This is a genomic window from Streptomyces sp. NPDC057743, assembly GCF_042798755.1.
GTDB lineage: Bacteria > Actinomycetota > Actinomycetes > Streptomycetales > Streptomycetaceae > Streptomyces.
Genome location: NZ_JBHVJX010000006.1, coordinates 84,804 through 140,068, shown reverse-complemented (window position 1 = coordinate 140,068; position 55,265 = coordinate 84,804). Strand labels below are relative to the sequence as shown.

Sequence of the window (55,265 nt, the reverse complement as noted above, 5' to 3'; positions counted from 1 at the left end):
CGAAGAGGCCCGCCACCGGGACGTCGAGGAGTTCGCCGCCGGCCGCTCCGTAGACCACCGCGCGGCCGAACGGGGCCAGCAGCTCCAGGCTTTGACGCAGGATCACGCCGCCTACGGAGTCCAGGACCAGGTCCACGCCCCCGGGCGCCGCCTCGCGGACCCGCTCCGGCCAGTCGTCGGCCGTGTAGTCGACGACGGCGTCGGCGCCGAAGGAGCGGACGAAGTCGAACTTGGCCGGCGAGCCGACCGCGGCGACCACCCGGGCCGCGCCGAGCAACTTGGCGAGCTGCACCGCGAGATGGCCGATACCGCCGGCCGCGGAGTGGACCAGCACCGTCTCGCCCTCGGAGAGCCGGCCGGTGCGCAGCGCCCGAAGGGCGACCGGGGCGCCCATGGGGAGCATGCTCGCCACCCCGAGGTCCACCCCGTCGGGTACCGGGGCGAGCCACTGGGCCTCGGTGACGACGTACTCGGCGAAGGCGTCCTCGGACAGCCCCGCGACCCGTCGGCCGACGAGCCCGCCGTCGACGCCGGGGCCGGCGGCCGCGACGGTGCCGACCACGTCGCCGGTGAGCACGCCGGGCAGCGAGCGTTGGAAGAGCGGCCCGGCGGCCGGCCCGCGCCGGAACTTGGTGTCGACGAAGTTGGCCCCGACCGCCTCGGTGCGCAGCAGCACCTGCCCCGGCCCCGGTGTCGGGACCTCGGCCTCCTCGCCCGTCAGGACGTCCGGGTCGCCGTACTCGTAGTAGCGCACGCGTCGCATTCCAGCTCTCCTCGGTGGTGGTCGAAGGACGCAGCGGCGGGCCGCCCCGGCCGGCAGGCACGGCACACGTGTCACGGCACCGCGTGAGCGGGCGCGCGGGCAGGACCCCGGAAACCCTTAACTGGACCGCTGGTCAGGTTGAGCTTGACGGTAACCCGTACTGGACCACCGGTCCAGTTGTTTCTGCGCGATGATGGCCCCTCCGGCGCGGGCCGGAGACGGAACAGCAGGACGGAGTGGGTGAGGCACCGATGGCAGAGGGCCGCCGCGAACGCGCCGACGCGGTACGGAACCGGCGCGCCATCCTGCGGGCGACCGAGGAACTGCTCGCAAACCACCCGCCGGAGAAGATCTCGATGGAGCAGGTCGCCGCGGCGGCCGGGGTCGGCAAGGGGACCGTCTTCCACCGCTTCGGCAGCCGGATGGGGCTGATGCTGGCCCTGATGGAGGAGCGGGCGCTGGCGCTGCGCGAGGAGGTCACCGACGGCCCGCCGCCGCTCGGCCCGGGCGCCGCCCCGCGCGAGCGGCTGCTGGCCTTCCTGGACGCCGTCGTCGACCTGATCGCCCGCAACAAGGGCCTGTTGGCCGCGCTCCAGCACGCCGTCACGACCGCCCAACGGCCCGCCGACACCCCCCGCGAGGAGCACCCGTTCCACGCCTTCTGGCACGGGCACGTCAGCGCACTGCTGGCCGCCCTCCGCCCCGACCTGGACGCCGACCTCCTGGCCCACTTCCTCTTCGGCGCCCTGCAGAACGAGAACGTGCTGCGGCTGCTGGAACGCGGCGAGACGACGCGGGTGGCCGGCACCCTGCGGACGCTGGTCACCGGGCTGTTGGACGCCGCCTTGCCGGCCACCGGGGACACGCCCGAGGCATGAACCCCGGACCGCCCGAAAATTCACCCGCGGCCCCGCCACACCTCCAAGGCCAGGACGTCGAGCGCCGGAGAGGCAGACGGCTCCACGGCCGCACCGATCGACAACACGAGAAAGCCCCCGGATCGCATCTCTACGATCCGGGGGCTTTTCCAGGCTGTGGCGGCGCCAGGATTCGAACCTGGGAAGGCGAAGCCGGCAGATTTACAGTCCACCCAAGATCGCCCCCGCGCACGCCGTCTGACCTGGGGTTTTCCACCACTACAGAGAGGGGTAGCCACATCCCGTCCACGTCTCGTCCTGATCTTGAAAAATCCCCGCCCGGAACGACCGGAGGAACCGTGACCGTTGACCACTACGCTGGTACGCACCACGGCAGAACGGAGAGTGTTCCGCGAATGGGACCGAAGACGACCAAGGTCTACGAGACGCTTCGCGAACGGCTGGCCTCCGGCCAGTACGCCGCCGGCGACAAGTTCCCATCCGAACGCACACTGACGGAAGAACTCGGCATCGGCCGAACGGCGCTCCGGCAAGTGCTCGCTCGTCTCGTGTCAGAGGGGGCGTTGGAGGTTCGCGGCCGTAGTTCGTACCGGGTGCCGGGTGCGGTGACCGTCAAGACCCCGGAGGGGCTTGAGCCGTGGCGCATCCATGGCGAACGCGACCTCTACGACAACCAGTGGGTCAAACTTCAGCTCTGGGACGTGGAGCCGCCCGGGATGGAGCGCTTTGAGCATCACGTCGTGAAGCTACACAACGTCGCCGTCACTGCGGTTCTGGATGACCAGGACCGCGTACTGATGATGTGGCGGTACCGCTTCGTCCCGCAGCAGTGGGGTTGGGAGCTTCCGGGCGGCCTTGTGGACGAAGGGGAAGACCCGGCGGACACAGCGTTGCGCGAGGTCGTGGAGGAGACCGGTTGGCGGCCGAAGTCGGTTGAACACGTCGTCACCTACCAGCCCATAGTCGGCATGGTCGACTCTTCCCATGAGATCTTCGTGGGGCACGGAGCCAAGCTGGTCGGTGCGCCAACAGACCTGGAAGAGGCGGGCCACATCGAGTGGGTGCCTCTAGCCGATATCCCCGGCCTGATGGCCCGCGGTGAGCTGATGGGTGCCGGCACCCTCGTGGCCCTGCTCCACATCCTGGCGAGCCGCGGCAAGCAGGGCGCTACAGCCGCGCACTGAGCAGGTCGACACGGCGGCGCTGCCGCACCGAACCGGTGCGGCTCGCCAACAGCCGCGCCTGCCGCAGGTGGGTGTTCGCGTCGTCATACTCGGCTCGCGCCAGATGCGCTTGCGCAAGGTCGGTGTGGAGTCCGGCCTGTGCTCGGACAAAGGTCGGGTCCACCACCTCTAGCGCGCCATAGAGGCTGGTCACCGCTTCGTCATCACCGAGCAACCCAAGGACATTGCCGCGCCACCGAGCCAGGTGGGCGCCGTTCAGGAAGATGCTCAGCATGTCCGGGTCCCGGTCCTCAAGGCCGTGCGGAATGCTCGCCGCGGCTGCATCGAGCGCGCGCCGGCAGTCGTCCGGCATCCCAGCGTGAGCGCACAACTCGGCTTCCGCCGCGTGCAGCCACGCCCGGAGGCGGGGCGATCCGCCCTGCCCAAGGGTGCGTTGGGCATCGCGGACCAGGTCGAGACCGAGCGACGGCCGACCAGCCTCGCACAGCACGTACGCCTGCTCTCCCATCGCGTGAGCGAGGTACATCGGGGCTTCAGCGTCGTGCGCGGCCCGCTTCGCGAGTTCGTAGTGCCGCCATGCCCGCTCGACCGCCCCCGAGTCAACTGCCTGCCATGCAGCAAGAGTTGATGCTCCAGCGAGCGCAAGAGCCACGGGGCGGCGCGCGCTAGGCAGTACGGCGAAGTTCAGTGCGTCCTCAAGACGGGAGAGATGCCCTGTCATCTGGTCGATCAGCCCGGAGGCGCCCAACTGGCGGTCCATGGTGCGTAGTAGCTCGGTCTGGTCGTTGAACGCTTTCACCATGGATTCGCCGACGCTGCTGGCTGAGTCGATCCTGTTCAGCAGCTCGTCGTATCCGTCGGCCATCGACGGCGCCGCAACGAGCGGGCTCCCCCTCAACTCCGCGTCCGTGACGCCGAGAAGCTGACGCAAGATCGCCGCGTAGCGGTCCGAGATGGTCCGCTTGCCGTTCTCCCACTCGGACACGTACACCCTCAGGCTCGCGGTCGACGCGACGTCGGTGACGTGCCGCCGGGCGTACTGCTCGATCTCGCGAACCAGTCGCTCTTGAGACCAGCCACGCGCCGTACGCGCACTTCGAAGTCCTGTGCCCACAGGCCACCGCCCGGCGATAGGTCCACTCGCTGACCTTCCCAGCATGCCTTACATCGCCGCAGGTCAACAGGGGTTAACAGGAAGGGAGTTAAGCCCTGTTGGCTACCGACTCCCCCACCTCAAGCGATCTCCTGGAGATGCACCGAGGCGGGCAACCGCCGACCGGATCGGCGAAGCCCCTTGACTCTGGTGCGCACCAGATGCTTCTCTACTGGTGCGCACCAGATGACGGGGTCGCTTCCGATCTGTGGTGCACCAAGTAGAGGGCGGGGACGCTGCAACTCCGCTAAAGGCCAGGCACAACAGGGTTTCGGCCCGTACTGGCGAGGTGGCCCGGTGACCGCGAGCAACGGCCGGAGGAGGGGACAAGGTCCCCTTTGCAGCACGCCCCAGGAAGGAGGTTGAGATGACACGTCGAAGTACCTAGGCACGCTGCCGGCGCTGGACCGGCACGGCAGCGTCCATGCCCACTGTGTCCCGTCCGCGGCGGGCGTCGGAGCCATCCGGCGCCCGCCGTACGCGATTCATCCGGAGCAACCGCGGGCTAGCCGCGGCCGGTTGCCTCCTCCGTCCGTCCGGGCCCACGGCTGTACGGACGGGGTCGCAGGGAGCCGCACCGCTGGACTCCAAGGCCACGACAACGAAGTAGGGCACGCCCTCCGCCTGGCAGCAAGCGGGCGTGCCCTGAGATCCCGAAAGGATCGAAGATGAGCATATTGCGCTCCCGCGGCGAAGCCCAGAGCAGTGAGGTCAAAGACCTTCAAGCCAAGGCCCGCGAGGACTATCGCACCCACAACAGCCCGGAGACCCGGGCGGCGGCCCGTGAACAGTCCGGGCACGCCCGCACGCGCGGCAACGCCGCCGGCGGGGCCTGGCGCAGCAGCAACTAGCCCGCCCTCGAACCTCCCGTACCTGCCGGGGCGGTCGCCTGTCACCACAACACCGCGACCGCCCCGGCGTCCCGTCCTTTCGACACAGGAGAAGCCCTCCATGCGCTCGTACATCGACCACCACGAAGTCCTGAATCAGGCCGAGTTCGAGGAACTGGCCTTCGGCTTTGCCGAGCAGCCGCTCGGTATCGACCGTGACCTGTTCCGCGGCCCGCTGGAGTCCGAGGCGCCCGACGAGTACCGGGCCCGCCTGGACGCGGCCCGCGACGTGTTGGCGGACCTGAGGGAGCAGGCCGAGGCCGGCGACGAGATCGCCGCGTGGGATGCCCTCTACGCCGACGCCCTGACCTCCGTCGCCCCGCTTCGTCCCCGCGCCCGCCGTTCGTCCCGTGCGGAGGTAGCGGCATGAGCGCGGCGACGATGGCCGCGCAGGCGGCAACGCTGAAGTGCCTGGCCGGCATCGCGGTCAGCTACCCCAACCTCCCCGGCGCCTACTTCACCGCCAGCAGTGTCGTCCCGAACGAGCTGAGTGTGCAGCTCGACAGCCCCAGCAAGGTGGAAGCCTGGCGCGTGGCGCTGAACGTCCCGGTCGAGAAGGTCTTCATGGACCGGATCGGCGATCAGCTGTCGCTGGAGTTCCGGGCGACCGCCTACCGAGTGGCCTTCCACGTGTACGCCGTGTACGACGCGGCCACGGTGGAAGCGGGTGCGGCATGAACGCCACTGTCGCGGCGCTGTCCGCTGCTCCCGTCGCCCTGGGCTGGGCCGTTCACCATGTCGTGTGGCGCCGTCGGATCGAAGCGGCTCGTCGGGATCCGCTGACTGGGCTGCCGACACGGGCCGCCTTTGAGGTCAAGGCCCGTCGTCGGCTGGCCCGCAGCGCGGCGGCCGTGGTCGTGATCGACCTGGACGGGTTCAAGGCGCTCAATGACGCCTACGGGCACGCGGCCGGGGATGCGGCGCTCGTTCATACGGGCCGGGTTCTGGCCGACCGTGTCCGTCACTGGGGTCTGGCCGCGCGTCTGGGCGGGGACGAGTTCGCCCTGGTCCTGCCCGCCACCGCCCGCGATGTGCGGCGGCAGATGCACTTTCTGCACGCGCGGCTGGTGCAGCCCTTCGACTACGAGGGATCGGCGCTGGCCGTCGGTGCCTCCATCGGGGCGGTGGTCACGCAGCCGGGGGTCGACCTGTCGGCGGCGCTGCGGCGGGCGGATGAGGCCATGTACGCAGCCAAGGAGACCGGCGGGGGCTGGTTCGTCTCCGTCGGCTTGTGGCCTGCTCTGCCGACGGTCAACGGTCGCCGCGACGGGCGCCCCGGCACGGCCGGTGGAACGGGGGCGGCAGCATGAACCGAGTTCTGTGGCGTATCGCGTTGGCGGTTGTGTCGCTGGCGGCTCTGGGGGTGACCGGCTGGTCCCTGTACGCCGTGGCACGCCACTACCAGGCCCCTGGTCCTGTGGGGTGGGCTGCGGTGGCGGTGTTCGACGGCACCGCCTACGCCTGCCTTCACCTGGCCTCCGAAGCCTCCGCGGCGGGCCGTTCCGCGGTCGGGGCGCGGCTGGCTTCGCTGTGCATGGCGGCGGGGTCGGTCTACCTCAACCGCTTCCACGCCCAGCTCATCGACGGCGGCTTGCCCGCCTGCCTGCTGTTCTCGGTGCCGACTCTGGCTCTGCTGGCGGTCTCTGAACTGTCCTGGGCCGGGCCGCGCGCCGAGGCCCGCCGGGGCCATGGTGAACAGCCCTTCCGGCTCCCGCAGTTCGGCGGTTGGGCCTGGCTGCTGGCCCCGCGTACCGCGGGTGGCAGCATCCGGCGTCGGGCCCTGGCCCACATCGAAGACGCCGGACGGCCCCCGGCGCCGAGTCCGGACAAGCCCCGGACAGCGACGGCCCAGTTGCGCGAGCACTTCGCCACGATGGAAGCGGCCGAGGCGATCCGCATCGCCCACGCCTCACAACCGATGCTCCCGCCGGCGGAACTGGCCTCTCTACTCGTCGGCTACGGCGTCCACGTCGACGCCGTACAGGTCGCCCTGGCGCTGCATGGCACCCCGACGGAGATCACGGTGGACCGCCCGGACATCGTCCGGACAGTCCCCGATTCGGCCGAGGATGCCGATGCGAACACGGAGTTGACCAGGGCGGACATGTTGTCCGGGCGTCGTCCGGAGTCTGTGACCGAGGCCGTGCGGCAGCTGGTTCGCCGTGGCATCACCGACAAGGGTGCGGTGGTGTCCATCACCCGTGACCTGCTGGGCCCAGACACCAATCCGGACACGATCCGCCGCACCCTGCAACGCGAAATCGACAAGCACCCCGAGACGGCCGACGGGGTGGGGCAGGGCGGAGGTGGCTACGCATGAGTGAACCTCGCCTGCGCGTGCTGTCGTTGGGGGCCGGTGTCCAGTCGACCTCCCTGTTGCTGCTCTCGGCGCTGGGCCACCTACCGCGGCTGAATGCGGCGGTCTTCGCTGACACCGGCTGGGAGCCTGCCGCGGTCTATGCGCACCTGGACCGGTTGGAGCGGGAGGTGGCCCAGCCGGCCGGGATCCCGATCATCCGTACCGGCGGCGGCAACATCCGTGCCGATGCCCTCGACCCGGCGCATCGGTTCGCCAGCATGCCGCTGTTCGTCCGCAACGTGGATGGCACGGTCGGGATGATCCGGCGCCAATGCACCGATGAGTACAAGCTCAAGAAGATCAAGCGTGAGGTCCGGGCCCTGCTCGGTTACCCCGGCAACCGCCGCGTCCCGGCGGGGTTGTTCGTGGAGCAGTGGGTGGGGATCAGTGTCGATGAGTTCACCCGGGCCAAGGACTCCGGCATCCGCTACGCGGTCAATCGACATCCGCTGCTGGAGCTGGACTGGTCCCGCAACGACTGCGTGCGGTTCCTGGCTCGCCACGGCTGGCAATCCACACCCAAGAGCGCGTGTATTGGGTGTCCGTTCCACTCCAACGCCCAGTGGCGCCACATGCGCGACCACCAGCCCGAGGAGTGGGCGGACGCGGTCGCCTTCGACCACGCCATCCGCAACGGCAACGCCCGCGGCCGAGACGGCGGTTCACCGCTTCTCGGGCAGGCGTATCTGCACCGGTCCTGTGTGCCGCTGGACCGGGCGCCGATCGACACGGTCACCGCCCACGAATGGGCCCAGCGACAAGGCTCCCTCCTCGACGTCCTCGCCGACCAGCAGGAAGAAGAGGGGCCGTCGGGGTGCTCGCCGTGGACCTGCCGCGGCGACGACCGCGACGCCACCGAAGAAGCGGTGGTGGCGATATGAGTGAGCCGATCATCTACGCCGACCTGTGGCGGCCGGTGATGGAGGCGGCGGGCTGGCGGTGCTGGTGCACCGGCCAATGCGGCACCCCCCACTCGAAGGACGGCGGCCGGTGCCCCCGCAAACACGACGGCTACACCAACAAACGCGGCGGCTGGGTCCGCCTCATCGCCGCCCCCGCCGACCCCACCACCCCACCCCTGGCCGCCGCCCAGCTCGGACCGGCGGACCTACGGGCCTGGTGCCCCACCTGCCACACCGCCGCCGCCCGCGCTGACCGCAAGACCCGCGGCAGCGAACCGGCCCAGGACACCGGCCTGTTCGACCTCTAGCCACACCCGCCCGGGGCCACCGTGCCCCGGGCCCGACAAGCCAGGAGCGCCCGTGAAGCGCACTGACGCCATCCGCATGCACAGCGAGGAAGCCGCCGCCTACAGCCAGGCCGCGGAGACCGCCGTGGAGCCGACCCGTGGCTGGCTGCTGGGCGCGGCCGACACCCACCAGGCCATGGCCGATGCCGCCCGCCTCGGCGACTACGAGTACGACGAGTTGGAGGACTGACATGCCGCGCACCAAGCCCACCCCGCAGCAGCGCGAGAAGCACAACGCCCGCCGCCGGGCCAAGCGCCTGGCCGACGCCCGCATGCGCATGGCCACCCACGCCGCCAGCCAGATCGTGAGCTGGGAGTGGGACGGCCGGCGGCCCGTCACCCCGGCCCGAGTCATCGCCAAGACCGCCGCCATGTACGGCAACTACCGCGAGGTCCAAGACCAGGCGATCACCCCCGCCGAAGCCCGCGCCGCCCTGGACCACGTCCTGAGCCGCTGACCAACCCACCGCCACAAGCCGCCGGCCAGCCAGCCGGCGGAGAGGAGAGTCACCGATGTTCCGCGCAGGCGACGAAGTACAGATCCTCACCTGCTCCGACGACCCCCGGGCCGCAGGGCGCACCGGCCGGATCGTGGACGAGGTCCCGCCCGGCCCGCTGACCGGCGGCCGGTGGACCGTCCACGGCGCCGGGTTCCTGATCGGCTCCGTCCTGTGCCACACCAACGAACTGCGCGCCACCGGCCGCAGGAAGCACTGAGCTAGGCCATCGCTTGTGGTGGGGCCCGGTCACAACCAACCAAGACCGCGGCCGGGTCCCGCCGCTCCCTTTTCGACAAGGAGCTGATACATCGTGTCGGAGAACACGATTCACAACCAGCCGGACCCCTCGGAGCCCGGCCAGGACGACTCCGCCGCATCAGCCGACGTCGTTCGCCTCGACAAGTACCGTCAGCCCCGGCCGGATACGCCGGACGCCGATCCGGCCGGCGCGGGTGTGAAGCCAGGGGAGTGGGAAGCCGAGCTTCCCGACTCCGACGCCCCCGAGGCCGAAGGCTTGACCGAAGGCGACCCGGTCGACTCGCCCCGCGAGGCATACCCGCCGTCGGTGGCCGAGTGGATTGAGGCCAAGGACAAGGCCCGCTTGCCGGTCCTGCCGGACTGGGTCAAGCTGCCCGACCAACGCAAAGCCGTCCGCAAGTGGGCTGTTCGCCACTACTCGACGGTGGCTGGGTACCACGCCGTACGTCTGCCGTGCATCTACACCCCGAAGGTTCTGTTCTACTCGCCGCGCGGCGCCTGGCGCTGGTCGGCGGCAGTCGGACGGTGGGTGTTCGACTCGGAGGGCAAGTCCCTGCGGCTGGCCGCGGTGGCCGCGGAGGACGCGGCCGAGTACCTCAAGCTCTCCCGGCAGCGCAACGACCGCGTGCGCCTGCGGGGCGTCCTGGCCGCGTTCGCTGCCTCCGTGGGGCTCTCCGCCGCGCTGACCTTGTACGTCATGGCTCCGTCGTGGCTGCTCCTGCTGTCGGTGGCCGCGCTGACCACCGCACTTGGTGTGGTGGGGGCGCCGGCGGACCGGCCGCTGATCGAGCGGGCGAAGGTGACCTTCCGTAAGCGCAAGCTGTCCTCGGACATCGTCATCCGCGCCCATGAGGTGGCGGGGCTGACCGAGAAGGACCAGAACATCGCCTTCCCGCGGCCGATCGGCCGGGACGGGGACGGGTGGCGCGTCGTCGTCGACCTGCCCTACGGCAAGACCTTCAAGGACGCGCTGAAGGCACACGGTCGACTCGCATCCGGTATGGACATCGCGCCGACGCAGCTGTTCATGGACCCGGACGAGACGAGCAACCGGCGCGTGTCGTACTGGATCGCTGACCGTGACCCGCTGGCTGTCCCCTCCGGCAAGACCCCCCTGTTGGGAGCGACCCGGGTGGACTTCTGGAAGCCGTTCCCCTGGGGCGTGGACGAGCGCGGCAACCCGGTCATGGCCACCATGCTGTGGCTGTCCCTGCTGGTCGGCGCCGTCCCTCGGCAGGGCAAGACCTTCTCCGCCCGCACCATCGCCCTGGCCGCCGCCCTGGACCCGTACGTCAGGTTGTACGTCTTCGATGGGAAGGCGTCGCCGGACTGGCGCAAGTTCACCAAGGTCGCCCACCGCATCGCGTTTGGCATCGTGCCCAAGAACGGGTTCGACCCGGTGGTTCATCTGCTGACCGCGCTGCGGGAGTTGAAGGCGGACGTTGAGGACCGCTACCACCGGCTCTCCGAACTCCCGCTGCACATCTGCCCGGAGGGCAAGCTCACCCCGGAGATCAGCCGGGACAAGAAGCTGAACATGCCGCTGACGCTGTTCGTCGTCGATGAGGTGCAGGAGTACCTGACCCACCCCGAGCACGGCAAGGAGATCCTGTCCCTGCTGGTCTACCTCGCCCGTGTCGCCCCCGCGGTCGGCGTGAGCGTGATGACCTCGACGCAGAAGCCGGACGACAAGGCATGCCCGTCGGAACTGCGCGACCAGCACCAGGCCCGGTTCGCCCTGCGGGTCGGCGCCTACCAGGTCTCGGACGTCATCCTCGGTGCCGGCTCCTACAGCGAGGGCCTGGACGCGTCCAAGCTGCTGAAGTCCCACAAGGGCGTGGGCCTGCTCAAGGGCATGTCCGACGATTCGGGGATCGTTCGTACCTACCTCGCCGACGGCCGCGACGCCGAACGCATCCTGACCCGCGCCGCCGCCCTGCGCGAGGCCGAAGGAACCCTGTCCGGCGACGCGGCCGGCCAGGCTCCGGCCGCGGAGGCGTCGGCCACCGTCTTGGACGACGTGGCCGCCGTGCTGGGCAAGGGCGAGGCCAAGGTGTGGTCGGAGACCATCGTGGACCGACTGGCCGACCTGCGGCCCGAAGCGTACGGCGCGTGGGCGGAGTTGGAGCCCAAGCCCAAGGCCGAAGCGCTCTCCGCGGCGCTGAAGCCGTACGGCGTCGCCACCGAGCAGATCAGCCGCCGTATCGACGGCGAGCAGTTCAACAAGCGCGGCATCAAGCGCGCCGACATCGCGAACGCGATTACGGAGCGCAACAAGAAACTGGGTGACGGATAGGTCTCACGAGTTGCTACCGGTAGCGGAGGGCGTCGCTACCGGTAGCAACCCTGCTAGCGACCCAAACCGGCACTGATCAGGTCGCTAGCAACTAGCGGCCCACCTGCGAAAACCCCTGAATCCTGCCTGAGAGGCACCCTCATGACCCTCTCCGCCCTTGCTATCGCCTGCCTGGCGATAGTCACAATCTGTTACGTCGGACTGTGTGTCATCTCGCCGTTCGGCAACTGCCGCAAGTGCCGCGGCTTCGGCTACCAGCTCAAGAAGGACCGCCGCGGACGCCTCCGCCCCGGCCGCATCTGCCGCCGCTGCCACGGCGACCGCAAACGCATCCGCATCGGCCGCCACCTGTTCAACGCAGCGGCCCGCCTGCACCGCGACGGCACCCGCTAACCACCGACAAGGAGCCCGTCATGCCGCTGACCAAACGCGACCCGCACAACGCCCGCGAGACCGCCCGCGTCCTGCTCCTCTCCGCCAAAGCCGCCCGCCTCCAAAGCCGCGGCAAGTCCACCCAGGCCATCGAGAACGAGATCGACCGCATCCGCGAAACCGCCCAGGCCCGCGAAGACGCCAAGAACCTCCGCTGACCACGACCGGAAAGGCACTGCCATGCTCACGATCCCGCTCGTCCTGCTCTTCGGCATCGTCTTAGCCCTGCTGCTCCGCCAGCGGGCCCTGGGCGCCGGCGCCGCCGCCGTGGCGATCCTGTTCGGCTTCTACCTCGCCAGCACCGGCGCCCGCCACACCATCAACCAGCTCATCACCTCCCTCGCCCACGCCCTCGGCCACTGAACCCGCGGAGAGTGCGCCATGAGCACCCACACCACCGGGCCCACCGCCCGCCACTGGCTTGCCGCCGCGGCCCCCAAAGCCGGGCCGGCCCTGGCCACCTCCACCGTGCTGATCCTGGCCCGCATTTGGAACGCCAACGGCGCCGAACACTCCGCCGGCGACGCCGCGTTGATGACCGTCCTGGCCACCGCCGCAGCCGCGGCCGGCGTCATCGCCTCACGCAGCCACGACGGCATCCTGACGGCCACCGCGTTCACCGCCTCCGGCGGGCTGACCCTGGCCGGTGTCGCCGGATACGCCGACGGCCTCTCCCTGCCGCTACTGCTGTGGGCCCTGGCCACCGCGCTGGCCTACGGCCTGGCCGCCCGCCACTGGCGCACCGACCACCGCGAACTCCTGTCCCACCAACGGCACATCGAGCAGCGGCGCGAGGAACACGCCCACATCGAACGCGTGGAAACCCTCCGCGCCCGCACCCAGATCGAAGTCGCCCGCGAAGCCAGCACCTACGCAAGTGCGTTGGCCGAGGCCATCACCGCGCGCGCCGCCCTCGGCAGCTTCGACCCCACCCACCTCACCCACGCCGGACTGCCCGAACTGCCCGGCACCGACCGCACCAAGGAGATTCACCGTGCCTGAGCACACCGACTACGTCTCCCACGAGCCCTACATCAAGGCCATCGCCGACGCCCTGAACGCCGCGGGCCTGACCGTCGCCGACTGGGGCGGCGACGACAACGACCCCCGCGACGCCTACATCGAGTTCGACCGCACCGTCACCGCCCCCGTCTACGGCGAGGAGACCGAGGTCAACCTCCTGTGGAACGAGGAGCGCGGCTGGATGGCCGGCTGGGGCGACGCCGACTCCGTCCCCCAGAACGGCCTGGACTGGGTCGTCGACCTCTTCGTCGGCGTCTTGCCCACCCCAGACGAGATGGTCGCCGAAGCCCGAACCGTCATCACCCGCATCCCCTCGCCGCAGGGCGGGCCGTACGGCCGGTACCGCGACAGCAGCACCGATGACGACGACTTCGAAACCCAACTCGCCCAGTACACCGGACAGGAGCGCTGACATGGCCATCGCCCGCAGGCCGGAAGGCAACGCGAATACCGTCGCCGAGGCGGTCCGCAAGTACAACCACGCCACCGTGCCCACCCCGCGCTCCCGCACGGGCAGCCTCCACTACCCCGGGCAGGCGTACTCCAGCGTCGCCGCCTTCAAGCAGATGGCGCAGATGCTGCCGCAAGCCTTCGACCAGACCAGCGGATTTCTCACCCGCCTCCACCACGACGGCCACCTCACCGCCGACCACGGAACCGTCGAGGACCACGTCTTCGACGCCCGCCAGGCACTGACCGAAGCCGCGCACTGCGCGGACATGCTCGCCGAAGCCCTCAACCGCGCCCACAACGCGGTAGCCCCCCTCGGCTACAGCGGACCGATCGACGAGTAGATACGCCCGGGGCGGTCGCCTGTCACCACAACACCGCGACCGCCCCGGCCGGTATCCCGCCTTTCAGCTGGACACCGGTCCCGTCCCTTCGACGAACAGGAGACTCAAGCATGACAGCTCCACACGCGTACGAACAGCACGCCACCATGCTGCCCGAACGCGGCCACGACGCCGGCGACTTCACGCGCATGCCGCCCAACGACCTGGACGCCGAACAGGCCGTCGTCGGCGCCCTCATGCTCTCCCCGGACGTCATCGCCGAGGTCAACGCCACCATGGACCCCGCCGACCACTACCGCCCGGCCCACGAGACCATCCACCGCGCCATCCTCCACCTCCACGCCCAAGGCCAGCGCGCGGACCCCATCACCGTCGGGCACCACCTCGAACAGGCCGGCGACCTCAACCGCGTCGGCGGACGCAGCTACCTGACTACCGTCGTCAGGGCCGTCCCCACCACCGCCAACGCCGGGTACTACGCCGAGATCGTGCACGACCTCGCCCGGCGCCGGGCCAGCATCGAAGCCGGCACCCGCATCATCCAAGCCGGCCTCTCTCCGACCACCACCGTCGAGCAGCTGCGGGCCGAGCTGGCCGCGGGCACCGAGACCCTGCCCGCCACGTGGGGCGAGCCGATCCCCCTCAACCAACAGCCCACGCTCCCCGCCTTCCCTACCTGGGTCATGCCCACCTGGCTGCGGGAGTTCGTCGACGCCGTCGCCGAGGAGACCCAGACCCCCGCCGACCTCGCCGCGACACTGGCGCTGGCGGTCCTGGCCACGGCCGCCGGCGGGCGCGTCATCGTCCAGCTCCGCGGACGCTGGCGCGAGCCCACCAACCTGTTCACCGTCGTCGCCCTACCCCCGGGCAACCGCAAGTCCGCCGTGTTCTCCGCCATGACGGGCCCGCTGCGGGCCGCCGAGAAGCTGCTCGCCTCCGAGGCCGCCGGCCGCATCGCCGAAGCCGAGGTCACCGCCAAGATGGCCCGGGAAGCCGCCGACAAGGCCGCCGCCCAAGCCGCCAAGGCCGAAGGCCCCGAACGCGACGGCCTGACCGCCGAAGCCATCGCCCTGGCCCAAGCCGCCGAAAGCCTCAATATCCCCGTCGCCCCACGCCTGTTGGCCGACGACTCCACCCCGGAAGTCGTCACCACCTTGATGAGCGAACAGGGCGGCCGACTGGCGGTCATGAGTGCGGAGGGCGGCATCTTCGACATCATCGCCGGCCGCTACTCCGGCACCCCCAACATGGAGGTCTTCCTCAAAGGCCACGCCGGCGACTGGCTGCGCGTTGACCGCCGCTCCCGCGCCGAGAACATCGAAGCCCCCGCCCTGACCATGGGCCTGGCCGTCCAGCCCGACGTCCTCAAGGACATCGGCCACAACCGCGGCTTCGACGGCCGCGGCCTGCTGGCCCGCTTCCTGTACTCGCTGCCCGAATCACTGGTCGGCTACCGCAAATCCGACCCCGCCCCTGTCCCCGACCACGTCGCCGAACGCTACGAGCGCACCATCACCACGCTCACCCTCGCGCTGGCCGAGTGGACCGACCCCGCCATCCTCCGCCTCACCCCCGAAGCCGACACGGCCCTGACCGGCTACAACGAGCGCATCGAACCCCAACTGCGGGCCCGCGGCGGGCGGCTGGGCCACATCACCAAGTGGGCTAGCAAGCTGGTTGGAGCCACCGCCCGCATCGCCGGCCTCCTCCACCTCGCCCAGCACCTCGAAGACGGCTACACCCGCCCCATCACCGGCGACACCATGGACGCCGCCATCGAGATCGGCGACTACTTCGCCACCCACGCCCTGACCGTCTTCGATCTCATGGGCGCCGACACCACCCTCACCCGGGCCCGCAGTCTCCTGGCCGTCCTGGAGGACAACGCCTGGGAGACCGTCAGCCGACGCGACCTGTTCGCCAAGCTCTCCCGCACCGAATTCCCCTCCGTCAGCGACCTGGAGCCCGTCGCCGCCCTGCTGGAGGAACACGGCTACCTCCGCATCGACACCCCACCCCGCACCGGCAAACGCGGCCGACCCCCGGCCCCCCGCTACCACCTCCACCCCCAACTCCGGGAGGCCAAAGCATGACCGGCTCCGCCCACGCCCCTGCGGGGCCCCCGCCGCAAAAACCGCAGAATCCGCAGAAATACCGCCCCACCCCGGCCCACCAGCGACAACGGCCGACCGGCCCGCCAGCCGCAAAAATCCGCGAAAGTTCCGCAGAAATCACCCCCGCCGCTCAGCCGCACCAGCCGCCGGCCCCGGCCACCACCCCCGCCGCTGATTTTTGCGGAGATTCCCGCGATTTTTGCGGCAGCCACCCCCACACCCCCATCGCCGCAGCTCACACCGCCTATCCGCGTATTTCTGCGGATTCTGCGGTTTTTGCGACGGCCCCCCTGTCCCCGTCCATCCCTGCGCCCGGAGAGGAGCGTCACGCATGACCCCGCCGCGCAAGCGCACGGTCGCCGACGAATGGCTTCCGTTGAGCGCCGCTCTCGAAGAGATAGGCATCAGCCGCGCCACCTGGTACCGCTGGCGTGACCGCGGATACGCGCCGGAGACGCGCCGTACGCCCAGCGGTCGCTTGCGAGTCCGTCGCAGCGTCCTCGACGCCTTCCTGGAAGAGATGGAGGTCGCATGACGGAGTGGAGCTACACCGTGCGGATCTGGGCCATCCGCAAACGCGACTACCGAAAGCCCTACCAACTCCGCTGGAAGGTGGGCACGCGCCCTCATTCGGAGTCCTTCCTGACCGTGGGCCTGGCGGAGAGCCGCCGGGCCCAGCTCATTACGGCAGCACGCGAAGGCGAACCGTTCGACGTGGAGAGCGGACTGCCAAAGTCGCTGGTCGCTAAGGAACGGGACATCTCGTGGTACGAGCACGCCCGCCAGTACATCGAGATGAAGTGGGACCACTCCCCCGCCGGCACCCGGCGGACGTTGGCCGAGGCCATGGCCACCGTCTCGCCAGCCCTGGTGAAGGACACCAAGGGGATGGCCGACCCGCGGGCCGTACGCACCGCCCTCTACAGCTGGGGATTCAACAAGAACCGCTGGAAGGAAGAGCCGCCGGCCGACGTTGCCAAGATTCTCGACTGGTTCGAGCGAAAGTCGATACCGACTTCCGCCCTGGCGGACCGGATGCGCGTTCGGGCCGCGCTGACCGCACTGACGAAGAAGCTCGACGGCAAAACGGCGGCAGCAGGAACAATCCGCAGAAAGCGGGCAATCTTTCACAACTCGCTCGCCTACGCGGTGGACGCTGGACTTCTGACGGACAACCCTCTACCCCAGGTCCAATGGAAAGCGCCCGAACAAGTGGAAGAGGAAGTGGACCCGGCATGCGTGCCAGACCCCGGGCAGGCGGCGAAGCTATTGGACGCCGTACGGGGCCAGAGCCCCCGCGGCCGACGGCTGGTGGCCTTCTTCGGCTGCATCTACTACGCCGGGGCCCGGCCGGCGGAAGTCATCGGCCTACGACACCGGGACTGTGAACTGCCGCGCCGTGGGTGGGGCGTGCTGCGCTTCCGAGAAACCCGGCCGCGATCCGGCACCGCATGGACGGATAGCGGTGAGGCCCACGACACGCGGGGACTGAAGCACCGGCCGCGGAAGGCCGTCCGCGAGGTCCCCATCCCCCCGGAGTTGGTCGCCCTGCTCCGCTGGCACGTCACCGCATACGGCACGGCCTCAGACGGCCGCTTGTTCCAGACGCAGCGTGGCGGACTGATCCAGGACACTGGGTACGGCGAAGTCTGGGCCGAAGCACGGACGCGCGCCCTGGCGCCCGCACAGCGGGAGTCCTCGCTGGCCAAACGACCATATGACCTACGTCACGCCGCGGTGTCCACCTGGCTCAGTTCAGGGGTGGAGCCGCAGCTGGTCGCAAAACGCGCGGGTCACAGCGTCGCCGTCCTCTTCCGGGTGTACGCCAAATTCCTCACTGACGGAGATGAAGCCGCGAACGCCAAGATTTCCACCCGCTTGGAGCAGCGCACCTAAGCGCATGTGGACGGCCGTCCACGGCCCGTCCACACGGTTCGAGATAAGGCGATCGAACGCGAGACAGCGTGAGACAGTGCGCTGATCGCCTGAGCACACGACAAAGGGCCCGTGACCTGCTTAAACAGCAGGTCACGGGCCCTTTGCTTTGGCTGTGGCGGCGCCAGGATTCGAACCTGGGAAGGCGAAGCCGGCAGATTTACAGTCTGCTCCCTTTGGCCGCTCGGGCACACCGCCGGGTTGTGTTGTTCGGGAGCCCCGCTGTGGGGCGGTGCTCCTTGGCAACGACGTAAACCATACCCGATGACAGGGGGTGCTTTGCCACTCGCTTCCCGAGCGCTGGATCTTGGCCGGGTGACTAGGCTTGGCGGGCGGCCCGGGAAGGGCCGCATCTCTGATGGATCTACGTACGAGGAGCCAACTCACGATGGCCGACTCCAGTTTCGACATCGTCTCGAAGGTCGAGCGGCAGGAGGTCGACAACGCCCTCAACCAGGCCGCCAAGGAGATCTCGCAGCGCTACGACTTCAAGGGCGTGGACGCGTCGATCCAGTGGTCGGGCGAGAAGATCGAGATGCGGGCCAACGCCGAGGAGCGCGTGAAGGCCGTGCTGGACATCTTCCAGTCCAAGCTGGTCAAGCGCGGGATCTCGCTGAAGGCCCTGGAAACCGGCGAGCCGCAGGCATCGGGCAAGGAGTACAAGATCTCCGCCTCGATGCAGGAGGGCATCTCGCAGGAGAACGCGAAGAAGGTCGCCAAGATCATCCGCGACGAGGGGCCGAAGGGCGTCAAGGCGCAGGTGCAGGGCGACGAGCTGCGGGTCACCTCCAAGAGCCGGGACGACCTCCAGACGGTGCAGCAGCTGCTGCGCGGCAAGGACCTGGACTTCGCGATCCAGTTCGTCAACTACCGCTGATCGCGCCCCCGGTGGGGGCGGGCGGTACGCAGTGAAGCCGATGGGGCGGCGCGACACGGGGACGCGCCGCCCCATCGGCGTTGCCGGGCACGGGAGTTGGACCGGGCTGCCGCGCAACGGCCGTGCGCCCGGCGGGCACAGGGCCCACCGGGTGCGCGGGGTGCGGCTTACGGGTGGTACTTCTCCTCGACCGTCTCGGCGGCGCCGGACTTGCGGTCCATGGTGACGCGGACGGTCACGCTGCTCGTCTTCGCGGCCTTCTCCAGTTGCTCCACGGTGCACTTGGAGGTGCCGTAGCCGTCCTTGCCGACGGTCACGCGGCCGTCGTCGACGGAGCAGATCGCGGCCGCGCCGAGGATCCGCGTGGCGTTGGCGACGAAGAACGCCTGGTCCATGCCGCCGTCCTCGGGCTTGACGATCAGCTTGCCGGGCGCGAGGTACTCCAGCTTGCCGACGAGGATGCGGTGGTTGCCCGCGTGGGCGACGCCGCCGCCGACGGGGGTGGAGCTGGCGCCGGTGTGGCCGCCGCCCCCGGAGGTCGCGCCCCGGGCGGCGGACGGCGCCGTCTTGCCGCCGTTCTGGCCCTGCGCACCGGAGTTGTCCGCGGCGGAGCCGTTCGCGGGCTGGTTCGAGGCGTGCTGCGCGTCGGACGGGGCTGGGGAGCCGGCCGGGGCCGCCGCCCCGGAGTCCGGCCCGCAGGCCGTGGCCCCCAGACCGAGCGCCGCGGCGGCGACGAGGGCGGCGGCCAGGCGGCGGCCGGCGCGGCCGCGGAAGCGGTGGGTGGCGGTGGCGGTGTTCATCGGGTCTCCCGTTGCGGTTGCTCTCGTCTCGTTCCCGGACGGCAATCAGCTTCGAGGACGGGGCTGGCGTTCCACTAACGGGTGGCTAATGCCATGACCGCGGCGCCGCCGGCCGACGGTCAACGGGTGGCGAACGGCTGGTCCGTGGGGACGATTTCGCGGCCCAACGGGAGCAGCGAGAGCGGGACCATCTTGAAGTTGGCGATGCCGAACGGGATGCCGATGATCGTCACGCACAGGGCGATGCCGGTGACGATGTGGCCGAGCGCCAGCCACCAGCCGGCGAAGATGACCCAGATGACGTTGCCGATCACCGAACCGGCGCCGGCGTCGCGCCGCTCGACGGTCGTCCGGCCGAACGGCCACAGGGCATAGCCGGCGATACGGAAGCTGGCGATGCCGAACGGGATCGCTGCCGGATGAGCAGGATCACGCAACAAGGCCGATCCGGTTCTGCCTCACTGTCTGACCAGCGGCTTTGCTAGCCAGGGCGGGTGCTCCGAGCACCCGCCCTTTGCCGTTCAGCGAGTCGCGAAGGGCTGATCCGTGGGCACGATCTCGCGCCCGAGCGGCAGCAGGGAGATCGGGATCATCTTGAAATTGGCGATGCCGAACGGAATGCCAATGATCGTCACGCACAGCGCGATCCCGGTGGCGATGTGCCCCAGGGCCAGCCACCACCCCGCGAAGATGATCCAGATGACGTTGCCGATCACCGAACCGGCGCCGGCGTCGCGGCGCTCCACGGTCGTCCGGCCGAACGGCCACAGGGCGTAACCGGCCATCCGAAAAGACGCAATACCAAATGGAATCGTAATAATCAGGACACAGCAGATGATTCCGGCGAGGGCGTAGCCGAGCGCCATCCAGAATCCGCTGAGGATCAACCAGACAACGTTGAGGATGAACTTCATGATCGGCAGCCTTCCACGGGCGGGGGGGGTGAGTGGTTCCGCCGTCCAAGACGCGAGCGACCTGGTGGAACGTTGCATCGCCGGGGCGCCGGTCCCCGAAGGGGTGACCTGGGGTGCCGTCAGGGGCGGTGGTAGCCGGCCATCTGTTCCAGGCGGGCGATGCGCTCGGGCATCGGCGGGTGGGTGGAGAAGAGGCGGGTCAGGCCCTCTCCGGGGCGGAACGGGTTGGCGATCATCATGTGGCTGGCGGTCTCCAGGCGGGGCTCGGGGGGCAGCGGGAGCTGCTGGGTGCCGCGCTCCAGCTTGCGGAGCGCGGAGGCCAAGGCGAGCGGGTCGCCGGTGAGTTGGGCGCCGGAGGCGTCGGCCTGGTACTCGCGGGAGCGGCTGACGGCGAGCTGGATCAGCGAGGCCGCGATCGGGCCGAGGAGCATGATCAGCAACATCCCGATCAGGCCCGGGCCCTCGTCGTCATCGTCGGAGCGGCCCACCGGGATCAGCCAGGCGAAGTTGACCAGGAACATCACGACCGAGGCCAGCGCGCCGGCCACCGAGGAGATCAGGATGTCGCGGTTGTAGACGTGGCTGAGCTCGTGGCCGATGACGCCGCGCAGCTCGCGCTCGTCGAGTATCTGGAGGATGCCGTCGGTGCAACAGACCGCGGCGTTACGGGGGTTGCGGCCGGTGGCGAAGGCGTTGGGCGCCTGGGTCGGGGAGATGTAGAGCCGGGGCATGGGTTGGCGGGCGGCGGTGGAGAGCTCGCGGACCATGCGGTAGAGCTGTGGCGCCTCGAACTCGCTGACCGGGCGGGCCCGCATCGCCCGCAGGGCCAGCTTGTCGCTGTTCCAGTACGCATAGGCGTTGGTGCCCACGGCGATCAGGACGGCGGCGATCAGGCCGGTGCGGCCGAAGAAGCTGCCGATGACGATGATGAGTGCGGACAGTCCCCCGAGGAGTACGGCGGTCCTGAGCCCGTTGTGCCGGCGGTGCACGGTACGCCCTCCAGGTGGTGCGGCAGGGGAACCCTTGGCTGCGTTTCTCCACTCTCCAGTGGACCCTTACTCACTGGTCAACGCGAGAGGGGCGGGCGGGGTTCCCCGGGCCGTGCCTGGTCAGGGGCGGGTGGGGGTGCCCTTAGGGGTGACCGGTCGCGACGGGCGGGCTCGCGCCGTCCTCGGGCGCCATGGCCCGCCCGAGGACGGTGCGGGGGCTAGAGGAGGGCGCCGGCGGCGAAGCGGAGGACGAGCTGGGGGGCGCCGGAGAGGGCGACGCCCAGCGCGGTCGCCAGGGCCAGGGCGGTGCCGAGGGCGGCCGGGATCCGGGCCGGGGGCTGCTCGGCCCTCCCGTCGGCCGGGGCCTGCGCCGGCCGGAAGAGGACCGCCGTCCACTGGAGGTAGTAGTACAGCGCGATCACGACGTTGACGGCCATGACGACGGCGAGCCAGCCCAGGCCGGCGTCGACGACCGAGGAGAAGACCGTCACCTTGGCGAACAGGCCGATGATGCCCGGGGGCAGGCCCGCCAGGCAGAGGAGGAAGAAGCCGAGGGCGAGCGCCACCAGGGGGCGGCGGTGGTAGAGGCCCCGGTAGTCGGCGAGGCGGTTGGCGGGGCTGGTGCGGGCCACCAGGGCGACGACGGCGAACGCCCCGAGGTTCACCGCGGCGTACATCAGGGCGTAGGCGACGGTGGCGCCGATGGCGTGCGCGGGGTCGTGGGCGTAGCCGGCGGCGGCGATCGGGACCAGCAGGTAGCCGGCCTGCCCGACGGAGGACCAGGCCAGGAGGCGGACGGCGCTGTGGGCGCGGGTCGGGTCCTGGCGGAGCGCCGCGGCGTTGCCGACGGTCATGGTGAGCGCGGCGAGCACCGCCAGCGCCGGGCCCCAGACGCCCGCGTACGAGGGGAAACCCTGGACGGTGACGAGGATCAGACCGGAGAAGCCGACGGCCTTGCCGACCACGGAGAGGTACGCGGCGATCGGCAGTGGGGCGCCGACGTAGGTGTCGGGCACCCAGAAGTGGAAGGGGGCGGCGGCGGTCTTGAAGGCGAAGCCGACCAGGGTGAGCGCGACGCCGGCGCTGGCCAGGGTGGCCAGTCGCGGGTCCGGGAGGGCGGAAAGGGCGTGCGCCACCCGGGACAGGTGCAGGCTCCCGGTGGCCGCGTAGACGAAGCTCACGCCGAGGAGCATCACGGCGGTGGCGGCCACCGAGGAGAGGAAGAACTTCAGCGCCGCCTCGGAGGAGAGCCGGTCGCCGCGACGCAGCCCGACCAGGGCGAACGCCGGCAGCGAGGCGACCTCCAGGGCGATGACCAGGGTGGCCAGGTCCCGGGCGGCGGGCAGCAGGGCGGCGCCGGCGGCCGAGGAGAGCAGCAGGAACCAGTACTCCCCCGCGGGCAGGTCGTGGTCCTTGAGGGTGTCGATGGACAGCAGGGCGGTCAGCAGCGCGCCGCCGAGCACCAGGAACTGGATGATCAGGGTGAAGTGGTCGGCGACGTAGCTGCACGCCTCGGGGCGGCCGGTGAGGCAGAAGGTGCGGCGGTGGCCGTCCAGGAGGGGCAGCAGCAGGAGCGCGGCGGCAACCAGGCCGGCGGTCGCGCACCAGCCCAACAGGGGCTTGCGGGCGGCCGGCAGGAAGAGGTCGGCGACCAGCACCACCAGGGCGACGGCCGCGGTCAGGGTGGGCGGCGCGATGGCGAGCCAGTCGACGGACTGGACCAACGAGGTGGCCTGACTCATCACTTACCGCCTCCGAGGAGCTGCTGGACGGCCGGGTTCGTGAGGCCGAGGAGGGCCGCGGGCCACAGTCCGGCGAGGACGGTGAGGGCGGCGAGGGGGCCCCAGGCCGCGTACTCGTAGCGGGCGAGGTCGGGGATGGCGGGGGCGGTGGCCGGCCCGCCGGTCTCGCCGGGGGCAATCGCGGCCTTGAGGGTGCCGCCCATGCAGACCCGGCGGACGACCAGCAGCAGGTACGCGGCGGTCAGCAGGGTGCCGAGGCCGGCCAGGGCCATGAACGTGAGGAAGGCGGGGCGGCTGAGGCCGGCGGCCGGGTGGTAGGCGCCGAACATCGCCAGCATCTCGCCCCAGAAGCCGGCAAGGCCCGGCAGGCCCAGGGAGGCGACGGCGGCGAAGGCGAGCAGTCCGCCGAAGCGGGGGGCGCGGCCGTAGAGGGCGGCACCGGTGGTGCCGGAGAGGGCGTCGAGGTCGGTGGTGCCGGTGCGGTCCTTGAGGGCGCCGACCAGGAAGAAGAGCAGGCCGGTGATCAGGCCGTGCGCGATGTTGGCGAACAGCGCGCCGTTGATGCCGGTGGGGGTCATGGTGGCGATGCCGAGCAGGACGAAGCCCATGTGGCCGACGGAGCTGTAGGCGATCAGGCGCTTGAGGTCTCCGCCGGCGCCGCTGCGTACGAGGGCGAGGCAGGCCAGCGAGCCGTAGACGATGCCGACGGCGGCCAGCGCGGCGAGGTAGGGCGCGAGGGTGTGCAGGCCGTCGGGGGTGATCGGCAGCGCGATCCGGACGAAGCCGTAGGTGCCCATCTTCAGCAGGACGCCGGCCAGCAGGACCGAGCCGGCGGTGGGGGCCGCGGTGTGGGCGTCCGGCAGCCAGCTGTGCAGCGGCCACATCGGGGACTTGACGGCCAGTCCGAGGCCGACGGCGAGCACGGCGACGAGCTGAACCGTGTGGCTGAGCTGGGCTTTCGGGCCGTTGTCAGTGGCGAGTGCGACCATGTCGAACGTGCCGGATTTCAGCCCGATGAGGAGGAGGCCGAGCAGCATCACGACGGAGCCGAGCAGGGTGTAGAGGATGAACTTCCACGCCGCCGCCTGCCTTCCGGCGCCGCCCCAGCGGGCGATGAGGAAGTACATCGGGATGAGGACCATCTCGAAGGCGAGGAAGAACAGCACCAGGTCCAGCACCGCGAAGGTCGCGAGGGTGCCGGACTCCAGGACGAGGAGCAGCGCCACAAATGCCTTGGGGGACGGGCCCGTTGGCATCTTGAAGTAGCTGTAGAGGGCGCAGAGGAAGGTCAGCAGCGCACTCAGGACGAGGAGGGGGAGCGAGATGCCGTCGATGCCGAGGTGGACGCGGATGCCGAGCGCCGGGATCCAGCTGAGGTCGGTGGTGGCCTGCATACGCGCCGGGTGACCGCGGTCGAAGCCGACGGCCAGCGCGAGGGTCGCGGCGAGCACCACGCCGGTGACGGTCACGCCGTGGCGCAGCACGGCCTGGTCGGGGTTCCTCCCCTTCAGGCCGGGCGGGGCCGGCAGCAGGGCGGCGAGCGCGCCGAGCAGCGGGAGGACGACGGAGCCCGCGAGGAGGATCTGCATGGCGGTGTGGTTCACGGTCAGGCTCCCGTGCCCGTAGCGACGAGGACGGCGGCGATGGCCAGGACGAGCGCGCCGGCCAGCAGCGCCCCGAGGTAGGTCTGCACGTTCCCGGTCTGGGCGCGGCGGACCGCGGCGCCCAGCCAGCGGGGGGCGGTGCCGGCGCCGGCGACGTAGGTGTCGACGACCGCGCGGTCCAGGAAGCGGACCAGGGTCGCGGCCGCCCGGGTGGGCCGGACGAACAGCGCGGAGTAGACCGCGTCGAGGTGGAAGCCGGCGGCGGCGTGGCGGTGCAGCGGGCCGAGGAGGAGCCGGCCGGGGTCGGCCGGGTCCGCGGCGCTGGCGGCGTCGCCGTAGGCCGGGGGGTGACTGACGATGGCCAGCTCCTCGGCGAGGGCGGGGGCGGCGTCGTCGGCCAGCGCGACGGCCCCGACGGGGGTGCGGGCGGCGAGGGCACTGGTATGACGCCAGGCGGCGTAGGTCATCAGGCCGCCGATGAGGGCCACGCCGGTGCCGAGGACGGCGGTGGTGGTGGTCGGGGCGAGCGAGCGCCCGTCGAACCAGGCGGGCAGGAGGGGGGCGGCCAGTCCGAGGCCGACGGTGGGGACGAAGAGCACCCACAGGACGCCGGTCATGGCGCGCGGCTGCGGGGATGGGGTCTCCCCTGCTCGAACGGAGTTGAGAGCTTGGGGACGATCGGGGACCTCGGGGCCGGTGCCGTGGAAGGTCATCAGCCAGAGTCGGGTGGCGTAGGCGGCGGTGAGGAGGGCGGTGAGCAGACCGGAGAGCAGCACGGTCCAGCCGGCGGCGCCGGGGATGCCGGCCGCGTGGCCGGTGGCGGCGTGCTCGGCGGCGCCCAGCACGGCCTCCTTGGAGAAGAAGCCGGCGAACGGCGGGATCGCGGCGAGGGCGAGCAGGGCGACGCCCAGCGTCCAGGCGGCGTCCGGGATGCGGCGGGCCAGGCCGCTCATCCGGGACATCGCGGAGAGCGAGTTGGTGCCCGCGGCGTGGATGACCACGCCCGCGCCGAGGAAGAGGAGGGCCTTGAACGCACCGTGCGACAGCAGGTGGAAGACGGCGGCACCGCGGTCGCCGACGGCCAGCGCGCCGGTCATGTAGCCGAGTTGGCCGACGGTCGAGTAGGCCAGCACGCGTTTGATGTCGTCCTGGGCGAGCGCGGCCAGGGCGGAGCCGACCATGGTCACCGCGGCCAGGGCGGCGAGCACGATCAGCGCCGCCGCGGAGGCGGCGAAGACCGGGAGGAGGCGGGCGACGACGTAGACGCCGGCGGCGACCATCGTCGCGGCGTGGATGAGCGCGGAGACCGGCGTCGGGCCGGCCATCGCGTCCGGGAGCCAGGTGTGCAGCGGGAACTGCGCCGACTTGCCCGCGACGCCGGCCAGCAGCAGCAGCGCGATCAGCGTCGGGTGGTGCAGGCCGTCGCGGGCGATGTGACCGAGGATGCCGGTGATCCGGAAGGTCCCGGTGTCGGCGGCGAGCGCGAAGATGCCGAAGAGGAACGGCACGTCGCCGAGCTTGGTGACGAGGAACGCCTTGAGGGAGGCGGTGCGGGCGGCCTCGGTCTCCCAGTAGTGGCCGACGAGGAAGTACGAGCAGATGCCCATGATTTCCCAGCCGACCAGCAGCACCATCAGGTCGCCGGTGTAGACGACCAGCAGCATCGCGGAGGTGAAGAGCGAGACCAGCGCGGCGTAGGAGGAATAGCGCGGATCGTCGCGCAGATAGGCCGTGGAGTAGATCTGCACACAGGTCGCCACCACGCCGACGAGGACGGCGATCAGGGCGGCGAAGCCGTCGATGTGCAGCGCCAGGTCGATGGGGAGCGAGCCGGTCGGGGTGAGCCGGGTGGCGACGTCGGTGGCCGGGCCGCCGCCCTGGCCGACGGCGACGGCGACGGTCCCGGCCGCCGCGGCGAGCGTCGGCAGCACCGCCAGCGGGCGGACGAAGCCGGGCGAGCGCCGCCCCGTGAGGAGGCCGGCGACGGCCCCGAGGAAGGGCAGGAGGGGAACGAGTACGGCGGTGGTCGTGAGCGTCACGCGGTGGCCTCCGCCTTGGTGTCCGGCTGCTGCTGGTCGCCGCCGGCGGCGACCGGTCCGGTCGGCCGCTCGGCGAGGTCGCGGAGCCGGTCGATGTCGGAGCTGCCGCGGTTGCGGTAGACGAGCAGCACGATCGCCAGCCCGATGCCGATCTCGGCGGCGGCGACGGCGATGGTGAAGAGGGTGAGCGCCTGGCCGGCGTGCAGGGTGTCGCGGAGCCAGACGTCGAAGGCGACGAGGTTGAGGTTGACGGCGTTGAGCATCAGCTCGACGGACATCAGCACCAGGATCGCGTTGCGGCGCGCGAGCACGCCGTACAGGCCGGTGCAGAAGAGGAGGACGGCGAGGACCGCCGGGTACGCGAGGTGCATCAGTGCCGCCCCTCCCCCGCGGCGGGGGCCGAGGTCTCGGCGGCGCCCTTGGCACCGCCGCCCCGGCGGGACAGCACGATCGCCCCGACGAGCGCGGCGAGCAGCAGGACGGAGAGCGCCTCGAAGGGCAGCACCCAGAAGCGGAACAGGCTGCGCCCGGAGACCTCGGAGGAGCCCTGGACGGCCCCGTCGAGGTCGATCCAGGTGGCGCGGAAGGCGTCGACGACGACCCAGACCAGGGCCGCGGCCGAGGCGCCGGCCACGGTGAGCGCGGCCCAGCGGTTGCCCGAATCGGCGTCCGGCGAGGGGCCGATGGGCGCCTTGGTGAGCATCAGCCCGAAGAGCAGCAGCACGACCACCGACCCGACGTAGATCAGCACCTGCACCCAGGCGATGAACTCGGCGGTGAGCAGGAGGTACTCCACGGCGATCCCGCCGAGGGCGACCACCAGCCACAGCGCGGCGTGCACCAGCTGCCGGGAGGTGACGGTGGTCAGCGCCGCGCCGAGGGTGGCGAGGCCGACGAGGACGAAGGCGATCTCGACGCCGGTGGGCGAGAGGAAGCCGTGGCTTGCGGCGGCGAGCGTCACGTTCCCTCCCCGTTGGTGGTGTCGGTGGCAGTGTCGGAAGGCTGCTGTTCCTGTGCGGCGGCGGCCTGTTGGGCGGCCAGCTTGTCCGCGGTCTTGCGGGCGGCGGCGATCTCCTTGGGCTCCTCGGCCGCCGGGTCCAGCGCGGGCGGCTCGGGCACCGTCCACATCCACTCGCGCAGCCTGTCGCGCTCGTGGGTGAGTTCGCGGATGTCGGTCTCGGCGTACTCGAACTCCGGCGACCAGAACAGCGCGTCGAAGGGGCAGACCTCGATGCAGATCCCGCAGTACATGCACAGCGCGAAGTCGATGGCGAAGCGGTCGAGCACGTTCCGGCTGCGCTCGCGGCCCCCGGGGGCGGCCGGCGGCACCGTCTCCTTGTGGGAGTCGATGTAGATGCACCAGTCGGGGCACTCGCGGGCGCACAGCATGCAGACCGTGCAGTTCTCCTCGAACAGCCCGATGACGCCGCGGGTGCGGGGCGCGAGGTCGGGCTGGACGTCCGGGTACTGCGCGGTGACGGACTTGCGCGTCATGGTGCGGAGCGTGACGGCCAGGCCCTTGGCGAGGCCGGATCCAGGGATGCCCATGACTAGGAGATCACCACCTTGATGACGCCGGTGAGGGCGATCTGGACGAGCGCGAGCGGGATCAGGACCGTCCAGGCCAGCTTCTGGAGCTGGTCCTCGCGCAGCCGCGGGTAGGTGACCCGCAGCCAGATGACGACGAAGCTCAAGGCGACGGTCTTCACCAGCGTCCAGAGCCAGCCCAGGCCGTCGGCGCCGAACGGGCCGTGCCAGCCGCCCAGAAAGAGGACCGCGGTCAGCGCGCTGAGCACGACGATGCCGGCGTACTCAGCGAGCAGGAAGAGCGCGAAGCGCAGTCCGGTGTACTCGGTGTACGCGCCGAAGATGATCTCGGAGTCGGCGACCGGCATGTCGAACGGGGGCCGCTGGAGCTCGGCGAGTCCGGCGGTGAAGAACACCACGCCGCCGATGAGCTGCCAGGGCACCCACCACCAGTGGAAGGCGTCGAGGATGCCGGGCAGCGAGAGGGTGCCGGCGGCCATCGCGACGGAGGCGGCGGCCAGCAGCATCGGCAGCTCGTAGGCGAGCAGCTGCGCGGCCGTCCGCAGGCCGCCGAGCAGGGAGAACTTGTTGGCCGACGCCCAGCCCGCCATCAGCGAGCCGAGCACGCCGACGCCCATGACGGCGAGCACGAAGAAGATGCCCGCGTCCAGGGCCTGCCCGACGGCGTTGCCGGGTCCGACGGGGATGGCGACCATGACCAGCAGGTACGGCAACAGGGCGACGGCGGGCGCGAGTTGGAAGATCCGCCGGTCGGCGCCGGCCGGGACGACGTCCTCCTTCTGCGCGAACTTGACGCCGTCGGCGACGAGTTGGGCCCAGCCGTGGAAGCCGCCGGCGTACATGGGGCCGAGGCGGCCCTGCATGTGGGCCATCACCTTGTGCTCGGTCTGGCCGATGACCAGCGGGAAGACCAGGAAGACCACGAAGACGGCGAGCAGGCGCAGCACCAGGGCGAGGGTGTCGCTCATGGGGTGTCGCCTCCTTCGTCGTCGGTGCGGTCGGCGTGGGCGCCGTCGGCGGTGCGGTCGGCGTCGCCGGGGGGCTGTGGGGCCGGTTCCGGCGCGGGGCGGGGCTCTTGGGGCTGCGGCGGCGGCTCGGGGCCGTTCTGCGGCTCGGCCCCGGCCTCGTCGAACGCCGGGCGGGCGTGGTGCCAGGGCGCGTCGGAGGAGCGCGGGGGCGCGGGGTCCTTGGGGGCCGGGCCCTTGGGGGTGGTGTCCTCTGGGGTGGTGTCCGTGGGGGTGGTCCCGGTCGGCGGCTGCTGGCTGACCGAGCCCTGGCTCGCCGAGCGGTTGCGGCGCGGCGGCCGGGCCGGGCGTTCGGCCGGCGCGCCGGTCGCGGCGTCCGCCCCGGTGCCCGCTTCGGTGGCCGCTTCGGTGGCCGCCGTCTGCTGGCTCGCCGAGCCGGCGCTCACGGAACGGGTGCGCCGGGGCGGGCGCTCGCCGGCGGCACCGGCCGCCCGCGCGCCCCGGGCCGGTCGCGCCGGGGCGGGCGGCAACTGGCCCTTGAGCGGCCCCCATTCGTTGGGATCCGGGACCCCCGGCGGCAGCATCTGCCGCCGCTTGGGCCCCCCGTGCTCGCTCTCCCCCGGCTCCTTGGCGCCGGGCCACGCCTTGGCGACCCGCGCCGCCAGCACGAAGTCCTTGCGCAGCGGGTGGCCCTCGAAGGTCTCCGGCAGCAGCAGCGGCACCAGGTGCGGATGGCCGGTGAAGTCCACGCCGAACATCTCGTGGGTCTCCCGCTCGTGCCAGCCGGCGCCCGCGAAGACGCCCACGGCGGTGGGCAGCGCGGGCGCGTCGTGCGGCACGGTGGTCCGCACGACCAGCCGGCGGACGGCGCCGGGGCGCGCCACGTCGACGAGGTGGGCGCAGATCCGGAAGCCGGTGCCGGGCTCGTCCACGGCGCTCAGCCAGTCGAAATAGGTGCAGCCGAGGGCGTCGCGGGCGGTGGTCAGCGCGGCGGTCCAGGCGTCGGCCGGGACGTCGACGGTCAGCAGGTCGTAGGCCAGTTCCGCGGTGGCGCCGGCGCCGAAGAGCTCACCGGCCGGGCGCGGCAGCCAGCCGACGACCGGCTCGGGGGCCGGCTCGGCGGTCGCGTCCTCGGCCGGCCGCTCGGGGTGATCAGGCTGTCTGGGCTGTTGCGTCATCGGGGCTCCTCCCCCGCGTCCGTCGGGGCGGCCGGCGACGAAGTGACCGGGGCAGCCGGGGCGGCCGGCGGGGCCACCAGGCCGCTGCGGAGGGCCGCGGCGGACGGCCGGGCGGTGCGCGGGTAGCGCTCGCCCAGCGACTCGCGGGCGATCTTCTCCTGGAGCTTGAGGATGCCCTGGAGCAGCGCCTCCGGCCGCGGCGGGCAGCCGGGTACGTACACGTCGACCGGGATGATCTGGTCCACGCCCTTGGTGACCGAGTACGAATCCCAGTACGGGCCACCGCAGTTGGAGCAGGCACCGAAGGAGATGACGTACTTCGGCTCGGGCATCTGCTCGTAGAGCCGCCTGACCGCGGGCGCCATCTTGTCGGTGACGGTGCCGGAGACGACCATCAGGTCGGCCTGGCGCGGGCCGGGCGCGAACGGGATCACGCCGAGCCGGATGAAGTCGTGCCGGGCCATCGACGCGGCGATGAACTCGATGGCGCAGCAGGCCAGGCCGAAGTTGAAGACCCACAGGCTGTAGCGGCGGCCCCAGTTGAGGACCACCTTCATGGGTTCGGGTGCGAGCCGGGCCAGCGCGCCGAGGCGCCGGGGCTCCGGCAGCGGCACGGGGGTGGCACTCCGGGGCGCCGCCTCGGGGCCGGTGGGGGCGGGGGTCACGTCCATTCCAGGACGCCCTTCTTGTACGCGTAGAGCAGGCCGACGGCGAGGAAGCCGAGGAAGATGAACATCTCCACCAGCGTCACACCGCCGAATCCGGGGGCGGCGAAGACCGTCGCCCACGGGAAGAGGAAGATCGAGTCGACGGCGAAGATGACGTAGAGGAAGGCGTAGACGTAGTAGCGGACCTGGGTGTGCGCCCAGCCCTCGCCGACCGGGTCGACGCCGCACTCGTACGTCAGCAGCTTCTCGGGGGTGGGCACCACGGGCCGCAGCAGCCGCCCGGCCCCGAAGGCCACGGCGACAAACAGCACGCCGACCACGGCGATGATCCCGACGGCCGAGTAGCCCTGGAAATAGTCCGCGGCGACGGTGGTGCGTACGGTCGCGTCCGGCACGTCCGCCCCTCGCTCCCTGACTGCGCTTCTTGAAACGACTTTTACACGATCTGTACGGACCGGAGTCTAGGCCCTGCGCCGACCCCGCTCCGCAGCCGCATCGTCGCGGGGAGCCGGGGTTGCCCCGGCTTCGCCCTACCTGGGTGGCCGGCAGCGTAGACGGACGACCTGGTCGTCTCACGCGGCGTCTCACGGTGCGGACGGGGAACGTCCGATGGGCGGGATCGCGTGCGGTCGGGGTGGGGCGGGGTGCGGTGTGGGCGGCGGCCGGTCAGCTCGGGGTGCCGCCACCGTACGGGGTGCGGGGGTCGGTGGGCCGGGGTGGCACCTGGGGGTGCGGGGGCAGCTGGGGGTAGCCCTGCGGCGCCGGGGTCGGGTGCTGGGTGGGCGGCTGTGGGGGCGCCGGTTGCGGGTGCTGTGCCTGCGGCTGCGGCTGGCGCTGTGGCTGTGGCTGTGGCTGTGGCTGGTGTTGTTGCTGCGGCTGGTGTTGTTGTTGGCGGCGGGACGGGTCGCGGGAGACCGCGCGGTCCATGGCCTCGGCCGCGATCCGGGCCGCGGCCTCGCGGGTGCGGGCCCCCAGCAGCTCGGTGCGGATGGCGCCGCCCGCCGCCAGGTGGCGGTCGTAGGGCAGCGGCAGCACCGCGGCGCCGCCGGCGCCCAGATGCGCGGCGGCCTTGCGGACGTCGACGCCGCTGTCGGGCGAGGAGTGGGTGAGCACCACGACCGTGGTCGGCAGCAGGCCGGGGTGCAGGCCGCCGATCCAGTCCAGTACGGAACGGGTGGCGGCCACGCCCTCCGGGGTCGCGGGGGTGACCAGGACCCGCGCCTGGGTGGTCACCAGCGCGGTGCGCGCGACTTCGGCGGGCAGCGTCTCGCAGTCCACCACCGTGGCGGCGAAGTGGCGGCGCAGCGAGGTCATCACCACGCGGTAGGTGTCGATGTCCAGACGGGTGCCGATGGCGCCCTGGCTGCCGGGCAGCAGCCAGCCGCCGCCGGCGAACGGGAGGAGATAGCCCGTCAGGTCCGTGATCAGCATCGACGGGTCGAGGATCTGCGCGAGATCGGAGCCCGACCAGCGGACCTCGCGGGCGCCGAGCCGGTGCGGGAGCGTGCCCAGCGCCGGGTCGGCCTCGACGGCGAGCACCGGGTCGGGGCGGTAGTGCGCGAAGGTCAGCGCGAGCAGGGCGGCGACGGTGGACTTGCCGGCGCCGCCGCGGATGCTGGACACCGCGATCTGTCGACCGCTGGAGACCGGCTGTTGGATGGCGGCCGCGGCCCGGGTGAGGGCGGCGGACTCGGCGGCCGGCGAGGAGGCGAACACCCGGCGCAGCGCCCGGCCGGCGCGCCGGGACAGCGGGTCGCCGCGACGCGGCCGCGGCTGACCGTCGGCCAACTCGGGCGGCAGCAACGGCACGGAGACGGGCGTGCGCGCGGGCACCCCGGCGCGCCCGTAGGAGCCGGGGACGGGACCGGGGGCCGGGGCAGGCGCGGCGGCGGGCCCCGGCGTCGGCGCCACCGGCGGCAGCGGGGCGGCGGCCGGCGCCACGGGCGGGGCCGGTGCCGCTGGAGGGGCGGGCGAGGCTGGTGGAGCAGATGGGGCCTGCGGGGCGGCCGCCGGGGGCGGGGCGGTCACCGGGAGTGGGACCGTCGCCGCCGGAGCCGAACTGGCCGGCGCCGCGGCATGGTTGACGGGCGCGGGCCCAGGCACGGATGCGGGCGCGGCCCCGGGCACGGGCGCGGACGCCGGCGGGGACGCGTGCACCGCCACCGGCGGCGGGTCAAACGGAGACGGTTCGGCCCCGGCCAAGGACGCGCCGGTCGCGACCGGCGCCGGTTCGGCCGGCGGCATCGGCACCGCGGCGGGCAGCGCACCCGGCGCCCCACCCGTCACGGCCGAACCACCCGCACCCCCACCACTGCCCGAGCCGCTCGAACTGCCGGAAGCGCCCGAACCGCCCGAACCGGGGGCACCGTTGCCGTTGCCGTTCGCCACGTCCACTGCCCTACCCCCCGCGCCTTCCGTACTCGCCGCAGTCACCGCCCCCGCCTTCCAAACTCCCCCGGCCGGCCGGAACGTTCCCGCGCCGCCGGGTCTTCACAGGAACTCCCCGTCGCCTCCGCCGGCACCGGGCCTCCCCTCGTCACGCGCCACCCAGCAGCGTCCCGTAGAGCCCGAACGCGCCGAGGCCCACCGGGATCAGCGCCACCGTGCTCACCGACTCCACCACGTCCAACCAGCGCCGCAGCCGGTTCCGGAGCGGGTCAGGGAGGCGGACGGCGAGCGCCACCAGGGGCAGCGCCGCCAGCAGTCCGAGCGCGGTCAGGGCGAGCGCCGGGGCGCCGCCGTCCGCCGCGCAGAGCAGAACGAGCCGTACGCACACGGCCGTTCCGGCGGCGAGCAGGGCGACCACCTGCACGGCCAGGGGGTAGGCGCGGGCCCGGGAGAACAACACGACGGCGAGCAGCAGGGCGGTGAGCACCGTCCAGGGGCCCGGTGCGCCCGCCGCGAGGACGCCGGCCGCGCCGGCGGAGGCGGCCGTCGCCACCGTGGCCGGGGCCAGCCCCTGGTGGGTGGCGGCCAGCGCGGCGGCCACCTGGTGGCGGCTGACTGGGGTGCCGCCCGCGTGCTTCTCGTCCCAGCCGGTCAGCCCGGCCGTGCGCAGCGCGAGCCGGGGCAGTGCCCCGAGGGCCAGGACGGAGAGGAAGCCGAGGACGACGCCGGTGCGGACCGGGTCGGTCAGGGCCAGCGCCAGCTCCCAGCCGGCCACCGCGAGCGCGAGCGCGGCGGCGCCGGTCAGGCCGCCGCGCCCCAGCCGGGTGCGCAGGCCGAGCAGCGCCAGGGCGGCCGCGGCGGTGAGTCCGGTGGCGGCGAGCCGGGCGGCGCCGGGCGCGGTCTGCCAGGCGGCGAGGAGGCCGAGGGTGACGCCGGTCAGCAGCACGGCGGTGCCGACGGGGCGGCGGCCGGGCGCCGCGGTGAGCGCCGCGCCGCCGCCCGCGCACACCACGGCCGCGGCGCCCAGCCAGGAGGCGGCCTCGGCGCCGTACCAGGTGGTCGCGCAGATCCCGGCGACGGCGGCGAGCAGCGCGCTGGCCAGGGCCGCGGTCCGGTTCCGGCCGCAGTCGTCCCAGCGCCGGCCCGCGGGGGCCGGGGGGCGGGTGGTGCCGGCGGGTCCCGCCGTGGGCCAGCCGTCGTCGTCGCGCCGTTCCGGGCCCGCGGCCGCGCCCGTCGTCGCACTCGTCATGTCCACGCGGCCGTTTCGCACCGCAACACCATACGGGCCCGCCGCCGCGCGCTGTCCACAGCGTCCCGCGCCAACCCGGGCCCCGCGCACGGTAGGTGGGGCAAACCCCCCACCCGCCACCCGACGAACCCCATGGCAGTCGTCCGCGGACCCCGGCAAGCTGGGCGTATGACGGAAAGATCCCAGCTCACTGCCGCCGACGACGCCGAGGGGGTGGCGCTCCCGCCGCCGCGGGCCCCGCTCGGCGGCTGGACCTGGCGGGAGATCGGCTATCTGCTGGTCAACCTCCCGCTGGAGGTCGCCGCGTTCGCGGTGCTGGTGGTGTGGCTGGTGCTGGGGGCGGGGCTCTCGCTCACCGTCGTCGGACTGCCGCTGCTGGCCTCGGGCCTGACGGCCTGTCGGCTCTACGGGAAGCTGGAGCGGGCCCGGGCGCGCGCCTGGCTCGGGGTGGTGGTGGCCGAACCGAGCCCGCCGCACGCCTGGGAGCGCGGCTTCTTCGGGTGGCTGTGGTCACGCCTGACGGACCCGGTGGCCTGGCGGCACGCGCTGTTCGCCGTGGTCCGGCTGCCGTGGGGGATCTTCACCTTCGCGGTGACCCTGGTGTCGCTGTTCGTGGCCTGGCCGGTGCTGCCGTGGCTGGCGCGCTGGCTGTCCAACGCGGACCGGGCGATGGTGCGCGGACTGCTCTGTCCGTCCGACGAGTTGGAGCGGCGGATCGCCGAGCTGGAGTCGGACCGGATGGTGGTCACCGACACCGCGGCGGCCGATCTGCGCCGGATCGAGCGGGATCTGCACGACGGCGCGCAGGCCCGGCTGGTGGCGCTCGCCATGGGCCTCGGCCTGGCGAAGGAGAAGCTGCTGGAGGGGCAGGCCGACGAGACCGTGGCGGCGATGGTGGACGAGGCGCACGGCGAGGTGAAGCTGGCCCTCCAGGAGCTGCGCGACCTGGCCCGCGGCATCCACCCGGCGATCCTCACCGACCGCGGACTGGGGCCGGCGCTGGCCTCGTTGGCCGGGCGCTGCACGGTGCCGGTCACCACCTCCGTGGACCTGGCCGAGCGGCCCGCCCCGGCGATCGAGGGGATCGTCTACTTCACCGTCTCCGAGCTGCTCCAGAACGTCTCCAAGCACAGCGGGGCGCGGCGCGCTTCGGTGGAGGTGTGGCGGTCCCGGGACCGCCTGCTGCTCCAGGTGCACGACGACGGCCGGGGCGGGGCGCGGCTCGACGGCGGCAGCGGGATGGCCGGGCTGGCGGACCGACTGGGCGCCGTGGACGGGCTGTTCGTGCTGGACTCGCCGGAGGGCGGGCCGACCCGGGTGACCGCGGAGGTGCCGTGGCGGCAGCGGTCCGCCGCTGCCACGGAGCGGCGGGACGGGCGCGCGGAGCGGCGGGGCGGCGGCCGGCGCTGAGCGGGCACCCGGCGTGGGGTGCCGGGGTGGGGAAAACCCCCGGCGGAAGACTGCGAGCAGCCTCATGGCCCGGGCGCCGGCGGTGCCCGACGCTGGACGGAGCCGGCAGGGGCCGGCAGCGCCACCCGGAATCGGCGCCGGGCCGGCGCCGGACGCCACGGCAGAAGGACGACGACGAGACATGGACACCGCGTATCTGGCGCACCCCACCCACCCGCCGCGGCCCGACGGTCCCCGGGTGCCGGTGGGCCTGCGCGCCCCCTTCGCCGGGCGCACCTGGCGGGAGTTCCTCCACCTCTGTCTGAGTCTGCCGCTCGCCTGCCTGACGTTCGCCTACGCGGTCACCGTGGTCGCGCTGAGCGCCGGGCTGCTGATCACCTTCCTGGGCGTCCCGGTGCTGGCCGGCGGGCTGGCCGGCGCCCGGGGGCTGGGCGCGCTGGAACGGGCCCGGGCCCGAGCGCTGTTGGGGCTGGAGGTGGCCGCGCCGGAGCCGCTGCGCCCCGCCAAGCCGGGGCTGATGGCATGGGTCGGTGCGGTCCTCAAGAGCGGGGCGTCCTGGCGGCACCTGCTCTATGCGTTCCTGGTCTTCCCGTGGGCGCTGTTCGCCTTCGTCCTGGCGGTGACGTTCTGGACGGTGGGGTGGGCGCTTCTGACCTTCCCGCTGTGGTTCTGGGCCGTCCGCCCGTATACCGGGCTGCCGGGCGTCCAGTTGTGGGGCGACGGCACCACCGTCCTCTATGTGAGCCCGACGGTGGCGGCCGCGGTGAGCGGCGGGGTCGGGCTGCTGATGGTGCTGGCCGGGCCGTGGCTGTTCCGGGGTCTGACGCAGGTGAACCGGCTGCTGGTGCGCGGGCTGTTGGGGCCGTCGTCGCTGGCCACCCGGGTCATCGAGCTGGAGTCGGACCGCGGGGTGGTGGTCGACACCGCCGCCGCCGATCTGCGCCGCATCGAGCGGGACCTGCACGACGGGGCACAGGCCCGGCTGGCGGCGCTGGCGCTGGATCTGGGGCTGGCCAAGGAGAAGGTGGCGCAGGACCCGCGCGCGGCGGCGGCGATGGTGGACGAGGCGCACGGCGAGGTGAAGATCGCGCTCCAGGAACTGCGCGACCTGGCCCGCGGCATCCACCCGGCGATCCTCACCGACCGCGGACTGGGCCCGGCGCTGTCCGCACTGGCCGGGCGCTGCCCGGTGCCGGTCACGGTCGAGGTGGACCTGGACCGCCGGCCGGCCGCGGCCATCGAGGGCATGGCCTACTTCACCGTCTCCGAACTGCTCCGGAACGTCGCCGAGCACAGCGGCGCGGACCACGCCGCGGTGGACGTCTGGCACCACGAGGGGGGCGGGCCCGCAGGGCCCTCGGACAAGGGCGGTGGTGGGCGACGGGCGGGCAGGCTGATGCTGCTGGTGTCGGACGACGGCCGGGGCGGCGCGAGCACCGCGGCCGGCGGCGGGCTCGCCGGCCTCGCCGAACGGCTGGACTCCGTCGACGGCCTGCTGGTGGTGGACTCGCCGGCCGGCGGCCCCACCGTCGTCACCGCCGAGCTGCCCTGGCGCGGCTGACGGCGGCGTACGGCCCGCGCGGGTGGGACCGGGACGGGGGTCCGGCCCCACCCGCGCGCACGGTCCGCTCCCCTCCTTCCCCCTCACCCGCCCGCCCCGGTCCGCATGCTGGGATGCTGGGGGGGGGCGACAGGCTGGACCGTAGGGAACGCGCGGACAAGTGGGGGAATCGTCGTCGTGGAGGACAGGGTGCGGGTGGTCATCGCCGAGGATTCGGTGCTGCTGCGGGAAGGGCTGACGCGGCTGCTGACCGACCGCGGGCACGAGGTCGTGGCGGGCTTGGGCGACGGCGAGGCGCTGGTGCGCAAGGTCGCCGAGCTGGCCGGCGCGGGCACCCCGCCGGACGTGGTGGTGGCCGACGTGCGGATGCCGCCGACCCACACCGACGAGGGCGTGCGGGCCGCGCTCCGGCTGCGCCGGGACCACCCGGAGGTCGGGGTGCTGGTGCTGTCGCAGTACGTCGAGGAGCAGTACGCCACCGAGCTGCTGGCCGGGTCGAGCCGGGGCATCGGCTATCTGCTCAAGGACCGGGTCGCCGAGGTGCGGGAGTTCGTGGACGCGGTGGCCCGGGTGGCCGGCGGCGGCACCGCACTGGACCCGGAGGTGGTGGCCCAGCTGCTGGGCCGCAGCCGCAAGCAGGACGTGCTGGCGCATCTGACGCCGCGGGAGCGCGAGGTGCTGGGGCTGATGGCCGAGGGCCGGACCAACTCCGCGATCGCCCGGCAGCTGGTGGTCAGCGACGGCGCGGTCGAGAAGCACGTCAGCAACATCTTCCTCAAGCTCGGCCTGACGCCGAGTGACGGGGATCACCGCCGGGTGCTCGCGGTCCTCACCTACCTCAACTCCTAGCCGACTGACAGCCTGTCGGATATCAACAATGTCCCGATCCGCCGGCGGTCGGGGCCGCGGCGTAGAACCATGGTCCTAGCACCAATGGACGAGGTCGCCGGGTGAGGGAGACGGGGTGGCGGGGGCAGTGATTCGATGACAAACCATGACAGAGCGGTGTCTCATCCCGGCGTCCATCATGTGACCGGCCCAGGGAAGGGCACCCTTACCCACGTACGATGGTTATGGGACAACCGGTCGGTACGACCCGTCCCACGCCCTGCGTCCGGCGGGGTCGCCGTACCCCTTGAGGGAGGTCCGAAGCAGTGACCAGCCAGGTCAGTAGCACAGCCGAGCAGGCCGACGGAGCGCTTGTCGGGGAACAGCGCGCCTCCGGCGACGGCGGCGCGGGCAAGGAAATCCAGCGCCTGGACCGGGTGATCATCCGGTTCGCCGGCGACTCCGGTGACGGTATGCAGCTCACCGGTGACCGTTTCACGTCCGAGACGGCGTCGTTCGGCAACGACCTGTCGACGCTGCCGAACTTCCCCGCCGAGATCCGTGCGCCTGCCGGCACGCTGCCGGGTGTCTCCAGCTTCCAGCTGCACTTCGCCGACCACGACATCCTCACCCCCGGTGATGCGCCCAACGTGCTGGTGGCGATGAACCCGGCGGCGTTGAAGGCGAATATCGGTGATGTGCCGCGGGGTGCGGAGATCATCGTCAACACCGACGAGTTCACCAAGCGGCCGATGGCGAAGGTCGGTTATGCGACCAACCCGTTGGAGGACGGCACGCTCTCGGCGTACAACGTCCACCCGGTGCCGTTGACGACGTTGACGATCGAGGCGCTCAAGGAGTTCGGGCTCTCCCGTAAGGAGGCCGAGCGCTCGAAGAACATGTTCGCGTTGGGTCTGCTGTCGTGGATGTACCACCGGCCCACGGAGGGCACGGAGAAGTTCCTGCGGGCGAAGTTCGCGAAGAAGCCGGATATCGCGGAGGCGAACGTCACGGCTTTCAGGGCGGGTTGGAACTTCGGGGAGACGACGGAGGACTTTGCGACCTCCTATGAGGTCGCGCCGGCCACCAGGGCCTTCCCGACCGGTACCTACCGCAACATCTCCGGCAATCTGGCGCTGTCCTACGGTCTGGTCGCTGCCTCCCGTCAGGCCGATCTGCCGTTGTATCTGGGCTCGTACCCGATCACGCCGGCCTCGGACATCCTGCATGAGCTGTCCAAGCACAAGAACTTCGGTGTGCGGACGTTCCAGGCGGAGGACGAGATCGCGGGCATCGGCGCGGCTCTGGGCGCGGCGTTCGGCGGGTCGTTGGCGGTGACGACCACTTCCGGTCCGGGGGTGGCGTTGAAGTCGGAGACCATCGGGCTGGCGGTCAGTCTCGAACTGCCGTTGCTGATCGTGGACATCCAGCGTGGCGGTCCCTCCACCGGCTTGCCCACCAAGACCGAGCAGGCCGATCTGTTGCAGGCGATGTACGGGCGTAACGGTGAGGCGCCGGTGCCGATCGTGGCGCCCAGGACGCCGGCCGACTGCTTCGACGCCGCTTTGGATGCGGCCCGGATCGCGCTGACGTATCGCACCCCGGTCTTCTTGCTCTCCGACGGCTATCTGGCCAACGGCTCGGAGCCCTGGCGGATCCCCGAGGTCGACCAACTGCCGGATCTGCGCGTGCAGTTCGCCAGTGGCCCGAACCACGAGCTGGCGGACGGCACCGAGGTGTTCTGGCCCTACAAGCGCGATCCGCAGAGCCTGGCCCGTCCCTGGGCGCTGCCTGGCACGCCGGGTCTGGAGCACCGCATCGGCGGCATCGAGAAGCAGGACGGGAGTGGGAACATCTCCTACGACCCGGCCAACCACGACTTCATGGTCCGCACCCGCCAGGCGAAGGTGGAGGGCATCGCCGTCCCCGACGTCGAGGTCGACGACCCCACCGACGAGTCCGGGAGCGGTGCGGACACCCTGGTGGTGGGGTGGGGTTCGACCTACGGGCCGATCACGGCGGCGGTGCGGCGGGTGCGGGGCGCGGGCCAGCGCATCGCCCAGGCGCACCTGCGCCACCTCAACCCCTTCCCGGGGAATCTCGGCGAGGTCCTGGCGCGTTACGACAAGGTGATCGTGCCGGAGATGAACCTCGGCCAGCTCGCCACGCTGCTGCGCGCCAGGTATCTGGTCGACGCACGCTCGCACACCCAGGTCAGCGGGATGCCGTTCAAGGCCGAGCAGCTCGCGGAGGTCTTTAAGGAGGCCATCAATGACTGAAACGGTCTCGGAGAAGCCCTCCCAGATCGAGGCGCTCTCCCTGGTGCCCAAGGCCACGGCGAAGCAGTCCAGATCAGACTTCAAGTCGGACCAGGAAGTGCGCTGGTGCCCCGGCTGCGGCGACTACGCCGTCCTCGCCGCCGTCCAGGGCTTCATGCCGGAGCTCGGCCTGGCGAAGGAGAACATCGTCTTCGTCTCCGGCATCGGCTGCTCCTCCCGCTTCCCGTACTACATGAACACCTACGGGATGCACTCCATCCACGGCCGCGCCCCGGCCATTGCCACCGGGCTCGCCTCCTCGCGCCGTGATCTGTCGGTGTGGGTGGTCACCGGTGACGGCGATGCCCTGTCCATCGGCGGCAACCACCTCATCCACGCCCTGCGGCGCAACGTCAACCTCAAGATCCTGCTGTTCAACAACCGGATCTACGGGCTGACCAAGGGTCAGTACAGCCCGACCTCCGAGCTCGGCAAGATCACCAAGTCGACGCCGATGGGCTCGCTGGACGCGCCGTTCAACCCGGTCTCGCTGGCGCTGGGGGCCGAGGCGTCCTTCGTGGCCCGCACCGTCGACTCCGACCGCAAGCACCTGACCTCGGTGCTGCGCGCGGCCGCCGCCCACCCGGGCACGGCGTTGGTGGAGATCTACCAGAACTGCAACATCTTCAACGACGGTGCCTTCGAGGCGCTCAAGGACAAGGAGCAGGCGCAGGAGGCGGTGATCCGGCTGGAGCACGGGCAGCCGATCCGGTTCGGCGCCCCCGCCCCCGACGGCCTCGGCGCCAAGGGCGTGGTCCGTGACCCGGCCACCGGCGACCTCAAGGTCATCGACGTCACCAAGGAGGGCACCGACGCCGTGCTGGTGCACGACGCGCACAGCCCCTCCCCCACCACGGCCTTCGCCCTGTCCCGGATCGCCGACCCCGACACCCTCTACCGCACCCCGATCGGCGTGCTGCGCGACGTCGAGCGGCCGGTCTACGACGCGTTGATGGCCCAGCAGTTGGACACCGCCATCGAGCAGAAGGGCAAGGGCGACCTCGCCACCCTGCTGACCGGCAACGACACCTGGACGGTCGTCGGCTGACCCCACACCACCCCCAGGCCGGATCCGGCCACACCCTCGGCGGGTGTCCGCAGCGAGCGCGCAGGCGCGCTCCGGCGGGCACCCGCCGCGGCGTTGAGAGGGGACGGTGCCCATCCCACCGACCCGCCCCTGCTGTCATGACCGTATGTCGGAACGGGCATGACAGCAGGGGCCGGCGGCGCTACCTTGCACAGGATCGACCGCACCCTCTGGAGGGCCCCTTGCCGTCTCGAACCGACCAGCGCGCCGGCCTCGCGTACGGCCTCGCCGCCTACACCATGTGGGGCCTCCTGCCGCTCTACTGGCACCTGTTGGACGCCGCCGCGCCGGCCGAGATCCTGGCCCACCGCATGGCGTGGTCGCTGCCGGTGGCCCTGGTCATCCTGGCCGCGCTGCGCCGCTGGTCCTGGATCCGCCCGCTGCTGTGCCAGCCTGGGGGTCCCCCCGGCGTTAGCTGGGGGAGGCTCGGGCTGGTGCTGGTCTGCGCCGTGGTGATCTCGCTGAACTGGTTCCTCTACATCTGGGCGGTCAACACCGGGCACGTCCTGGAAGCCTCGCTCGGCTACTTCATCAACCCGCTGGTGAGCATCGCGTTCGGGGTGCTGGTGCTGCGCGAGCGGCTGCGGCCGCTCCAGTGGGCGGCGGTGGGCATCGGCACCCTGGCCGTGGTCGTGATGACGGTCGCCTACGGGCGGATGCCGTGGATCGCGCTCGGGCTGGCGCTGTCGTTCGCCACGTACGGGCTGGTGAAGAAGGGCATCAAGCTGGACGGCATCGAGGGCTTCAGCGCCGAGACCGCCCTCCAGGCGCTGCCGGCGCTGGGCTTCCTGATCTACCTGGGCGTGCGCGGGCAGTCCGTGTTCGTCACCGGCGGGGCCGGGCAGGCGCTGCTGCTGGCGGGGTGCGGCGTCGCGACCGCGGTGCCGCTGATCTGCTTCGGCGCCTCGGCGGTACGGCTGCCGCTGACCACCCTGGGGATGCTCCAATACCTGGCGCCGACCTTCCAGTTCGTGCTGGGGCTCGTGGTCTTCCACGAGGAGATGCCCGCGGAGCGCTGGGCCGGCTTCGTGCTGGTGTGGGCCGCGCTGGCGATGCTGACCTGGGACGCGCTGCGGACCGCCCGACGGGGGCGGGCCGCGCTGGCCGCCGCGGGGGCGCTGGCGGGCGAGAAGGCGGCGACGGAGGCCACGGACGCCGGGCGCGCCGCGGCGGAGCCGGCGGCTCCTTCGGTCGCTCCGCCGGCCGGCGCCGGGGAGGCGGGCCGGTAGCCGCCTGACGGGCGCGGGCTCGTCAGGCCGTCACGCCGTCAGGCCGTCACGCCGTGATGTCGCGGGTGGTGAACCGCGCCCAGGCCGCCGAGCCGAACACCGCGGCGTAGAGCGCCTGGAGGCCGAGGTTCCGCCAGATCCCGTCCCAGTAGACCGGGTCGCGGAGCAGGTCGGCGAAGGACAGCCAGTAGTGCGGGAAGAGATACGGCTGGACGGCCTGGAGCTGCGGTATGCCGTCCAGGATCTGGGCGGTGAGCACCAGGCCGACCGTCGTGGCCATGGCGGCGACGCCGCTGTCGGTGAGGGTGGAGACGAACAGGCCGAGGGCCGCCACCCCGACCAGCGAGAGCGCCACGACGCCCGCGACGGCCAACGCCCGCAGCAGCCCGTCGCCGAAGGATATGGACGTCCCCGACAGCAGCGTCACCTTGCCCAGGGGGAACAGCAGCGCGCCGGTGACCAGCGCGGAGAGCGCCACGACGAGGGTGCCCACCCCGCAGAACGCCATGGCCGTGGCGAACTTGGCGAGCAGCAGGCGGCCACGGCCGGCGGGGGCGACGAGGAGGTAGCGCAGCGTCCCGGTGTGCGCCTCGCCGGCGACCGCGTCACCCGCGATCACCCCGACCGCCATCGGCAGGAACACCGGCAGCGTCACCGCGAGGGCGGTGAAGACCAGGAAGAGGCCGTTGCCGGCGATCCCGGCGAGGAAGGCCGGGCCGCGGTCGTCCCCGCCGGAGCCCCCGGTCTGGATCCGCACGGCGATGCCGACCAGGACCGGGACGGCGGCCAGCACCGCCAGCAGGACCAGGGTGCGCCAGCGCCGGAACGTCGTGCCGAGCTCGCTGCGCAGCAACTCCGGTGACCAGCGCGCCCGGTGGGCCCGGCGCGCCTTTGACGAGGGCGAGGGTGCGGGCGGGGGCGGTGGGGGTGGGGGCACCATCGCCGCCACCACCCCGGCCCGCCGCGCCGGCCGCTTGGCCGTCTCATCCCGCTCATCCCGCGACATCGAAGCCCTCCCCGGTGAGCTGGACGAAGACGTCCTCCAGGGACGCCCGTTCGGTGCCGAAGGCCCGGACCCGGACCCCGGCGCGGACCAGCGCGGCGTTCAACTCCGCCGGGTCCGGTGGCCCACAGTCGCCCGCCGGCGCCGTGCCGTCCGCCGGCGCCGTACTGGCCGGCGACACCGTGCCCTGGGGCGCGGCCGCGGGCAGTTCGCCCGTGACGTGGTCGCCGTCGGCCCGCAGCCCGGTCAGGCCGCGCGCCGCGAGGACCCGGATCGCCTCGGCGGGATCGGGCGTGGTCACCGCCAACCGGGCGCGGGCGGCCGGGCCGAGCACGGCGGAGGTGAGGCCGGCGACCGGGCCCTGGGTGACCAGCCGGCCCCGGGACATCACCGCGGCATGGGTGCAGACCTGCTCGATCTCGTCGAGGAGGTGGGAGGAGAGGAAGACCGTGGTGCCGTCCGCCGCCAGCTCCCGCACCAGCGTGCGGATCTCCCGCATGCCCTGCGGGTCCAGGCCGTTGGTCGGCTCGTCCAGCACCAGCAGCTCGCGCGGCTGGAGCAGGGCCGCGGCCAGCCCCAGGCGCTGCTTCATGCCGAGGGAGTAGGTGCGCGCCTTCTTGCCGGCCGCGGCGGCCAGGCCCACCCGCGCAAGCGCCCGGCCGACCCGCTCGCTCCGGGTGCGGGGGTCGGCGGCCGGGTCGGCGGCGTCGAACCGGCGCAGATTGTCCCGGCCGCTGAGGAAGCCGTAGAGCGCCGGGCCCTCGATGAGCGCGCCGACCCTGGGCAGCACCTGGCGGACCGCGCCGGGCATCGTCCGCCCGAGGACCCGGGCGGTGCCGGCGGTCGGCTCGATCAGCCCCATCAGCATCCGGATGGTGGTGGTCTTGCCGGAGCCGTTGGGACCGAGGAAGCCGAAGACGCTGCCGCGCGGCACGGCGAGGTCCAGGCCGTCCACCGCGGGCCGGCCGCCGCGGTAGGTCTTGGTCAGCCCACGGGTCTCGATCACCCGGTCCGCCTCCTGCGGCGCCGCGCGCTCCTCGTCCGCGGACGGTGGTGATGACACGGTCTCCCCAACTCCTCGCGCATGACGGCCCCTTGGGGCGATGCCCCCTCGTGGCGACGCCCCTTTACCGCACCCGACAGAGGCGTGCGGACCACTGACGAACCACTGACGAGCTCGTGCGGATCACTTACCGGCCCGTGCGGACCACTTGCCGCCCCATACGGACCGCGTACGGGCCGCGCCGCTCCCCCGGGCGGGAGACGCGGCACGGCCCGGCCGCCGCCGCTGGCCCGTTACTTCTTCGCGGCGTCGGCCGCGGCTATCAGGGCCTGCTTGTCGACGGCACCCACATAGACCGTGCCGTCGTCGGTGAGCAGGGCGTTGACCAGTCGGGTGCTGAAGAGGTGGCCGGAGCCGAACGAGCCGGTCACCTTGGAGCCCAGGCTGTCCATCAGCTTGCCGGCCTCGCCCTTGGCGAGCTGGTCCTTGCCGCCGGGCCCGCCGGGGGCCTTGAGGGTGGCGATGGACGTCCAGCCCTTGCCGAGCACGTCGAACCCGCCGAAGTCCTGCGAACCCTTGTGGTCCTTGAGGCCCTTGAGGCCGCCGAACTCCTTGCCGTGCTGGCGGGCGGCCTGGCCCGCGGCCCGGTCGCCGTTCTCCACCTTGGCGCCCTTGGGCGGGGTGAAGGCGAAGGTGTCCGCGGCCGGGCGGGCGAAGTCGACGCGGGTGTAGCCGACGTCGATCGCGGCCGGGCCGCCGCTCTTGGGGGTGAGGGTGAACTTCAGCGGGACGCCGTTGGCGGCGTCCACCGCGACCCGGATCGAACCGACCGTGGAGCCGGCCTGCTTGGGCGTGAGGACGAGCTGGTACGCGTCCCGCCCGGCGACCTTGGCGGTGTCGCCGACCGTCACCGAGGTGGTGTCCCCGGCCGCCTTCAGCGCCTGCTTGGCGAGCTCCTGCGGGGTGGCGTTCTGCACGTCCTTGGGCAGGTCGCGCGGGGTGCCGTGGTGGGCGCCCTTGGGGGCGGTGTGGTGCGCGACGGTGTTGCTGCCGCTGTCGTACGCCCAGACGTCGTTGCCGTTGTGGATGAGGGTGTAGTCGGCGGACTGGCCCACGAGCGACACCCGCTGCTTCTCGGGGCCGTCGGCGGCGACCCGCAGGGTGTGCGTCCCGGACGCCAGCTCGGTCAACTTGCTCTGCGGGGAGGCGGAAGCGCCCGCTCCGCCGCCCTTCGCGCCGCCGCCGAAGCCGCCGGCACCCGCGCCGCCCGGCAGGGCGGGCAGGCCGAGGTCGGTGGTGACCTGAACCGTGCCGGAGAGCTGCTGGACATCGGACTTGGCGATCTTCGCTATCAGGTCCTGGGCGGAGATCTTCGGCAGATCCGGGGAACCGGATCCGGCGAACGCCGGGACCAGCCCGATCGTCGCGGCCGCCACCCCCGCCACCGCGACCGGCACGCCGTACCGCACCGCCTTACGGCGCTTCGCGGAGCGCCCCCCGTCCCATTCCCCGGTGACCTCAGTCGGTTCGTTCCCTGCCATCTGGCCTACCTCCGTCGTCTGCGGCGGTGTCGTGTCGTGCACGCTCCCCCAGCCAACGCTGGTGGTGCCCCCAGCCCGCCGGACCATGATGGCCCGCTCCGCCGCTTCGTGGTGTCTCCATCCCACCAAAACTCGCGCACGACAGCGTCAACCCGCAGGGCCAACTCCGCATACTGCTGTGGGATGACACCGGACCACCGCCCGGCGGCACACGTACGACCACGGGCGCAGCGCCCCGGCGGGGATGCCGTAGGGGAAGCCCTAGGGGAGATCAGGGAAAGCGAGGAAAGGCTGAACGTCGGGGCACGCCCCGAGCCACTCCTGCGTCGGCGGCTCAGCCCGCCCGGTGCACCACCGTGTCGCACAGCCCCTCCAGGGCCGTCTTCGCCAGGCACTCCGGCAGCGGCGCCAGCGACGCGCGGGCCTCCTCGGCGTAGCGCACGGTGTCCCGGCGGGCCTGCTCCAGCGCCGGGTGGGCGCGCAGCCCGGCCAGCGCCTCGGCGTGCCGGGCGTCGTCGGTGAGGTCACCCGCCAACAGCTCGCACAGCGCCCGGTCCTCGGCGGTGCCGGCGTCGGACTCGGCGAGCGCCCGCAGCCGCAGCACCGGCAGCGTCGCGATGCCCTCGCGCAGGTCGGTGCCGGGCGTCTTGCCGGACTCGTGCGAGTCGCTGGCGATGTCCAGCACGTCGTCGGCCAACTGGAAGGCCGTGCCCAGCCGCTCGCCGTACTGGGTGAGGGTGTTGACGATCGTCTCGTCGGCGCCGGACATCATCGCGCCGAAGCGGCAGGCGACGGCGACCAGCGAGCCGGTCTTGCCGGCGAGGACGTCCAGGTAGTGCTCGATCGGGTCGCGGCCGTCGCGCGGGCCAGCGGTCTCCAGGATCTGGCCGGTCACCAGGCGCTCGAACGCCTCCGCCTGGATCCGGACCGCGTCGGGACCGAGGTCGGCGAGGATGTGCGAGGCGCGGGCGAAGAGGAAGTCGCCGGTGAGCACCGCGACGGAGTTGCCCCAGCGGGCGTTGGCACTGGCGACGCCGCGGCGCACCTCGGCCTCGTCCATCACGTCGTCGTGGTACAGCGTCGCCAGGTGCGTCAGCTCCACGACGACGGCCGAGGGGACCACACCGGGGCTGTAGGGGTCGCCGAACTGGGCGGCCAGCATCACCAGCAGCGGACGGAACCGCTTGCCGCCGGCGCGCACCAGATGCTGCGCGGCCTCGGTGATGAACGGCACATCACTCTTGGTGGCCTCCAGTAGGCCCTCCTCGACAGCCGCCAACCCGGCCTGGACATCGGCTTCGAGAGCCTTGTCCCGCACGCTCAGCCCAATGGGCCCGACGACGGTCACGAGGGGTACTCCTGTCTGCTGACGATCAAACGGAATGTCGATCTGTCGCTGTCTTCACCATTGGCCAGCGTATCCGGTCACGGTTGGATCACCGCGAGCGCCCGCCCCCCGAACCACTCGGCCAGCACAGAAGCCGTCCCACGGGCCTGCTCTTGATCGACTTCCGGTCCGGCCCTCCGTGGGAACGGTGGGGCGACAGGGGCGGCAGGTACCTCAAGAGCCCCTGGCGCCACAGCGGTGACCGGCGCAACGGGCACCGCCGGGCGCCCGGCCGACCCTCCGCCGGGCCCGCGCCGTTCACCCTCTTCGGTAGCGGACGGCGGGCGGGCACCCCCGTCCCGCTCCGGGAGTCGTGGAGAAGCCGTGGGAGAGTCGTGAACGTCGCAACCGCCCGGCGCACCCCGAGGACCGGGACGCCACAAGAACGGTGCGCCCACCGGGCCGAGAGCCCACCGGCCCGAACGGCGAAGCGCGGCACGGCACTTCCCCCACCATTGAGGAACTTCCCTACTTCTCCCGGCAATTCACGGCTATTCATGGCCGCTTATGCCCATTCACGGCATCTGCCCGGTCTCCAGGGCCCGTAGCGCGCCGCGGACGCCCGCCCCGCCCACCACTTCCCGGTCACCGACCGCCCGATCCCCGCCGAGGGCCGCCCCGTTGATCGCCACCGGTCGTACCCTGATCGACGGACCCACCGGCACCCCGGAGCGCCCGCCCCCGCGCACACCGCACTTCGGGCGGGGGCGCACCACCGGCCGGCCGCCCACCGGCGACGACGAACGCGAGGAGCAGTGTCCATGCCCGAGCAGAACCCGTTCGACCTGGCGGAAGGCGACCCCTTCGGCCCGCACACCCTTCCCTACGGCGTCTTCAGCACCGCCGACGCCCCCGGCCTGCGCCGACTCGGCGTCCGCTACGGCCGCCATGTCCTCGACCTGGCGGCCCTCCCGGACGCCGTGCCGGGCCTGGTGCCCGCGCCGCACGCCGCGCTGCTCGGCGCCGCCACCCTCAACCCCCTGCTGGCCGCGGGCCGTCCCGTCTGGCAGGAGGTCCGTGCGGCCATCCGCACCGCCCTGACCGGTCCCGCGCACCGCACCGCGGTGGCCCCGCTGCTGCGCCCGTTGGACGACGTCACCCTGCACCTGCCCTTCGAGGTCGCCGACTACGTCGACTTCTACTCCAGCGAGCACCACGCCACCAACGTCGGCCGGATCTTCCGCCCCGACGCCGCCGCGCTGCCGCCCAACTGGAAGCACCTGCCGATCGGTTACCACGGCCGGGCCGGCACCGTCGTGGTGACCGGCACCCCGGTGGTGCGACCGCACGGCCAGCGCAAGGGCCCGCAGGACCCGGCGCCGGTCTTCGGCCCGTCCACCCGCCTGGACATCGAGGCCGAGGTCGGCTTCGTCGTCGGCACGCCCTCCGCGCTGCACGCGCCGGTGGGCCTGGCCGGCTTCCGGGACCACGTCTTCGGCGTCTGCCTGGTCAACGACTGGTCCGCCCGCGACATCCAGGCATGGGAGTACGTGCCGCTCGGCCCGTTCCTCGGCAAGTCCTTCGCGACCTCGGTCTCCGCCTGGATCACGCCGCTGGACGCCTTCGACACGGCCCGCACGGCGCCGCCGACCCGGGACGTGGCGCCGCTGCCGTATCTGGACGATGCCGACGCCGAGCCGGGCGGCCTCGACCTGCGCATCGAGGTGCGGCTCAACGGCGAGGTGATCTCCCGCCCGCCGTTCGCGTCGATGTACTGGACGGCCGCCCAGCAGTTGGCCCACATGACGGTCAACGGGGCGTCGCTGCGCACCGGCGACCTCTACGCCTCCGGCACCGTCTCCGGGCCCGAACCCGACCAGCTCGGCTGCCTGCTGGAGCTCACCAAGGGCAACGGCCCCTACCTCCAGGACGGCGACGAGGTCACCCTCACCGCCTGGGCGCCCGGCCCGGACGGGGGCCGGATCGGGCTCGGCGAGGTCACCGGCCGGGTGCTGCCGGCCGCCGAACTCCCGGCATGATCCACCGCCCGGCTGCCTCCGCCCCCCCTCGCGGAACCCGTCGCGGAACCCGAGGCTGAACCCGAGGCGGAGGCGGCCGGGCGGGGCGCACGTCAGGTCATCGGGCGCGCCATACGGGAGGAAAGGGGCGGGACGGGCAACTGGCCGCGCCACGCGCCCCGTTCCGCTGCTAGCCTCACGTCTCCCTGTCCCACGACGACGGAGGAGACGTACGTGCGCAAGGCAGCGCAGTTCGCCGGGGTGGTCGCCATCTCCGCGCTCCTGCTCAGCGGTTGCGGAAGCAGCGGCGACACCGGCAAGGACGCGAGCACCCCCAGCACATCGCCGAAGTCCACCCCCTCGGCACCGACCGGCGGCGACGGCAAGGCCGCCCAGCCGGGCTCCGTCGAGGGCGCCTGGAAGAGCGGCTCCTCCGCCAGCCCGCTGGTCCTGGTGGTCGCCAAGGGCACCGCCGCGTTCAGCAAGGGGCACCAGTCCGCCTGCATGGGCAAGGTGGAGAAGATGGGCGGCGCGACCATGGCCGCCCTCAAGTGCACCGACGGCTCCACCAGCCACACCATGGGCGTCCTCGAACCGGGCGCGGACGGCAAGAGCCTGACCGTGAAGTGGAAGGGCGGCCCGACCGAGCACTACACCAAGGCCGACGACGGCAGCGTGAAGGTGCCGGAGATGCCGAAGCTGCCGGACATGCCCAAGAGTTGACCGCGCGGCCGACCGACCGGCGCGCGCACGGCCGCCGCCCGGCGTCCCTTGGGGCACCGGGCGGCGGCCGTGCGTGGGGGCGTGGGGCAGGTCAGCGGATGAAGAGCCCCGCGTGCCCGGCCAGATCGAGGAAGTACTGCGGGGCCACGCCCAGCACCAGGGTGGCCGCGACGCCGACCGCGATGGCGCCGGACGTCAGGACGCTGGGCACCGCGACCGTGGGACCGTCCGCCTTGGGCTCGCTGAAGAACATCAGCACGATCACCCGGATGTAGAAGAACGCCGCGATCGCCGAGGAGATCACACCGATCACCACCAGAGCGCCCGCGCCGCTCTCCGCCGCCGCCTTGAACACCGCGAACTTCCCGGCGAACCCGGACGTCAGCGGGATGCCCGCGAAGGCCAGCAGGAAGACCGCGAAGACCGCGGCCACCAGGGGCGAACGCCGCCCGAGCCCGGCCCACTTGGACAGATGGGTGGCCTCGCCGCCGGCGTCCCGCACCAGCGTCACCACGGCGAACGCGCCGAGCGTGACGAAGGAGTAGGCCGCCAGATAGAAGAGCACCGAGGAGACGCCGTCCTGGCTGGCGGCGAGGACGCCGGCCAGGATGAACCCGGCGTGCGCGATGGAGGAGTAGGCCAGCAGCCGCTTGATGTCGGTCTGGGTGATGGCCAGCACCGCGCCGCCCAGCATCGTCAGGATCGCCACGCCCCACATCACCGGCCGCCAGTCCCAGCGCATCCCCGGCAGGACGACGTAGAGCAGCCGCAGCAGCGCGCCGAACGCGGCGACCTTGGTGGCGGCCGCCATGAAGCCCGTCACCGGCGTCGGGGCGCCCTGGTAGACGTCCGGCGTCCACATGTGGAAGGGCACCGCACCGACCTTGAACAGCAGGCCCATCAGCACCAGCGCCCCGCCGATCAGCAGCAGCGCGTCATTGCCCATCGTGCCGGCCAGCGCCGGATCGACCTGCCGGGCGCCGTCCGAGATCACCTCGGCGATCCCGGCGTAGCTGACGGTGCCGGCGTAGCCGTAGAGCAGGGCGATGCCGAACAGCAGGAACGCGGAGGAGAAGGCGCCGAGCAGGAAGTACTTCACCGCGGACTCCTGCGACAGCAACCGCTGGCGGCGGGCCAGCGCGCACAGGATGTAGAGCGGGAGGGAGAAGACCTCCAGGGCGATGAAGAGGGTCAGCAGGTCGTTGGCGGCCGGGAAGACCAGCATGCCGCCGACCGCGAAGAGCAGCACCGGGAAGACCTCGGTGGTGGTGAACCCTGCCTTGACCGCGGCCCGTTCGGCCTCGCCGCCGGGGACGGCCGCGGCCTGCGCGGCGAAGGAGTCCGCCGGCCTGCCGTCGGCCGCCGGGTCCAACCGGCGCTCGGCGAAGGTGAAGACCGCGATCAGCGACACCAGCAGGATGGTGCCCTGGAGGAACAGCGCCGGGCCGTCCACCGCGATCGCGCCCATCGCGGCCAGATGCGCCTTGGACGAGCCGAAGCCGCCCGCCGCCAGGCCGATCACCGCGGCGAACGCGGCGGCCAGCGCCACCACCGACAGCAGCACCTGGGCGTAGTAGCGGCTGCGGCGCGGCCAGAACGCCTCCAGCACGATGCCGAGCACCGCGGCGCCGAGGACGATGAGCGTCGGCGAGAGCTGGACGTACTCGATCTTCGGGGCCGGGATTCTGCCCGGCGTCCCGGCCGCCGCCGTCCACAGGCTGTGGACACTTGCCCCGGAACTCACTTCGCGGCCTCCACGTCTTGGTTCTGCGCGGGCTGGCCGTGCCGGCCTGCCCCGGGCACGGCGTCCACCTGCACGGTGGGCTTGGGGTCCTTCTTGTCCACAACGGACAGGGTGTGCTGGACCGCCGGGTTGACGATGTCGGTGAGCGGCTTGGGGTACACCCCGAGGAAGAGCAGCAGCGCGATCAGCGGTGCGACCACCACCAGCTCGCGCGCCCTGAGGTCGGGCATCGCGTCGACCTCCGCCCTGACCGGGCCGGTCATCGTCCGCTGGTAGAGGACGAGGACGTAGAGCGCGGCCAGCACGATGCCGAGGGTGGCGATGATCCCGATCACCGGATAGCGGCTGAACGTGCCGACCAGGACCAGGAATTCGCTGACGAAGGGCGCCAGGCCGGGCAGCGACAGGGTGGCCAGACCGCCGACCAGGAAGGTGCCGGCCAGGACCGGGGCGACCTTCTGTACGCCGCCGAAGTCCGCGATCAGACGGGAGCCGCGGCGGCTGATCAGGAAGCCGGCCACCAGCATCAACGCGGCGGTGGAGAGGCCGTGGTTGACCATGTAGAGCGTCGCGCCGCCCTGGCCCTGGGACGTCATCGCGAAGATGCCCAGGATGATGAAGCCGAAGTGGGAGATCGAGGCGTAGGCGATCAGCCGCTTGATGTCCCGCTGGCCGACCGCGACCAGCGCGCCGTAGACGATGCTGATCAGCGCCAGCACCAGGATCACCGGGGTGGCCCAGCTGCTGGCCTGCGGGAAGAGCTGGAGGCAGAAGCGCAGCATCGCGAACGTGCCGACCTTGTCGACGACCGCGGTGATCAGCACCGCGACCGGGGACGTGGCCTCACCCATGGCGCCCGGCAGCCAGGTGTGCAGCGGCCACAGCGGCGCCTTCACCGCGAACGCGAAGAAGAAGCCGAGGAAGAGCAGCCGCTCGGTGCCGGTGTCGATGCTCAGCGCGCCGGACGCCCGGGCCTGCACGATCTGGGTGAGCGAGAAGGTGCCGGTGCCCAACTGGTGGGCGGTGACGGCGTACAGCCCGATCACCGCGGCCAGCATGATCAGGCCGCCGACGAGGTTGTAGAGCAGGAATTTCACCGCGGCGTACGACCGTTGGGCGGCGGCCTGCTGCTCGCCGCGCCCGCCGGCCCGGTCCCCGAAGCCGCCGATGAGGAAGTACATCGGGATCAGCATGGCTTCGAAGAAGAGGTAGAAGAGGAAGACGTCGGTGGCCTCGAAGGAGAGCACCACCATCGCCTCGACCGCCAGGATCAGCGCGAAGAAGCCCTGGGTGGGCCGCCAGCTGTAACGGCGGTTGCCCGCGGCGGGCACACCCTCGGGCGCGGCCGCGTCCTGAAGGGGATCGGCGTCGTGCCAACCGGCCAGCATCACGAACGGGATCAGCAGCGCGGTCAGCGCGATCAGGGCGACCGCGATGCCGTCCACGCCGAGGTCGTAGCGGACCCCGAAGTCCCGGATCCAGGCGTGGGATTCGGTGAGCTGGAACGGGCCCTTGGCGCCGGGGTCGAAGCGCGCCGCGATCACCAGCGCCAGCGCCAACGTGGCCAGCGAGAACAGCAGCGCCAGCCACTTGGCGACGGTGCGCTTCGCGGCGGGCACCGCGGCGGTGGCGATCGCGCCGATCGCCGGCACCGCGGCGGTCGCCGTCAGCAGCGGGAAGGAAGGATCTGCCATGGCTTAGACACCCCTCATCAGCAGGGTCGCGGCGACGAGAACGGCGGCCCCGCCCAGCATCTGGGCCGCGTACGAGCGGACGAAGCCGGTCTGCAACTGGCGCAGCCGGCTGGAGAGTCCGCCCATCGAGGCCGCCGTGCCGTTGACCGCGCCATCCACCAGGGAGTGGTCGAGAGAGACCAGGGTGCGGGTCAGGTGCTCGCCGCCACGCACCAGGACGACGTGGTTGAAGTCGTCCTGGAGCAGATCGCGGCGGGCGGCCCGGGTCAGCAGCGAACCGCGCGGGGCGAGGGCCGGGACCTCCTTGCGGCCGTACATCAGCCACGCCAGGCCGGCGCCGAGGACCAGCACCACCATGGTGGCGGCGGTGACCACGCCGGCGCTTACCGGGGAGCGGCCCTCCGCGAAGGAGGTGACCGGCTCCAGCCAGTGCACGAAGGCGTCGCCCACGCTGAACAGGCCGCCGGCGAAGACCGATCCGACGGCCAGCACGATCATCGGGAGCGTCATCGACTTCGGCGACTCGTGCGGATGGAACGTGGCCGGGTCCCACCGCTTCTCGCCGAAGAACGTCATCACCATCACCCGCGTCATGTAGAACGCGGTGATCGCGGCGCCCAACAGGGCCGCGCCGCCGAGGATCCAGCCCTCGGTGCCGCCGCGGGCGAACGCCGCCTCGATGATCTTGTCCTTGGAGAAGAAGCCGGACAGGCCGGGGAAGCCGATGATGGCCAGATAGCCGAGCCCGAAGGTGACGAAGGTGATCGGCATGTGCTTCCGCAGGCCGCCGTAACGGCGCATGTCCACCTCGTCGTTCATCCCGTGCATCACCGAGCCGGCGCCGAGGAACAGCCCCGCCTTGAAGAAGCCGTGGGTGACCAGATGCATGATCGCGAAGGCGTAGCCGATCGGGCCCAGCCCGGCGGCCAGGACCATGTAGCCGATCTGCGACATCGTCGAGCCGGCCAGCGCCTTCTTGATGTCGTCCTT

The 55,265-nt window shown here is 72.0% G+C and carries 56 protein-coding genes and 2 tRNA genes (2 of these 58 cut by a window edge); 31 read left to right on the top strand and 27 right to left on the bottom strand.

Annotation, left to right across the window (positions count from 1 at the left end):
• Positions 1-763: the 5' portion of a zinc-binding alcohol dehydrogenase family protein gene (locus ACFVFQ_RS08965; RefSeq protein ID WP_383411188.1), read on the bottom strand. Its footprint begins 212 nt before the window's first position; the window shows 763 of its 975 coding nt (coding positions 1-763); its start codon is at positions 761-763; the stop codon falls past the left edge of the window.
• A 251-nt stretch (positions 764-1,014) separates the two neighbouring features.
• On the opposite strand from ACFVFQ_RS08965, the gene ACFVFQ_RS08960 reads away from it, so the two are divergent.
• Positions 1,015-1,641 (top strand): TetR/AcrR family transcriptional regulator, encoded by a 627-nt coding sequence (locus tag ACFVFQ_RS08960; protein WP_383411185.1) that lies wholly within the window; start codon positions 1,015-1,017, stop codon positions 1,639-1,641.
• Positions 1,642-1,798: 157 nt separating this feature from the next.
• Here the strand turns inward: ACFVFQ_RS08960 and ACFVFQ_RS08955 are convergent.
• Positions 1,799-1,879 (bottom strand) — tRNA-OTHER (locus ACFVFQ_RS08955).
• 157 nt (positions 1,880-2,036) lie between these two features.
• Between ACFVFQ_RS08955 and ACFVFQ_RS08950 the strand changes: the two genes are divergently transcribed.
• Positions 2,037-2,825: an NUDIX domain-containing protein gene (locus ACFVFQ_RS08950; RefSeq protein WP_383411182.1), complete on the top strand. Its 789-nt coding sequence runs from the start codon at positions 2,037-2,039 to the stop codon at positions 2,823-2,825.
• Here ACFVFQ_RS08950 and ACFVFQ_RS08945 read toward each other — a convergent pair.
• Entirely contained in the window at positions 2,809-3,816 is a 1,008-nt protein-coding gene (locus ACFVFQ_RS08945; protein WP_383411527.1) for an XRE family transcriptional regulator, read from the bottom strand. The two genes, ACFVFQ_RS08950 and ACFVFQ_RS08945, sit on opposite strands and share 17 nt — an antisense overlap.
• Before the next feature lie 830 nt (positions 3,817-4,646).
• Between ACFVFQ_RS08945 and ACFVFQ_RS08940 the strand changes: the two genes are divergently transcribed.
• The 20 genes from ACFVFQ_RS08940 to ACFVFQ_RS08845 all read left to right on the top strand — a co-directional run bounded on the left by ACFVFQ_RS08940 (position 4,647) and on the right by ACFVFQ_RS08845 (position 17,789).
• Entirely contained in the window at positions 4,647-4,829 is a 183-nt protein-coding gene (locus ACFVFQ_RS08940) for a hypothetical protein (protein ID WP_383411178.1), read from the top strand.
• 100 nt (positions 4,830-4,929) lie between these two features.
• Complete coding sequence (locus ACFVFQ_RS08935) at positions 4,930-5,238, top strand: hypothetical protein (RefSeq protein WP_383411175.1); 309 nt, start codon at positions 4,930-4,932, stop codon at positions 5,236-5,238.
• The gene (locus tag ACFVFQ_RS08930; RefSeq protein WP_383411173.1) at positions 5,235-5,546 is read left to right on the top strand and encodes a hypothetical protein; all 312 of its coding nucleotides are present in this window, start codon (positions 5,235-5,237) and stop codon (positions 5,544-5,546) included. Before ACFVFQ_RS08935 ends, ACFVFQ_RS08930 begins: the two co-directional genes overlap by 4 nt.
• Positions 5,543-6,178: a GGDEF domain-containing protein gene (locus tag ACFVFQ_RS08925; protein WP_383411170.1), complete on the top strand. Its 636-nt coding sequence runs from the start codon at positions 5,543-5,545 to the stop codon at positions 6,176-6,178. Before ACFVFQ_RS08930 ends, ACFVFQ_RS08925 begins: the two co-directional genes overlap by 4 nt.
• A complete protein-coding gene (locus ACFVFQ_RS08920; protein WP_383411167.1) occupies positions 6,175-7,188 on the top strand; it encodes a DUF2637 domain-containing protein in 1,014 nt (337 codons plus the stop codon). Before ACFVFQ_RS08925 ends, ACFVFQ_RS08920 begins: the two co-directional genes overlap by 4 nt.
• Positions 7,185-8,108: a hypothetical protein gene (locus tag ACFVFQ_RS08915; protein WP_383411165.1), complete on the top strand. Its 924-nt coding sequence runs from the start codon at positions 7,185-7,187 to the stop codon at positions 8,106-8,108. The genes ACFVFQ_RS08920 and ACFVFQ_RS08915 overlap by 4 nt, the downstream gene beginning before the upstream one ends.
• Complete coding sequence (locus ACFVFQ_RS08910) at positions 8,105-8,437, top strand: hypothetical protein (protein WP_383411163.1); 333 nt, start codon at positions 8,105-8,107, stop codon at positions 8,435-8,437. Before ACFVFQ_RS08915 ends, ACFVFQ_RS08910 begins: the two co-directional genes overlap by 4 nt.
• Positions 8,438-8,489: 52 nt before the next feature.
• Positions 8,490-8,666 (top strand): hypothetical protein, encoded by a 177-nt coding sequence (locus ACFVFQ_RS08905; RefSeq protein ID WP_383411160.1) that lies wholly within the window; start codon positions 8,490-8,492, stop codon positions 8,664-8,666.
• Between the two features lies 1 nt (position 8,667).
• On the top strand, positions 8,668-8,934 hold the full coding sequence (locus ACFVFQ_RS08900; protein ID WP_383411157.1) for a hypothetical protein: 267 nt from the start codon (positions 8,668-8,670) through the stop codon (positions 8,932-8,934).
• A gap of 55 nt (positions 8,935-8,989) precedes the next feature.
• Positions 8,990-9,193, top strand: a complete 204-nt coding sequence (locus ACFVFQ_RS08895) for a hypothetical protein (RefSeq protein ID WP_383411154.1) — start codon at positions 8,990-8,992, stop codon at positions 9,191-9,193.
• Positions 9,194-9,286: 93 nt separating this feature from the next.
• The gene (locus tag ACFVFQ_RS08890) at positions 9,287-11,530 is read left to right on the top strand and encodes a cell division protein FtsK (RefSeq protein WP_383411151.1); all 2,244 of its coding nucleotides are present in this window, start codon (positions 9,287-9,289) and stop codon (positions 11,528-11,530) included.
• A 141-nt stretch (positions 11,531-11,671) separates the two neighbouring features.
• Positions 11,672-11,923, top strand: coding sequence for a hypothetical protein (locus ACFVFQ_RS08885; protein WP_383411149.1), 252 nt, complete (start codon positions 11,672-11,674; stop codon positions 11,921-11,923).
• A 20-nt stretch (positions 11,924-11,943) separates the two neighbouring features.
• Positions 11,944-12,120 carry a hypothetical protein gene (locus ACFVFQ_RS08880; protein ID WP_383411146.1) on the top strand — a complete coding sequence of 59 codons (177 nt, stop codon included), beginning with the start codon at positions 11,944-11,946 and terminating at the stop codon, positions 12,118-12,120.
• A gap of 22 nt (positions 12,121-12,142) precedes the next feature.
• A complete protein-coding gene (locus tag ACFVFQ_RS08875) occupies positions 12,143-12,325 on the top strand; it encodes a hypothetical protein (RefSeq protein ID WP_383411143.1) in 183 nt (60 codons plus the stop codon).
• Positions 12,326-12,343: 18 nt separating this feature from the next.
• A complete protein-coding gene (locus tag ACFVFQ_RS08870; RefSeq protein WP_383411140.1) occupies positions 12,344-12,964 on the top strand; it encodes a hypothetical protein in 621 nt (206 codons plus the stop codon).
• Positions 12,957-13,397 (top strand): DUF6292 family protein, encoded by a 441-nt coding sequence (locus ACFVFQ_RS08865; RefSeq protein WP_383411137.1) that lies wholly within the window; start codon positions 12,957-12,959, stop codon positions 13,395-13,397. Before ACFVFQ_RS08870 ends, ACFVFQ_RS08865 begins: the two co-directional genes overlap by 8 nt.
• Position 13,398: 1 nt before the next feature.
• On the top strand, positions 13,399-13,779 hold the full coding sequence (locus ACFVFQ_RS08860) for a hypothetical protein (protein WP_383411134.1): 381 nt from the start codon (positions 13,399-13,401) through the stop codon (positions 13,777-13,779).
• A gap of 110 nt (positions 13,780-13,889) precedes the next feature.
• The gene (locus ACFVFQ_RS08855) at positions 13,890-15,872 is read left to right on the top strand and encodes a DUF3987 domain-containing protein (protein WP_383411131.1); all 1,983 of its coding nucleotides are present in this window, start codon (positions 13,890-13,892) and stop codon (positions 15,870-15,872) included.
• Between the two features lie 352 nt (positions 15,873-16,224).
• Positions 16,225-16,428 (top strand): helix-turn-helix transcriptional regulator, encoded by a 204-nt coding sequence (locus ACFVFQ_RS08850; RefSeq protein ID WP_383411128.1) that lies wholly within the window; start codon positions 16,225-16,227, stop codon positions 16,426-16,428.
• On the top strand, positions 16,425-17,789 hold the full coding sequence (locus ACFVFQ_RS08845; protein WP_383411125.1) for a tyrosine-type recombinase/integrase: 1,365 nt from the start codon (positions 16,425-16,427) through the stop codon (positions 17,787-17,789). The genes ACFVFQ_RS08850 and ACFVFQ_RS08845 overlap by 4 nt, the downstream gene beginning before the upstream one ends.
• A 155-nt stretch (positions 17,790-17,944) precedes the next feature.
• Here the strand turns inward: ACFVFQ_RS08845 and ACFVFQ_RS08840 are convergent.
• Positions 17,945-18,026: transfer RNA gene (locus ACFVFQ_RS08840), tRNA-Tyr, on the bottom strand.
• Positions 18,027-18,216: 190 nt separating this feature from the next.
• Here ACFVFQ_RS08840 and ACFVFQ_RS08835 point away from each other — a divergent pair.
• The gene (locus ACFVFQ_RS08835; RefSeq protein WP_383411122.1) at positions 18,217-18,705 is read left to right on the top strand and encodes a YajQ family cyclic di-GMP-binding protein; all 489 of its coding nucleotides are present in this window, start codon (positions 18,217-18,219) and stop codon (positions 18,703-18,705) included.
• 167 nt (positions 18,706-18,872) lie between these two features.
• On the opposite strand, the gene ACFVFQ_RS08830 is transcribed toward ACFVFQ_RS08835, so the two are convergent.
• The 16 genes from ACFVFQ_RS08830 to ACFVFQ_RS08755 all read right to left on the bottom strand — a co-directional run bounded on the left by ACFVFQ_RS08830 (position 18,873) and on the right by ACFVFQ_RS08755 (position 34,810).
• Positions 18,873-19,505: a hypothetical protein gene (locus ACFVFQ_RS08830; protein WP_383411119.1), complete on the bottom strand. Its 633-nt coding sequence runs from the start codon at positions 19,503-19,505 to the stop codon at positions 18,873-18,875.
• A 119-nt stretch (positions 19,506-19,624) separates the two neighbouring features.
• On the bottom strand, positions 19,625-19,942 hold the full coding sequence (locus ACFVFQ_RS08825; protein ID WP_383411116.1) for a YccF domain-containing protein: 318 nt from the start codon (positions 19,940-19,942) through the stop codon (positions 19,625-19,627).
• Positions 19,943-20,026: 84 nt separating this feature from the next.
• Positions 20,027-20,419 carry a YccF domain-containing protein gene (locus tag ACFVFQ_RS08820; RefSeq protein ID WP_383411113.1) on the bottom strand — a complete coding sequence of 131 codons (393 nt, stop codon included), beginning with the start codon at positions 20,417-20,419 and terminating at the stop codon, positions 20,027-20,029.
• A 119-nt stretch (positions 20,420-20,538) separates the two neighbouring features.
• Entirely contained in the window at positions 20,539-21,408 is an 870-nt protein-coding gene (gene htpX / locus ACFVFQ_RS08815) for a zinc metalloprotease HtpX (protein ID WP_383411110.1), read from the bottom strand.
• A gap of 218 nt (positions 21,409-21,626) precedes the next feature.
• On the bottom strand, positions 21,627-23,150 hold the full coding sequence (locus tag ACFVFQ_RS08810) for an NADH-quinone oxidoreductase subunit N (RefSeq protein WP_383411108.1): 1,524 nt from the start codon (positions 23,148-23,150) through the stop codon (positions 21,627-21,629).
• A complete protein-coding gene (locus ACFVFQ_RS08805) occupies positions 23,150-24,739 on the bottom strand; it encodes a NuoM family protein (RefSeq protein ID WP_383411524.1) in 1,590 nt (529 codons plus the stop codon). The genes ACFVFQ_RS08810 and ACFVFQ_RS08805 overlap by 1 nt, the downstream gene beginning before the upstream one ends.
• Before the next feature lie 17 nt (positions 24,740-24,756).
• Entirely contained in the window at positions 24,757-26,793 is a 2,037-nt protein-coding gene (locus ACFVFQ_RS08800; RefSeq protein ID WP_383411105.1) for an NADH-quinone oxidoreductase subunit L, read from the bottom strand.
• A complete protein-coding gene (gene nuoK / locus ACFVFQ_RS08795; protein ID WP_383411102.1) occupies positions 26,790-27,164 on the bottom strand; it encodes an NADH-quinone oxidoreductase subunit NuoK in 375 nt (124 codons plus the stop codon). Before nuoK ends, ACFVFQ_RS08800 begins: the two co-directional genes overlap by 4 nt.
• Positions 27,164-27,754 (bottom strand): NADH-quinone oxidoreductase subunit J, encoded by a 591-nt coding sequence (locus ACFVFQ_RS08790; RefSeq protein WP_383411100.1) that lies wholly within the window; start codon positions 27,752-27,754, stop codon positions 27,164-27,166. The genes nuoK and ACFVFQ_RS08790 overlap by 1 nt, the downstream gene beginning before the upstream one ends.
• Positions 27,751-28,341 carry a NuoI/complex I 23 kDa subunit family protein gene (locus ACFVFQ_RS08785; protein WP_383411097.1) on the bottom strand — a complete coding sequence of 197 codons (591 nt, stop codon included), beginning with the start codon at positions 28,339-28,341 and terminating at the stop codon, positions 27,751-27,753. The genes ACFVFQ_RS08790 and ACFVFQ_RS08785 overlap by 4 nt, the downstream gene beginning before the upstream one ends.
• A gap of 2 nt (positions 28,342-28,343) precedes the next feature.
• Positions 28,344-29,309 (bottom strand): NADH-quinone oxidoreductase subunit H, encoded by a 966-nt coding sequence (locus ACFVFQ_RS08780; RefSeq protein WP_383411094.1) that lies wholly within the window; start codon positions 29,307-29,309, stop codon positions 28,344-28,346.
• Entirely contained in the window at positions 29,306-30,484 is a 1,179-nt protein-coding gene (locus tag ACFVFQ_RS08775) for an NADH-quinone oxidoreductase subunit C (protein WP_383411091.1), read from the bottom strand. Before ACFVFQ_RS08775 ends, ACFVFQ_RS08780 begins: the two co-directional genes overlap by 4 nt.
• Positions 30,481-31,155 carry an NADH-quinone oxidoreductase subunit B gene (locus ACFVFQ_RS08770; protein WP_383411089.1) on the bottom strand — a complete coding sequence of 225 codons (675 nt, stop codon included), beginning with the start codon at positions 31,153-31,155 and terminating at the stop codon, positions 30,481-30,483. The genes ACFVFQ_RS08775 and ACFVFQ_RS08770 overlap by 4 nt, the downstream gene beginning before the upstream one ends.
• Positions 31,146-31,547: an NADH-quinone oxidoreductase subunit A gene (locus ACFVFQ_RS08765; protein WP_383411086.1), complete on the bottom strand. Its 402-nt coding sequence runs from the start codon at positions 31,545-31,547 to the stop codon at positions 31,146-31,148. The genes ACFVFQ_RS08770 and ACFVFQ_RS08765 overlap by 10 nt, the downstream gene beginning before the upstream one ends.
• Positions 31,548-31,818: 271 nt before the next feature.
• Positions 31,819-33,093, bottom strand: coding sequence for a hypothetical protein (locus tag ACFVFQ_RS08760; RefSeq protein ID WP_383411083.1), 1,275 nt, complete (start codon positions 33,091-33,093; stop codon positions 31,819-31,821).
• A 595-nt stretch (positions 33,094-33,688) separates the two neighbouring features.
• Positions 33,689-34,810 (bottom strand): secretion protein snm4, encoded by a 1,122-nt coding sequence (locus ACFVFQ_RS08755; protein WP_383411081.1) that lies wholly within the window; start codon positions 34,808-34,810, stop codon positions 33,689-33,691.
• A 147-nt stretch (positions 34,811-34,957) separates the two neighbouring features.
• Between ACFVFQ_RS08755 and ACFVFQ_RS08750 the strand changes: the two genes are divergently transcribed.
• From ACFVFQ_RS08750 to rarD, 6 genes are all read left to right on the top strand, one after another.
• Entirely contained in the window at positions 34,958-36,199 is a 1,242-nt protein-coding gene (locus ACFVFQ_RS08750; RefSeq protein WP_383411078.1) for a sensor histidine kinase, read from the top strand.
• Positions 36,200-36,380: 181 nt separating this feature from the next.
• The gene (locus tag ACFVFQ_RS08745; RefSeq protein ID WP_383411075.1) at positions 36,381-37,760 is read left to right on the top strand and encodes a sensor histidine kinase; all 1,380 of its coding nucleotides are present in this window, start codon (positions 36,381-36,383) and stop codon (positions 37,758-37,760) included.
• 189 nt (positions 37,761-37,949) lie between these two features.
• Positions 37,950-38,609: a LuxR C-terminal-related transcriptional regulator gene (locus tag ACFVFQ_RS08740; protein WP_383411521.1), complete on the top strand. Its 660-nt coding sequence runs from the start codon at positions 37,950-37,952 to the stop codon at positions 38,607-38,609.
• A 305-nt stretch (positions 38,610-38,914) separates the two neighbouring features.
• Complete coding sequence (locus ACFVFQ_RS08735) at positions 38,915-40,867, top strand: 2-oxoacid:acceptor oxidoreductase subunit alpha (protein ID WP_383411072.1); 1,953 nt, start codon at positions 38,915-38,917, stop codon at positions 40,865-40,867.
• Positions 40,860-41,954 carry a 2-oxoacid:ferredoxin oxidoreductase subunit beta gene (locus ACFVFQ_RS08730; RefSeq protein ID WP_383411069.1) on the top strand — a complete coding sequence of 365 codons (1,095 nt, stop codon included), beginning with the start codon at positions 40,860-40,862 and terminating at the stop codon, positions 41,952-41,954. The genes ACFVFQ_RS08735 and ACFVFQ_RS08730 overlap by 8 nt, the downstream gene beginning before the upstream one ends.
• A gap of 221 nt (positions 41,955-42,175) precedes the next feature.
• Positions 42,176-43,222, top strand: a complete 1,047-nt coding sequence (gene rarD / locus ACFVFQ_RS08725; RefSeq protein ID WP_383411066.1) for an EamA family transporter RarD — start codon at positions 42,176-42,178, stop codon at positions 43,220-43,222.
• A gap of 46 nt (positions 43,223-43,268) precedes the next feature.
• Here rarD and ACFVFQ_RS08720 read toward each other — a convergent pair whose 3' ends face one another.
• The 4 genes from ACFVFQ_RS08720 to ACFVFQ_RS08705 all read right to left on the bottom strand — a co-directional run bounded on the left by ACFVFQ_RS08720 (position 43,269) and on the right by ACFVFQ_RS08705 (position 48,117).
• Positions 43,269-44,228 (bottom strand): ABC transporter permease, encoded by a 960-nt coding sequence (locus tag ACFVFQ_RS08720; protein ID WP_383411063.1) that lies wholly within the window; start codon positions 44,226-44,228, stop codon positions 43,269-43,271.
• Positions 44,215-45,288 (bottom strand): ABC transporter ATP-binding protein, encoded by a 1,074-nt coding sequence (locus tag ACFVFQ_RS08715; protein WP_383411060.1) that lies wholly within the window; start codon positions 45,286-45,288, stop codon positions 44,215-44,217. Before ACFVFQ_RS08715 ends, ACFVFQ_RS08720 begins: the two co-directional genes overlap by 14 nt.
• 233 nt (positions 45,289-45,521) lie before the next feature.
• Positions 45,522-46,769, bottom strand: coding sequence for an outer membrane lipoprotein carrier protein LolA (locus tag ACFVFQ_RS08710; protein WP_383411053.1), 1,248 nt, complete (start codon positions 46,767-46,769; stop codon positions 45,522-45,524).
• A 334-nt stretch (positions 46,770-47,103) separates the two neighbouring features.
• Complete coding sequence (locus ACFVFQ_RS08705) at positions 47,104-48,117, bottom strand: polyprenyl synthetase family protein (protein WP_383411050.1); 1,014 nt, start codon at positions 48,115-48,117, stop codon at positions 47,104-47,106.
• A gap of 800 nt (positions 48,118-48,917) precedes the next feature.
• Here ACFVFQ_RS08705 and fahA point away from each other — a divergent pair.
• Positions 48,918-50,135 (top strand): fumarylacetoacetase, encoded by a 1,218-nt coding sequence (fahA, locus tag ACFVFQ_RS08700; RefSeq protein ID WP_383411047.1) that lies wholly within the window; start codon positions 48,918-48,920, stop codon positions 50,133-50,135.
• A 213-nt stretch (positions 50,136-50,348) separates the two neighbouring features.
• Positions 50,349-50,837 (top strand): hypothetical protein, encoded by a 489-nt coding sequence (locus ACFVFQ_RS08695; RefSeq protein ID WP_383411044.1) that lies wholly within the window; start codon positions 50,349-50,351, stop codon positions 50,835-50,837.
• Positions 50,838-50,928: 91 nt separating this feature from the next.
• Here ACFVFQ_RS08695 and nuoN read toward each other — a convergent pair whose 3' ends face one another.
• The 3 genes in view from nuoN to nuoL are tightly spaced (at most 3 nt apart) and all read right to left on the bottom strand, a layout consistent with a single transcriptional unit that may run on beyond the window.
• A complete protein-coding gene (gene nuoN, locus ACFVFQ_RS08690) occupies positions 50,929-52,581 on the bottom strand; it encodes an NADH-quinone oxidoreductase subunit NuoN (RefSeq protein WP_383411041.1) in 1,653 nt (550 codons plus the stop codon).
• On the bottom strand, positions 52,578-54,275 hold the full coding sequence (locus tag ACFVFQ_RS08685; protein ID WP_383411038.1) for an NADH-quinone oxidoreductase subunit M: 1,698 nt from the start codon (positions 54,273-54,275) through the stop codon (positions 52,578-52,580). The genes nuoN and ACFVFQ_RS08685 overlap by 4 nt, the downstream gene beginning before the upstream one ends.
• A gap of 3 nt (positions 54,276-54,278) precedes the next feature.
• A protein-coding gene (gene nuoL, locus ACFVFQ_RS08680) for an NADH-quinone oxidoreductase subunit L (protein ID WP_383411035.1) crosses the window boundary here: on the bottom strand, positions 54,279-55,265 show its 3' portion. The gene runs 897 nt beyond the window's last position; only the last 987 of its 1,884 coding nucleotides appear in the window; its start codon lies beyond the right edge, outside the window; it ends in the stop codon at positions 54,279-54,281.

Coding starts and splice junctions, on each gene's coding strand:
- ACFVFQ_RS08960 (WP_383411185.1), top strand. CDS start 1,015: ATGGCAGAGGGCCGCCGCGAACGCGCCGACGCGGTACGGAACCGGCGC.
- ACFVFQ_RS08950 (WP_383411182.1), top strand. CDS start 2,037: ATGGGACCGAAGACGACCAAGGTCTACGAGACGCTTCGCGAACGGCTG.
- ACFVFQ_RS08940 (WP_383411178.1), top strand. CDS start 4,647: ATGAGCATATTGCGCTCCCGCGGCGAAGCCCAGAGCAGTGAGGTCAAA.
- ACFVFQ_RS08935 (WP_383411175.1), top strand. CDS start 4,930: ATGCGCTCGTACATCGACCACCACGAAGTCCTGAATCAGGCCGAGTTC.
- ACFVFQ_RS08930 (WP_383411173.1), top strand. CDS start 5,235: ATGAGCGCGGCGACGATGGCCGCGCAGGCGGCAACGCTGAAGTGCCTG.
- ACFVFQ_RS08925 (WP_383411170.1), top strand. CDS start 5,543: ATGAACGCCACTGTCGCGGCGCTGTCCGCTGCTCCCGTCGCCCTGGGC.
- ACFVFQ_RS08920 (WP_383411167.1), top strand. CDS start 6,175: ATGAACCGAGTTCTGTGGCGTATCGCGTTGGCGGTTGTGTCGCTGGCG.
- ACFVFQ_RS08915 (WP_383411165.1), top strand. CDS start 7,185: ATGAGTGAACCTCGCCTGCGCGTGCTGTCGTTGGGGGCCGGTGTCCAG.
- ACFVFQ_RS08910 (WP_383411163.1), top strand. CDS start 8,105: ATGAGTGAGCCGATCATCTACGCCGACCTGTGGCGGCCGGTGATGGAG.
- ACFVFQ_RS08900 (WP_383411157.1), top strand. CDS start 8,668: ATGCCGCGCACCAAGCCCACCCCGCAGCAGCGCGAGAAGCACAACGCC.
- ACFVFQ_RS08895 (WP_383411154.1), top strand. CDS start 8,990: ATGTTCCGCGCAGGCGACGAAGTACAGATCCTCACCTGCTCCGACGAC.
- ACFVFQ_RS08885 (WP_383411149.1), top strand. CDS start 11,672: ATGACCCTCTCCGCCCTTGCTATCGCCTGCCTGGCGATAGTCACAATC.
- ACFVFQ_RS08880 (WP_383411146.1), top strand. CDS start 11,944: ATGCCGCTGACCAAACGCGACCCGCACAACGCCCGCGAGACCGCCCGC.
- ACFVFQ_RS08875 (WP_383411143.1), top strand. CDS start 12,143: ATGCTCACGATCCCGCTCGTCCTGCTCTTCGGCATCGTCTTAGCCCTG.
- ACFVFQ_RS08870 (WP_383411140.1), top strand. CDS start 12,344: ATGAGCACCCACACCACCGGGCCCACCGCCCGCCACTGGCTTGCCGCC.
- ACFVFQ_RS08860 (WP_383411134.1), top strand. CDS start 13,399: ATGGCCATCGCCCGCAGGCCGGAAGGCAACGCGAATACCGTCGCCGAG.
- ACFVFQ_RS08855 (WP_383411131.1), top strand. CDS start 13,890: ATGACAGCTCCACACGCGTACGAACAGCACGCCACCATGCTGCCCGAA.
- ACFVFQ_RS08850 (WP_383411128.1), top strand. CDS start 16,225: ATGACCCCGCCGCGCAAGCGCACGGTCGCCGACGAATGGCTTCCGTTG.
- ACFVFQ_RS08845 (WP_383411125.1), top strand. CDS start 16,425: ATGACGGAGTGGAGCTACACCGTGCGGATCTGGGCCATCCGCAAACGC.
- ACFVFQ_RS08835 (WP_383411122.1), top strand. CDS start 18,217: ATGGCCGACTCCAGTTTCGACATCGTCTCGAAGGTCGAGCGGCAGGAG.
- ACFVFQ_RS08830 (WP_383411119.1), bottom strand. CDS start 19,505: ATGAACACCGCCACCGCCACCCACCGCTTCCGCGGCCGCGCCGGCCGC.
- ACFVFQ_RS08820 (WP_383411113.1), bottom strand. CDS start 20,419: ATGAAGTTCATCCTCAACGTTGTCTGGTTGATCCTCAGCGGATTCTGG.
- ACFVFQ_RS08810 (WP_383411108.1), bottom strand. CDS start 23,150: ATGAGTCAGGCCACCTCGTTGGTCCAGTCCGTCGACTGGCTCGCCATC.
- ACFVFQ_RS08805 (WP_383411524.1), bottom strand. CDS start 24,739: ATGCAGATCCTCCTCGCGGGCTCCGTCGTCCTCCCGCTGCTCGGCGCG.
- nuoK (WP_383411102.1), bottom strand. CDS start 27,164: ATGCACCTCGCGTACCCGGCGGTCCTCGCCGTCCTCCTCTTCTGCACC.
- ACFVFQ_RS08785 (WP_383411097.1), bottom strand. CDS start 28,341: ATGGGCATCCCTGGATCCGGCCTCGCCAAGGGCCTGGCCGTCACGCTC.
- ACFVFQ_RS08780 (WP_383411094.1), bottom strand. CDS start 29,309: ATGAGCGACACCCTCGCCCTGGTGCTGCGCCTGCTCGCCGTCTTCGTG.
- ACFVFQ_RS08775 (WP_383411091.1), bottom strand. CDS start 30,484: ATGACGCAACAGCCCAGACAGCCTGATCACCCCGAGCGGCCGGCCGAG.
- ACFVFQ_RS08770 (WP_383411089.1), bottom strand. CDS start 31,155: ATGGACGTGACCCCCGCCCCCACCGGCCCCGAGGCGGCGCCCCGGAGT.
- ACFVFQ_RS08750 (WP_383411078.1), top strand. CDS start 34,958: ATGACGGAAAGATCCCAGCTCACTGCCGCCGACGACGCCGAGGGGGTG.
- ACFVFQ_RS08745 (WP_383411075.1), top strand. CDS start 36,381: ATGGACACCGCGTATCTGGCGCACCCCACCCACCCGCCGCGGCCCGAC.
- ACFVFQ_RS08730 (WP_383411069.1), top strand. CDS start 40,860: ATGACTGAAACGGTCTCGGAGAAGCCCTCCCAGATCGAGGCGCTCTCC.
- ACFVFQ_RS08720 (WP_383411063.1), bottom strand. CDS start 44,228: ATGTCGCGGGATGAGCGGGATGAGACGGCCAAGCGGCCGGCGCGGCGG.
- ACFVFQ_RS08710 (WP_383411053.1), bottom strand. CDS start 46,769: ATGGCAGGGAACGAACCGACTGAGGTCACCGGGGAATGGGACGGGGGG.
- fahA (WP_383411047.1), top strand. CDS start 48,918: ATGCCCGAGCAGAACCCGTTCGACCTGGCGGAAGGCGACCCCTTCGGC.
- ACFVFQ_RS08685 (WP_383411038.1), bottom strand. CDS start 54,275: ATGGCAGATCCTTCCTTCCCGCTGCTGACGGCGACCGCCGCGGTGCCG.